The sequence below is a fragment of the Alkalihalobacterium chitinilyticum genome (genome assembly GCF_029028005.1).
GTDB lineage: Bacteria > Bacillota > Bacilli > Bacillales > Bacillaceae_F > Alkalihalobacterium > Alkalihalobacterium chitinilyticum.
In genome coordinates this window covers 1-47649 of sequence record NZ_JAOTPO010000027.1, presented here as the reverse complement: position 1 = coordinate 47649, position 47649 = coordinate 1, and the positions used below count along the sequence as shown (strand labels likewise).

Genomic DNA, 47649 nt, shown 5'->3' with positions numbered 1-47649 from the left:
ACGAACATATTGTTTCTTTACATCTTCTATTGGCCCCATTCTTCTTTTCATTTCGGCTCCTCCTTTAGTTAATTCCATTTTAATATGTAGAGGAGTAGGTGTCCAAATGAGTTAGGGGGCTAAATAGGATTGATCACCGATTTCAATTTACCATCAGGATGATATAATTTGATGGACTCTAATTTCTTGAAGTCATACGATACTTTTTCTAAGCTCTCTAAGAGTTGGTTAGATTCGTTTTCATCAAGTTTAAAAGATAGAGATTGACCCGCCATAAGTATCTCCGCTTTACAATTCTTATTAGACTCATTTTTTCTAAACATGTATTAGCCCTCCTTATGTATATATAATCATTCATTTATGTACCGGTCTACTCACCGTTCTCTTATAAAGCGTTTTTTTATAGTGCTTCAACTCTTATCTCTATTGGTAGATCATTTCGTAGATTTTCCGCATTTTAAAAAATAGATGATGATGTTGATCGCACCCATGATCGTAATGGCTAAAAATAGATAAAACGATACAGGGTCACCACCTAATCCAATCTCGTCTACAATGATGCCAGAATAATATAATAGCTGACAAGAAACGAAAATAAGGACACTCGTCAAACTAATAATAGCGAAACCATTTAACCATCGCGTGTAAAATTTTGGGATGATAATGATAAAAAATAATAGCAAAGACATCACTAAGACCGTAATATACATCGGTCGTAGCAATGTAAAAACTCCTAACGTTTCAAATGAATCGTAGGTATACACAATCTTTTCCCCCGCTCTCGACAGACCCTGCGCTTAATTATTGAAGGGTTTGTCTGTTCGTTCACCATATCTTTTACAATCAATTAAAAAGCACATAGAAGATAAGACCAGCTACTGCAACAAACCCAAAGGCACATAACAGAGCACTTTTAAACTTTTTTAAATGATATCTGCCACCTTTACCTTGATCTTCGTAAGTTGCAACCTCCATAGCGACAAAAATAATGCTTAATAAACCAATACCTATAACAATGAGCCAAATCAATATCCGCACCTCCGTAATGAATGGTTTGATCTTGTAAAATTCATTATTTTTACAGCTCTCACTTCAACAATAAAAGATATTATGACTTACGAAAAAATGCCGGAGAAGTTTCATTTTACTTCGTTATTTAATGATAGGATTTTCTCAGTAGCATCCAAATAGGACCATTTGGGATAGTAAGCTTATTACACGAATTTTTTTATGGCTGTCCTCTAAAAATAGCGGAAATTAAATACCCGAAAAACATCAGAATAAAAAAGCTGTTCGCCATCACAAGATTGCTAATCATTGCTGCCTTACTTCTGCCCAGGTATCCAAATAAAATACCAACTGGATTGATCACAAACGTCAAAAGATAGTAGCTATAAGCTTTTCCTAAAAGAAGGTTTGGCAGCCAGACGGCAACTCCAATCAAAAAGCAAATAACGGATAGGGTCATCCATAGTTTCTTTGTATTTTTACTCACTTTATTTCTCCTCTCTTACGTTATGCCACCCCACTGCAGCTCTATGGCTACATCTAAAAAAAATCTTCTTGGATGAAATGATAGACTCATTTTTTTATGATTCAAAATTCTTTTTCTCATACGTACGAATAAAATATTCAAATCGGACAGCAATCCAAATCAACACCATGGCACTAATACCATTCCAAACTCCCCCGAAAAAGAAACCAATGACCCCGCCAATAATGATGTATTGAATTAAGTGTTTAGGAAACATATTGCCCTCCCTTTCCCCAGTACCTCAAAAAAATTCAATAACTAAATAGTAACATAAATTTCCAATTTAATGAGAGGAAAACTCAACATAAAAAACTCCCCTAGAAAAAAGAAGACGATGCCCGAATAAGCACCACCTTCTTTAAATGACCAATTATTACTTTTTATCGCGAATTTCTTTCAATAGTTCTATGACTTGATTGTTTTGACTTTCAATATTCTTTAGCCTTTTTTCGATCACACTCGATGAAACGAAAAGTATGATTATAATGGCTATGCCCGTCAATAATTCCATTACGTTACTCACCCAATCTTATGTTTGTTTTAACTACTGTTAAATGCCGATTAAACAACAAATTGCCGATGCAACTGTTCCATCACTATTAAACTTTTATAGCGAATCCAATTAATCACTGCTTGTTTTGATTTTTAATTTCACCTAAGAGATTCAAGATTAAATAATTTTGTTCTATGATTTTCTCATTTTGTTTTCTTAATTTGGAAAATTCCCATCCGCAGAAAAATATAATAATAACCATACCAATAAAAAGCATGATATCCACCTCAAGTTTCTCTAAAATTCATGTTTTACGATACCATACTTTTACAATCGGTTGGTTGACTCTGCTCATTTTTTCTATTAACTTCTCTTTCGTTTCTATAACCGTTGGCCGCTTATTACATAGGAAAAGCCCTAGAAGATCTCTCTCTAAGGCCTTGTTACAATGCATTGCATGTACATTATAGTAAAATCTCAATCTCCTCTTTATACTCATTCAGAAGACCGTCAATATACTCGTTGATTTTTTCATCGAGCAGCTCTGTATCATCCACCCCATATTGGGATAGATCTAAGACTTCGTTGACTAAGTTATTTACATAGGCATTACGTTCGAGGCGTTCTTTAAAATAAACATCATAATAATCTCTGCTTGTCATATTAAGATACTCTGCTTGATTTTCAAAAAAATTTTCATTTTCAGTGTCGTCAAAGGGAAAAGCTAATTCAATGCCTTCCATTTCACCCGAAACATCAATACCCAGTTTTTTCGCTTCTAACACCATGATTTCTTCTTTTACAAAATTCTTAACCATCATCGCGATCTTTTCGTCAGGCACATTGTATAACGAACGAATATCTTTTAGCGTAACCTCTTCTCCCTTAACAATCGCAACTACATCCCCATCGTCAACCGAAACAACCGTTTCCTTTTCAGTCGTTGCGTTCGAACAAGCTACTGATACGCTCATAATTAATAGTAGAATAAAATATTTCATAGGTCCTCCGTTCCATATGTAATAACGCACTTGTTTTTAACTAACTCTAATCTTAGTTTAGTTTATTATTAAATTAATAACGAGAGGTAAGACCACTAAACCTGAAGCACTATACAGTAAAATTCTAGATAATCGATCAGCCGGCTTGTCCTGATCGGCCTCATGGATTGCCCTCTTTCTTTCTACCCAAAACAGAAAAATGGCAGTAGCTGCTATTCCTACCTTGCCGAACGTTTCCGTGTCAATCCCGAAACTAGAATACAGGTAAAGAATAGTCCCGCCTAGAAAACCTCCAATGAAAAAAAGAAAAAGAAATCGAAGCACTCCTTTCGATCCTAAAGAACCTGACAAAAAAATTCTTATAAATATAAAGTTCATTGCTATACAAAACAGAAAAACAAGTAAAGTAACAAAAATCTCCATACCTTCCCCCTTCCTAGAATTCCGTATTCGTATATCTAGTTGCCGGAACTGTATTGCTAACTAATTAGCAACGTCTATAACTAATCACGTCATCTATAATAGCTGATGGTCATGGTCTTTCTCCTTTGGACATGTTTCCAATCTCATAAAAAAGAAGCTGAAATGAAGTAAAAAAGATAATAGGTAACGCAAAGAATAGTAGGATGAGCGGCGTTCCTTCGATCACTTGGGTCTCTACCAAACTATGTGCAGTTCCTTCCAAGATGAAAGGTAACATGATAGCCAACGTTATACTTAGCGTAAGCCTTAATCCTTTTCGCTCTTTTCTCCCTTGTTTAAAACAGGCAAAACTAATTAGTAGTAAAATAAAAATTAAATATAAGAACATCTTAGTCTTTCCTCTCCTGTTTTTGCATCGCTCATTATACAATGAACGCGATGCTCTAAGTTTCCTGCCTGACCGTTGCAACATCACAACCATCACCATTAACTTCAGTTTCTACTTACCGTATCTTTCTTGCCAATCTACTAACCACATCTCGTAGTCACCGTGAATTTCTTCTGCAGTCCTCCCATCCAAAGAGTAAGGTGCTCCAACTACATCATTCTTTTTTGAGATAGGAAAAGACCACCCGCCAATGACTTCTCCATTTACTAACCAAACGGTTACAGTCGTTTTTCCCTGATTAAACTGCTGATCTAAAGGGTGATTTTTAATTGTGAAAGATACCGTATCAATCCTGTTATTTAAAAATTCATTAGGCTCAATATCCTGGACAGCCCAAACTTGTTCATTCGGGAGAGTAAGTAAGTCAGATCTTGAGAACTCCTGCCAACTGTCTCCTTTGTGTGTTATAACCTCATATCCATGATCTATTAAATAATATTTTGCGATTGTCGCATTCTCACTTCGTTGTTCGTTGCACCCTACCATGACAAACAGTATAACTAAAAATAATACGAAATACCTTCTCAAATCAATGACCCCTTTTCAAAAAGAAGCGGTTACTCCATGCAGGACTTGTGCCTTCTGCTCTACACTGCTGTTAACTTAACAATGTCATATATTCCCTATTATTTCAATAGTTTTTATTTTTAAAAAAGCTGCATTAAAGCATCTGGATGATATACGTTTCGCTTTTTTATAACAAGCTCAAACTCAATTCAAACTGTATCAACGCCATATAAATAAAAAGTAAATAAAAAACGCATCTACCAAGCGCAGATACGTGTTTGCTTAAATGAGATGGATCACAAAAAAGTGAGTGACCACTACTATTAAGAAAGATGCAAATCCAGGGTTAAGGAGCAGTTTACACCATTTAATAACATTAAATATATGCAGCCTATTAGCGGGTTCTCTTAGTTTTTTCCTCTATAGCACACGAAAACGAGCGGTTCATTGACGGTTTATCCTAATATTTTCCTCTACCGCACACAAAAAAGAGCGGTTCGTTGACAAGTTCTCCTAATATTTTCCTCTACTGTACACGAAAGCGAGCGGTTCATTGACGAGTTCTCCTAATATCTTCCTCTACCGCACACGAAAGCGAGTGTTTCGTTCACGGGTTCTCCTAATATCTTCCTCTACCGCACACGAAAGCGAGTAATTCGTTGACGTGTTCTCCTAGTATCTTCCTCCACCGCATACGAAAGCGAGTGAGTCGTTGATGGTTTCTCCTAATATCTTCCTCCACCGCACACGAAAGCGAGTGTTTCGTTCACGGTTTCTCCTAATATCTTCCTCCACCGCACACGAAAGCGAGTGACTCGTTGATGGTTTCTCCTAATATCTTCCTCCACCGCATACGAAAGCGAGTGAGTCGTTGATGGTTTCTCCTAATATCTTCCTCCACCGCACACGAAAGCGAGTGTTTCGTTGACGTGTTCTCCTAATATCTTCCTCCACCGCATACGAAAGCGAGTGGTTCATTGACGCTTCCTCCTAATATCTTCCTCCACCGCACACGAAAGCGAGTGATTCGTTGATGGTTTCTCCTAATATCTTCCTCTACCGCACACGAAAGCGAGTGATTCGTTGATAGTTTCTCCTAATATCTTCCTCCACTGCACACGAAAGCGAGTGATTCATTAACGTGTTCTCCTAATATCTTCCTCCACCGCACACGAAAGCGAGTGATTCGTTGATGGTTTCTCCTAATATCTTCCTCCACCGCACACGAAAGCGAGTGTTTCGTTCACGGTTTCTCCTAATATCTTCCTCCACCGCACACGAAAACTCAAATTTTTCGGGCGGAAAAAGATCGGTAAGCTACATTTAGACCCGCCTTCTTAAAAGCTAATATTAGCAGCAACAATTAGTCCGACTAACACCGATACACCGCCAAGAAAAAGACCTACAGCCACATTGCCATTTTCCACTTCTTTTGCCAAGTTTGTATTTCGAGTAAACACATATTCGATAACGATATGTAAAACAATTTGAACAATAATTGCAATAAAAGCCCAAATCACTAAATCAACTAAGTTGATCGCGTGCAGAACAGCAGATTGCAACACGACGACAAGCCCTGCCATTTTCCCCAAGAGCTTTAAAGCCACTGCCGAGTTCCCGCTTCGAATTTGATCACGCTCGGAATAGGGTGTGATCCATTTAAAAATATACGTTCCCATGATAAATAACACGAGTGATACGGCTAAATAAATCAGAAAGTGATCCAACGTTTGAAGATAATAACTGAAATCCATGTCGTTCTCCTTTCACCCCGTAAGGTAAGAAATAGAATAGATTCTCCGAAATATGTGGACCGAAACAGTTTTCGAATACACTGGCTATTTCAATAGTACAAATTCAAACTCAGGTTTCTGTTACATATATGAACTTAAGTAGTTTCAACGTACACGATGTTGTAAAACGTGTCCCGCTCAGCCGCCGAAGCGACCTCCTCCACCCATACCTGAACGAGGATTTGTCGCATCTGGGTTTCTTGGTTGAGTCGGTTGATTCACATTTCCATCAGTACGCGGTGGGGTTACGGCGGGCTGTCTTGTCCGTGTGCCCCCTCCAGCCGATGCTCTACCAGCTAAGAAGGCTGCCATAGTCGGGAACCACATCCCTCCATAGTAATAATGGCCATAGCGCACATTGCCCTCTTCCACACATTGGTAGCCTTCAGCTTCTTCGTCCCACGTCCACGTATCACAATCCGCCTCCTCGGGCGATGGCAAGAGGTTAGGATCCGGTTGAGCACTAGGATCAGGCTCAGCTGGTGTGGAAAACAATTCATCCGGCAGTCCAGGCGAACAAGCCGTTAATCCTACAAACGCCACACTGGAACTAAGCAATCCTTTTAAAAGCTTATCGGTTTTTGGCTTCTTCATGTTAACACCTCTTTTGAAGGTTATAAGTGTGAAAAACATTTCTTGTAAATCGTGTTCATTTTCGATCGTTATTATGGCAGCCACTGACGGAGAAATTCTATATGCGTTTCCATTTCGTACATCCTCGCTGTATTGGGCCCGCCGTTGTTCTGTGTTCACATACTTCATCTATTATTTCCTTTTTGTAAGAAATTAATTGGTTTGGCAAAGATAATTACCATCATAAGGCTAATTTGTACTTGTATTTGCAGCTGAATTTGTGGCAATTAAATATTAAAAAGCCCGGTTTACACATCTGTGAACCGAGCCATTATTATTACGTTTCTTCATTTTTCTTATATCGACTAAAGCTATCCGTTAGTGAAAATTATATATAAACACATGAAAGGGCTTTATATATTTCTGGTTGACCTTATCTTATATGGTCTTATTATAACAGTAGTCAGGGTAGTACGTCTCTGCTCGTGGGGCATAGACCCCGTCAAGTAAACAGTTCGCCCCCTACTTGTAAAGATATGATTGAGGGCTGGTTGGGACCAAGATCTCGTATAACAAGGTGTTTATGGTGACTGGTATTCGGTGGTTTCTTTGTTAACTTTATTAGAATATAGGGCGCGTTTGATTATCTGGTTTATTTCAACAACAAACCACTACTTGCTTTCACGTTCAATTTTTAATCCTCTAGTTTGTGGAGGGTTGGACTCTCTAATGTAGTCATACCATACGTTCACTTTCTGTCCTTTTGTTATGTCAGCCAACATACTTTTATCTTCGACGATAACCCTGATTGTACCATCAGAAATAACGGAATCGCTGGTTACTTTTAGAGTAATTTCTTTCCTTCTTTTTTGGATAACCTCTCCACTGAGGACTTTATCATCGGAAATACCGAGTAAGGAATTATTTGTATTTGAAATTTCTTCTTTATATTCATTATTATTAGTACTTTCAATATCTGTACCGTCACTACATCCCATCATTAACAAAGTAACTAATAACAAGAAAGATAGAATTTTCCTCAAATCAACCCCTCCTTTCTTTTCCAGACTACTTTTCTTCAATATTTCAAGTATTTTGATAACAGATTATCATGCAATTCAAGAAATAACAGGTACAAATACCGATATATCAATAAAAAACTGACTACAAATTGATGGACAATTTAATAGTCAGTTTAGTTGCATTTTCATGTTTGCGACAGGTAACGGAACCCGTTATTATGATCTGCGTTTTTTTATCCGAGATATACTGCCAATTTAATAATTTGATACTCGTAACTATATCATTTGTGATGGTATTGGTGTTTGTCTTCCCAGATACTGAGCAGTTAGGAACTTCTTTTTTTCTTTGCCAAGGAATATGTGCTATTTCCTAATATTGCTCCTCCAAGGACGGCAAGAATACTACCGATTAAAATCCAGTGTATCGACAGGTAGACACCCGTCATAAACAACACTAACCCTATAAAGAACTTTAGCATCCCCATCATAGATCCCTCTCTCAATAAAGTTATCATTTTACTAATTACTCTTTTAACAGCTCTTCATAAATTGAACAACCTTTTACCCTAATAAAAATCCTTGAATTGAAACATAAAAAGCAAACAATGCAGCAAAAATATTCAAATAACCCATAAACGAATATTTATCTTTTTTTAATTCTAGGGCTCCCGTCAGTAATACAGAAACACCTAGTAGCAGCATTAGATAAGACATAAACGCAAAGTTTTGAGTCAACAGCATAAAACCTGCTAGTACGACCACTATGATAGACAAAATTATTCTTAATACTTTTAGCATTTCTCTCCCCCTGAAACCTGTCTGGATGAAATTTTTAATCCTTCTTCCTTCTTGCAATCGTAACATATGTAATTATGTGTTGTGTAAAAATTCCCTTTTCTGGTTTATTTTGAGCTATTTATATCCGTTCTGATAAGTAAAAGAGCACCCCCTCAATATTGAAGAACTGCCCTGTCTTTTACGTTATAATACCCCGTCTACCAACTCAAACAACTCCACAACTAATACGGTCTCCTCTTTTAATTCAATTCCAATATTTTGCCAAGCTGCTTTATGTGTCTCTTGAAACGTTTCAACATTTTCGCCGTACCCTTCTCCTTGTATAAGTCTTAAATCCGGATCACCAAACGTCGTTTCAAATACCTCTCTTAATCTAACATTACATCTAGCGTGTCCGTCTTTATCACACACAGTGACCAACTTTCCAACTGGCTCGTACGTTTCGTCTAATTCTTTTTGAGAATATTCTTCTTTTGGAGCACAAGTAGCTGTTTTTTCCCCTTTTAAGATTTGTTGGATTAATGTCTCGCCAATTCCGTTGTCATTTTCCCAGCCAAAAACCATTGTATACGGTTGAATTTTCATTTCCAACATCACAAGTCTCCTCTCCTCACACTATCGCAAGCTAAATACTCAATTACTCCTCGTACTCCATATCTGGTAAAGCATGAATAAAATCTAAAAGTTCATTTACATCAGTGGTCCTTAATACTATTCCTTCATGATCCAATATAATAAAAGTTGGGAATTCCTCTACATCTAATACTTCAACATAATCTTTAAAGTGACCAGAATCAGCAAACTGATATGAAATTACACTGAGTTTTCCTACTGGAACATCAAAGGAAAAATAGAGTTCAAACTGTCTTCTAAGCTCTTCGTCGGTTTCTGTCTCTTCCCAATTTTCATCAGGAACAGCACTCCAAAACGAATAAAAATGATAGTGACCTTCTTGATCAGGCTTCATTTGACCAAGAACCCTGATTTCCTTGGCTTTCTCCAAATTGGAACAGCCTGCAAGCAAAGAAAAACAAACTAACAATACTATAAAATTTTTCAAATGAAACACTCCTGACCCAGTATTAAATACATCACTATGAATCTTACTTTAGTAACACTTTTTATTTTTTATCGAGCAAACTATGTTTGAAGTAAACTCTTCTTTATCTTAACATCACTTGCCAATGTTTGGACTATTTTTTCCAAATAATCGTACTCTATCTCTTCATTCTCAAATTCCTTTTTTTAGAAAATTTACCTTGTAATTATTTCCAACACCCGTTATTATATATCTAAATGATATATATCTTTTAGATAGGTGATGACAGTGAAAAATTATAATCATACAACATATTCAATCTTAGGTATCTTAACTACCGGCTGTAATACGGGTTACGCGATTAAACAATTAATGGATAATAGCTTAAATCATTTCTGGAAGATCAGTTATGGACAAATCTATCCAACTTTGAAACTCATTGTTCAAGAAGGATTAGCTGAAGTTCAAACGGTTTCTAATCAAGGAAAGCCAGATCGACAAGAATATTACCTCACGTCAAAAGGAATGGAGACGTTAAAAGACTGGTTAGAGCAACCGATCGAACAACTTCCTATGGAACGAAATGAAATATTGTTAAAGTTGTTTTTTGGTCAGTATCAAACGGAAGAACAATCGCGAATGTTGATCGAAAATTACAAACAAAAATTAGAAGAACGTTACGAGACATATGTAACAATCGAATATTCGATTATGAACCACCATGATAACGAAGAAGATGCAAAGTATTGGTTGATCACGTTAGATTATGGGAAACGAGTGACTGCGGCTGCATTAGAGTGGTGTAATTCGACGCTTGATAAACTTGTATCTAAGGAGGGACTGTAGTGGCTAATCCTATTTTTACTGGTCGTTATACGACTGAAAACACAGAAGATATTGTCGTTTTTATTATTGGAATGAGAATTAATAAACCATTAGCTTTGCATAAGTGGGTGCCCGTCTTTAGCGCGATGCCAGGAATGATTAAGGAGCTCTACAGCAATAAGGATACTTTAGGTTTTTTATCAATGGAAAGTTATTTCGGATTAAGGACGACTGCGATGATTCAATATTGGCGATCCGTGGAAGACTTGCTTGCCTATGCTAGAAGTGACAAGCATATGAAAGCTTGGGAGACTTTCAATAAAAAGGTTGGTAACAATGAGGCCGTTGGTATATATCATGAAACGTATCAGCTAAAAAGCGGAAAATACGAGTCGATTTATGGAAACATGCCGCAATACGGTCTAGGAAAAGCGTTAACCCATATTCCCATTACTTCTGAACAAAATTCTGCTCGTAAACGACTTGGATCGATAAAAGTAAAAAATTAAGCTTAAACACTAGCAGACTTCAAGCACGATAAAAAAGAACCTTCGATCTAAAGAAGATCAAAGGTTCAGTTTCTAATTTGAAATCTGGTCTTTAAGATGTACTCTCAATCTATGAGTACATTAATTTTATCCCTTGAGCGTAATCTTAATTTAAGATTAGCTCTTTTTCGGCTAAACCCAGAATTTCCGCCGTTGATTTATGGATTTCTTTTAGTAACTTTGGATTATTCATTAGAGAGACGCCATAAGAAGGGATCATCTCTTTGATTTTCGGCTCCCACTCGTTGATTTGCTCTGGGAAGCATTTTTGCATAACTTCAAGCATTACGTGTACAGCAGTCGACGCACCTGGTGAAGCTCCTAGTAATGCAGCAATCGATCCATCCGAAGCTGTAATAACTTCTGTTCCAAATTGAAGCGTACCCATTCCGCCTGCTTCCGTATCTTTAATGACCTGAACACGTTGCCCTGCTACGACTAATTCCCAATCCTCACTCTTTGCGTTCGGGATAAATTCACGTAACTCTTCCATACGTTGTTCTTTTGACAGCATCACTTGCTGAATTAAATACTTTGTCAATGACATTTCCTTTGCGCCTGCCGCTAACATTGTTAAGACATTATTCGGTTTTACCGACGTTACTAAATCGAACATTGAACCTGTCTTTAAGAACTTTGGTGAAAAACCAGCAAACGGCCCGAAAAGTAACGCTTTTTTATTATCAATATATCTTGTATCCAAATGCGGTACAGACATTGGTGGAGCTCCTACTTTCGCTTTACCGTATACTTTTGCATGATGCTGCTCAATAACATCCGGATTTTTACATGCCATAAAAATTCCACTTACCGGGAAACCACCAATATTTCTTCCTTCTGGTATACCCGATTTTTGCAGTAAATGAAGGCTTCCTCCGCCTCCGCCAATAAAGACGAATTTTGAAGTGTAGCGGTAAATTTCACCGACACTATGGTCATGTACTTTTACTTCCCATAAACCTTCGCTATTACGTTTAATATCCTCAACCGTGTGCTTGTAGTTGATATTCACATTTTTACTTTCTAAGTGATTAATTAACATGCGTGTTAACGCACCGAAATTAACATCCGTTCCCGAGTCAATTTTAGTTGCAGCAATAGGCTCATTCGATGTACGACCTTGCATAATCAACGGAATCCATTCCATAAGTTTTTTTGGATCTTCGGAAAATTCCATACCATCAAATAAAGGATTTTTTGAAAGCGCTTGAAAACGATTCTTTAAAAATTTTACATTATCTTCTCCTTGGACCATACTCATATGTGGCAACCCCATAATAAAGTCCTCTGGATTAGTAATCAATTTATTTTTTACAAGATAAGACCAAAATTGCATTGATACTTGAAACTGTTCGTTGATATTAATCGCTTTACTAATATCTACAGTTCCATCCGGCTTTTCAGCTGTATAATTCAGCTCGCACAGTGCCGCATGTCCCGTACCTGCGTTATTCCATTCGTTTGAGCTTTCCTCTCCAGCTTTTTCTAATTTCTCTAAAACTGTAATTTCCCATTCCGGTACCAACTCTTTTAAAAGTGTACCTAAAGTCGCACTCATAATACCGGCGCCAATTAAAATAACGTCTGTTTTGATTTCCCCATTTGTCGTCATTTTTACCAACCTTTTCCCCTAGAATTTGTAGAAAAGGTGTAAGGCTGTCACACCAGCAAAGTGCGACCTAGTCACACACCTTTTCTGTCTCGTCAAAACCATTCTCATGCTGCATACTTTTTTATTGAGTCAAATATCTACTATTATATGATAATTATAAATTTTTTACAATCTAGTTATAGTGAGAACTCTCTACACTCTCATCATAATCAATTATAAGTTCCAATATGATTTTTAGCTATATAAAATAAAAATCTAGACGCGATTTTTTTGAGAACTTTGCCTTCCTGTTATGGTCGTTACAACGTTCAGATCATGTCTGTATTTAAAGCGTTACAACAGAATTTTTAAGTCAGTCCTTCTTTTTCTCTTCGATCACCGATATGATCACAGCCTCTTTTCCGTATTCACCTCGAATGGTTTTTCTTGCGTCCACCGGGGTTCTCGCCATGACTGACTTTATTTGTGTTTCTCCCTTCAGCTCGATCTCAACAAGAAAACATTTTGCACCGCATCTCATACAGATCCCTCCCCTTTCAGGTTTGTTCGTTAAAGATACACTACTTACGATATCTTAATTTATGGAACTGAACAACATGGCTGGGTGCAATCTAGAGTGGAAATTAAGATGAATACAAAAACAATCGTACGGATTGAAGAACTCTGGAGATAAAATTAGGAGAAGCTGTTAATCATTCGCTCGCTTTCGTGTGCGATGGAGGAAATATTTAGGAGGACCTGTCAACGATTGGCTTACTTTCGTGTGCGGGAGAGGAAAATCCTAGGGAACTCGTCTACGTATCACTCGCTTTTGTGTGCACTAGAGGAAGATATTAGGAAAAAACGTCAACGCATCACTCGCTTTCATCTGCGGTAGAGGAAGATATTAGGAGAACTCGTCTACGTATCACTCGCTTTCGTATGCGGTGGAGGAAGATACTAGGAGAACGCGTCAATGAACCACTCGTTTTCGTGTGCGGTAGAGGAAATTATTAGGAGAACGCGTCAATGAACCGCTCGTTTTCGTGTGCACTAAAGGGAAATATTAGGAGAACTCGTCAACGCATCACTCGCTTTCGTGTGCGGTACAGGGAAATATTAGGATAAAACATCAACGAATTACTCTCTTACGTGTGCGGTACAGGGAAATATTAGGAGAAACCGTGAACGAATCACTCGCTTTCGTGTGTGGTAGAGGGAAAGATTAGGAGAATTCGTCAACGCATCGCTCGCTTTCGTGTGCGATAGAGGAAAAGATTAGGAGAACCTGTCAACGCATCACTCGTTTTCGTGTGCAGTAAAGGGAAATATTAGGAGAAACCGTCAACGAACCGCTCGTTTTCGTGTGCGCTAGAGGAAAAGATTAGGAGAACTCGTCAACGCATCACTCGTTTTCGTGTGCGGTAGAGGAAAAGATTAGGAGAATTCATCAATGAACCGCTCGCCTTCGTGTGCGCTAGAGGAAAAGCCGCTAACTAATCACACTCAACTGTGCTGCCAATGCTCCAAAGGGTGGACAATCCTTAGCCTGCGAGCCAGTCCAACCAGATTAATCTTGGGTCGGACTGTCTCACACAAGCTACAGCCTGCAAAGAAGCGCCTAATACAGAAAAGTAACAACCGAATAAAGGACAACGGTAATGGCCGCTGCAATCAATGCCGGCTTCAACTTATATTTGGCGTATTCAATAACGGAGAGGTTCAATATTTTAGCGATCGTATTCGTATCATCACTTAGTGGTGAGGCAAATGCCCCGAACGCACCACTTGCGAACACTGCACCTACGACTAAAGGCAGTGAAACATCTCCTACAATCGCAAGTGAAATTCCTAGAGGCATTAAAATCCCCCAGGTCCCCCAAGCCGAACCGATAAAATACGAAACGGCAGCTCCGAAAATAAAGATGAGTGGTGCAATAAACATTTGCGGGATCCAACCCGAATGAGCCGTTACAAAAGCTGAAAACCCTAAGTCATCTGTAATTGAAGACAGTCCCCAGACAACTGATAATAACAAAATAACCGACATTAATTCATTGCCGCCTTCCATAAAGCCAGCGATCAGCCGATCCAACTTAAATCGTTGCAGTAAGTAAAAGGCCATCGACACTAATACAGTAATAAGGAGCGCGATCACCATCGCATCGAGTACTTCTGCTTTAATAAAAGCTTCAAAGAAGTCATAGCCTTTTTGAGAGCCATCCCACCACGTGAGAAATAACGTCAGACTGATCACCAGTACTAACGGTAACAGTAAATTCATCGGTTTGATCGGTAACTCATTGGCTACCGCCGGGTGACAATCATGCCAGTCATCATTATTGTCATCTGCTGTTTTTTCATCAATTTGTGTTGGCGCGTCTGATTTTTTCTTTGAATGGTGAAAAAAACTCAAGTAAATCCCTAGGAGTATTGTAACAATCGAAAAGAAATTAAACGGGATACTTTGGATAAACAGAGAGTAAGGATCAACATTAACCCCTTGATTCTCAGTCGCAATCTGGATAATCGACACCATGTAACCGACAAATGCCGTAGCAACAGGAATTAAGACGATAACTGGAGTTGCCGTCGTCTCGATGACAAACCCGAGCTCTGCTGTTGTCATTTTGATTTTTTTCAGTAACGCCCTCATGATCGGCGCAATCGTGACAAAGCGAAAAGTCGGCGCTGCAAACGTACCAATCGTAGACACATACGTTAAAAGCAATGCTTGTTTCCGCGTTTGGATTCTCTCAGCAGCTTTTTCTACAAAACCTCGAATTCCACCTGTCATCTTAATCATTCCAACTAAGCCGGAGAACGCATAAAGAAACACAATAATTTTAATATTATTGGGATCAATGAGTGCTTGAACCACGTAAACGAATAATGTTTGAATACCGCCGATAATCGTAGGTTCCATTAGATAGGATCCAACTAATAAACCTAAGAATAGGGCTGGCAGTACTTGTTTGGTGTAGATTGCTACCGGAATGACGACTAAAAACGGTATAATTGAAAACCAGCTTGTATCCATCTCGATCACCTGCTTCAGTCATTATTGTATCTATGCCATAGTTATTGGTCTAACTATTGTGTGATGGAGATGGAATATTATACTTACTTATATATTTAAAAAGCCGTCACTCAATTGGAGTTAGCAAACTTCTAAAGGTTAATAAGAACTGCTGTGTACACTTTTAAAATGCTTTTATGATACCAAACCAAATACTTTTATGTACAACCCAAATACATAAATCCATTTGCAAGCGCAAATAATAAAAGCAGGAAAAAGTCCTGTATATCATTAATTCACAAGAAATGGATGGTCATATGTTTAATAAACTTGAGAAAAACATCTTAAAAACTTTAGTTGCTCTTGTTCTTGTCATTATTCCCATATCAATCATCGGTAAAGAATATCGAAAATGGTTATTATGTTTTTTTCTTAATTCCTATGCCAACACATTTGTAGCGCCAACTTTAGCTTCGAAAGGTTTTTTAAAATATCCAGTTAGGCTGTTTCCATCCATCTTTAAAAGCAGCATCATTTATGATTATTTTTTATGTTCAACGATTACGATCTGGTATTGTAGAACTACTTTAAAAGATAATTGGATAAGGGCTTTTTGGAAAGTTTGGCTCTTTGCGATGCCACAAGCCATATTAGAAGTATTTTTTGAAAGAAATACGAAACTGATTAAGTATAGTAAAGGTTGGACAGGTATTCATTCTCTAATTACAATAGCTGCCGCTAAATTTACGATTCGTACAACTGTAAAACTAATGGACATCGCAAATTCAAAAAACAAGGCATAAGGCGAGTTACACACTCGCCTCTCATATTTATGTTGTAACACCAGCATAAGTGAATTGAGATGAGACAAGTCCATTACTTAGAATCACTACTCTACCCTATGACAGTACTCATTTTACGGCCTAATAATAACCTCTACTTGCCCCGCATCTTTCCCGGTTTTAATGACAGATACGACTTGTTCTGCTACCGTTTCAACGGTTAAGCCGGATGTCTTTTTCGCAGCGGGCACCCCGCCGAAATCCGTTTGAACTAAACCGGGCGACACCGTTGTTACACGAATCCCATGTTTTTTTCCTTCTTTATTCATCGTATGAGACAACCCCAGCAGCCCCCATTTACTTGCGCAATACGCAGACGCTTTTTCGGTCGTATTGTAGGCAAGATCAGATGCAATATTAACAATCTGTCCACCTTCACCCTTCATCATCTTTTTATAAACCGCTTGGCTGCATAGAAATGCCCCTTTTAAAATCGTATCCAATTGACTATCCCAATCTTCTTCCGTCATTTCTTCAAATGGCTTCCACACGCCAACACCGGCATTATTCACTAACGTATCAATCCGGCCATACTTTTCATCAACTTTTTCAACGACTGCTGCCACTTGTTCGCTTGAAGTAATATCACATTGATAGGCCTCTAATTCCCCTAAACCATCCATTGTTTCTTTAAGGTTAGTGATTGACTCTTCGTTTTTCGCCAATACAATGGTTCTAACTCCTTCAGTTAAAAGCAGCTTCACGATGCCTGCTCCAATCCCTCTTGTTCCTCCAGTTACAATCGCTGTTTGATTTTTCAGCATATACAGCACTCCTTTAAAATTTTTAATAGTTATGTAATTTCATGAGTCCGAATTTAGGATGTAAGAATGATTTAAAGCTCATCAGCCGGAACAACCAATTCCACGTCTAACACTTCTAAAATTTCTTCAAATAACCGCCCAACATCACGATGAATATAATACGTTTCTTCCCGAGTTGGATGTACGATAAACCCCTCTTCAGATATCCAAAATCCCGTATCGACTGGACCAGATTCGGACAGGTCTTCAATAAAAATGACAGTATACTCAGGACGTTTATGTAGTAATTTTTTGACGACTTGATCTTTTGCTATGGGTTGAAACGGGACGTCACTTATGATCTTTTTAACTGCATTTATTTGTTTTGGCTCTTCAATAATTTCATCAACTGAAGCTGTTGCTCCTTCCTGAAAAGGTGACTCAACCTCGTATATTTTACTAATAAGAAGTCCTTCAAAGTCTCGATCCAAAACTTCTGTCACCGCTGTTTTTTCTTGGCCGCTACATGCTGAAATTAGGAAACTACTACAAAGTAGAAGTAACATCATAGTTTTCATTTTATATGCCCCCTATACCCCATTCATTTTAACACAAATTTCCTTTTTATTTAACTTTAAGTAATAAACGTGACTTAGTGGACACAAAGAAAAAAAGCACTCTGCCTTGAGTGCTTTTCTCCCTATTTTTTTATTGAGTTGCTCTAACCTTTAACTAATTAATAAAATCCGCCAACTCCATAGCCCATTCCTGGTCCTGCACCATATCCTACTCCTTTACCGGCTCCAGCCCAACTTGCCCCGATAATAATAATTAGGATAAATAATACGACCAATAAAGCAAAGCCACCACCATATCCAGCTACTGCACCCATCTTTAACAACTCCTTTTTTAATAACTTTCCCTCCTAGAGTATGTAAACATATGCCCGAATGTTTAGGCTTTTGTTCATGATTGGGTACAAAACATGATTTTAAAGATGAAGAATTTATGGCAATGTGGTCAGCCCATCCTACTATGATAAAAGAACAAGCTGCTTTAAGATGTGTACTACAGGGTACTCACTTTCCCTTTTTACCGTCCTATTCGACCTTTATTTTTGATCTTTATTAGGCAGATCATCCCTCACATCAATGTATACATTTCCCAGTTCGTCTATCTGTGCAAAGAAGACGTCTTCTACATTGGGTACATTATAAGTTTGTAAAACTTGGCGAACCCACGTCATATCCTTTCCTAGCAGCTTTAAACTACTGGAAAGGACTTTACCATCAATTATAAAAGCTTGTGAAACTCCACGACTAATTTGTATATTTTGGACGTCTTTTTGCATTGCATTTAAATAAGGAGGTTTAGCCAAAGCCGTAATCGTTCCATCTGTTTCTAGATAGGCCGTCTCCACTTGATCAATGTAAAAAAAGCCTTGCTTTCGCAAACCAGTTAACAGCGCGTCCACCGTAAGTCTGACCTTTTTTAGTCCCTCTTCATAAATCTCCCCATTTTTGATTAAGTACGTCGGCTCATCCTCTAATACTTTCCTGCCAAGAAAAGATTTAATAGCCCCTAAGCTGCTTAAAAATGTATAAAAGCAAAATAAAATTAAACCGACCATTCCAATTAAAATCGGAACATCTGGTATTAACATGGAGCTGGCGACAACAGAACCGATCGTAATGCCCGCGACAAAATCAAAAAAGGTCATTTGCGCAATGAGCTTTTTATTAAGAAGACGACAAAGAATATAAAGAATAATGAAACCAACTGTTGTTCGGATAACCATCTCAAGTATAGACATTTTATTACCGCCCTTTTTCGTTACTCTAACAGAAGGATAACCGAAAGGCTTTAAATTATACGCTTAAAATAACCAACGTTCCTCATACCCTAACTGTTATGGACCAAAAATATACGTTCCCCAGAAGAAGTAAAATGGTAGGAAATATAGAATGACAATAGCTAAATTACCAAAAAAACCTATTCTCCCTATCATTTTGGTCACTGATTTCAATGAATTCGACCTTAGTTGTAACCAACCTATAGAACCAATCATTAAACCGAAGACACTAATCCCATAAAAAACGATATAATTTGAGTCAAACACAGTAATGTCGAGTAAAGCACTGGATAAGGAAAAAAGTAAAAGGATAAATCCCAACCAATTACACGTCTTTACAAATATCTTTTCCATATAGTTTCTCCCTTTTTTCATCAACACCAATTATATGGTCCTTTGTTTTCTTATTTAGACTTAATAAAAACAGTAACTTCCACTCTAACAACTACTAATGCCTCGGTTACCTTAACAACCACGGTACATTCATTTGAATTTCAAACTGTAGTGTTGGCTTAGGAAACCCATCTGGAACTAACACTAAATCTTCACTGAAACCTATATCAACACTATGATATTCCACAAAACTAGGTGTCGAAACTTCACTACCTTTCTTGGTAGGTACCCATATTTTAGGTCCTTCAATTATACTGCCCACCATGTGATAGAATGCACCGTATAAATGGGTACCATCTTGATTTTCCATATACTCAGAAACCTCACCTTCTTTGCGAGGGTCGATGCCAAGTGAATGAAAAAGGTCTCCTATCTCTGAAGGAAACTGGTCACAAGCTAAAACATAATTAGCACAAAAATCACAGTCACACCCTTCGGTGATTAAATGAAGCTTATCGTAAAATTCTGTTGTTTTATCAACATCTACCTCGATCGTCCAAGGGCCTATTGCTAATTTTTTCATAATTTATCCCTCTAATCACTTTAACTCTAAAACTTAAAATCTACTACTACGTTACTTTAAAAGCACTTGCTTTATACTTTTAATGATCCCAACCTACTAAAATATGACCAGTATTCCAGTGGCTACTTTTAGTATGACAGTTAGGAATTTGGTCAGCGACTGGCTCGGGAATTGTACGATGAACTTCAACTGTCCATTTACGAATTTCATTTGTTCAAAAAGTTGAACGTCCGTCATAATGCTCATTCCCTTTACAAAGGCAGAGATTATTCAATTACTATTTCCTCGATAATGTCACCAGCAGTAGAAAACCCTGTGACCTTAGAGCCTAAAAAGTCTTCACCAGAAATTAAAAACCAAAACTTATCATTATTGTTATATTCCACGATTGTAGCTTCATATTCACTTCCATATCTCGTGATCACTCGTACTTCCGCAATGTTAGGGTCTACTATTTTTCCTCTTAGTAAATCTGTATATTCAGACAAATAATGTCGTAAACTTGTATGTCCCCCATTTAATTTCGATTCCTCTAAAAGTAGCAAGCTGCCGCCACCAACAATTTCCCAACCCCATAGTTTTTTCTTCAATATGACATTCCCAAAAGATGCTTCTTCCTCGTGCCCCCATTCATAAAATGCAATGGCATTCTTACTATCGAGTATTTCAATGTGGGCCAAAACTGTCAGTGGGTACCCTAATGAGTAAACAGCCTTTTTAATTTCTTCGTCATCGTCTTTTTTTAATGTCCCACTAATCAAAAAAATGCCAAGAATAAGTACAAACATAGCAACAACCCATATGATTTTCTTTGACATAAAATGTCTATCTCCTTAGTAAAACTTAATTGTAAGGTAGCTATTTGATATCCTCAAGTTTTCTTTAATGCTAGACGATTAGATATGCCTAACTCATTTCTTTTGTCCCTAAAACCCTCTTCATCTAAAGGGCCAAATACGTTTCCAGACTTAATTTCTACTATCCAAAAATGAACATCTTCACTATTAGGGATTTGATAACCATTATTACTATTCGGGTCTTCTTTCAAGCCCACTTGCTTTGCAAGAATATATGTATCGTCCCAAGCGAGCTCAGTAACTTTCGTTGGAATGATATTACTCCCCCAACTGGTATCACTAGTTTTTGGGGCTATCGTCACTTGGTGTGCTGATGTTCTTACAACCGAATAATTTACAGGTAGGTCTATATCATAATCTCCCAAGCCTGCACAACCTTATAATAGAACTAAAGACAAGATGACTGTTATCAAATAATGGGATGTTTGTGTTTTAGTCAATTTCTCACCTCATGGTTGTTTAATGGTGATAGTGCTCGCCATATTTTCTTTTTTCGATCCTACTTCTTACACTTTATGGAAATATCGAGCCATATTCCCTGCTTTCGATCCCACTTCTTACACTTTATGGAAATATCGAGCCATATTCCCTGCTTTCGATCCCACTTCTTACACTTTATGGAAATATCGAGCCGTATTTCCTGCTTTCGATCTCACTTCTTACATTTTATGGAAATATTGAGCCATATTTCCTGCTTTCGATCTCACTTCTTACACTTTATGGAAATATAAAGCCATATTTCCTGCTTTCGATCCCACTTCTTACACTTTATGGGAATCCCAAGCCACATTTCCTGCTTTCGATCCCACTTCTTACACTTTATGGAAATCCCAAGCCATATCCTCCCTTTTCGAACTTTATACAACACAAAAAATACATAATTTAACAGCTAATACTCTTATATTACCACGAAAAATTATTTGCTACATTATAACTCCAACATAAAAGCGTTAATTCTACTGAATTAACGCACTCCGTTCTAGAATAAGTGATTTATTTTATTTGTGTCTTCTAAGTTTTCTTCTATCAGTTCTCTTAGTTCATTTTCGGTTTGGATTTCACTTAATTCTTTACCATACCACTCTTCCAGTTGTTCTTTCGTAATTGTATATTCGTCTATATCCGAATTAAATGTGATCCAATCGACATTTTGTACTAACGTAAATAAAAAAGTAGCATTGTGTATCACAGTTTCTCGGTACTCTTGGTCTGAATCTAAGCTATCATAATTCAGAATTATTCCATACGGTTCTTCGCTAGTTTTCAGTTCAAAACCGTTTAAATACTCTGCTGCAGGTAACTGATTAGCAATGTTTCCTACTGCATTGTTATCACCGACAAACGAATTTTTATATTGAAAAATATCTTCATTCGTATCTGTAGCATTTGAATTACACCCACTTAATAAAAGCATTACCATTAGTGAAAACAACAGAAACTTAATTATTTTTCTCATATTTATCTCCCCCTTTTTATCTCGACCTTCACCTCAATTATATCGGAAGAGCTTTGAAAAGAGATTACTTTTATATCCAAATCCCTAAAATATCCACATTTATAAATGTATAATTAAAATGAAGCATGGAGACAGTTCCCCATGCTTTGTCAGGCCTCATTTAATGCATTCAAAATTAGCTTATTTAATACGTCTGGCTGTTCGTGGTGAATCCAGTGCGTCGCTTCTTGTACCATTGTCAATTTTCCGTCTTTGCACAGTTTCATGCTTTCTTTTGCAAGCATTAACAGTAAGAAATGATCTTTTCTTCCCCAGATCATTCGAACAGGTACTGTCACTGGATCATTCGATATTTGCCCCATAGTTCCCGCCCTTATTGCTCGGTACCAATTCAACATACTCGTCAAGGCATTTCGTTTGGACCACGCAGCTTCGTATTGCTGAAGATCCTCGTGTGTGAAAGCCCCGGTATTAGAGGAGATACGCATCATATTTTTCATAGCCTGATAGTGGTTAGCCGATAGAAGCTTTTCCGGAATCTTCGGTGTTTGAAAAAATAAAATGTAAGAACTCCGAAACATCTGGGTCGGGTGCTTGATCACGTTCCTCATAAAAATAGCTGGATGAGGTACATTAATTGGGATGACCTTGTCCACGTAGGTCGACCGTGTTGAGGCCAAATGCCATGCCACTAAAGCTCCCCAGTCATGGCCGATGATCGTAGCCTTTTCCCTGCCAAAAAACTCGATCAAGCCCATCACATCATCCCTTAGTTTATCGATCGTATACTCTTCCACGTCTGTTGGCTTCTCGCTCAAATTATAGCCCCGCTGATCAGGAACAATGACACGATAGCCCGCTTCTGCCAATGTACTGATTTGCTTCCTCCATCCATACCAAAACTCAGGAAATCCGTGAAGCAGGATAACGAGAGGACCTTCCTCTGGACCTGCAACAGCTATATGTAAGGAAATACCATTTGTTTTTATTAAACGAAAATCTATGTTTTTCATTATCAAGTCCCTCCTATCTATAGGATGGGCTCGGCGTTACGTTTCATACTGAATTTATGTAAAATATGATGCAATGATAAAGCTGTTATGATGACAAGGATAAGATTGCAAGTCCCTTTCCAGCCTAAACTTCCTACTACATCCGTAAGCTCTGCTGCTGTTGCAGAAACGCCTCCATAGCTCAATTATCATCTTTAAAAACTTTATCTATTTTTTCCCGGTCATAATCTAAGATCCAATCATTAAATTGCTCATAATAGGGCTGAATGGTCTCCGACTTGGCGGAAACCAAATCACTTCCTCTAGAATCATAAATATAGTAAATCAATTCTTTGTTGATATTAATAAGGAATAATTCTGCCACTTCGCTGTCTAAATATTTCCTTATCAGATTTTTATTCAAATCTTTTTTACGACATTTTAAAATCATACGATTCGCTTTTTTTTCCTCTACAGGTTCGTCATCATCTAGATATGGGTTAATAATAGGATAAGAAGTAATAGACCATAATACCTTTTTATTTTTTACAATTGACGGAAAGAAACCTTTTTTCTTTAATCGTTGATCATAAACATTAGAAACTACATACATTTCATCACTAGAGTCAAATAAAGCATCATAGAGGCTGTTGGCACGAGCCAAAACATGTTCTATATACTCCTTTTCACTTTGCAAGTCATTATTTTCTAATTCAAATCGGATACCAATAGGCCAATTATAAAATAAAGGTGAACACAGTTCTAAATTCGGAAATTTCTCTTTCATATACCTGTCTAATTGCATGTTCAAACCTCAATCCCCTTAGTATAATTAATTCCTTAGCGTATGCTGCTAATCATTTATCTACTGTTTTAAATCCACAACAAGGACAAGTATATTTCATATATGTTCTTCACAGTCGTTAAGGCATAAGTCTTGGTGACAAATCACCTGCGTTACCTTAAATTACTAATCTGCAAAACTCCTTAAAGAAATCAGAACGCCTTCGTGATGAAGCTTCCTATAATTAAATGGGATATTACTCACTTTTTTGTATTTTTCATTCCAGATCAGTTGTATGAAATGGGAACTATTTTGTAGAACATCGTTAGGTAACATATTCTCAAACTGGTAACACTCGTTCGGATATGTTTCAGTGGAATTAAATAAATCAAGGACATTTACCTCAAACCCAATCCCGCCAACTTTAAAACGATAAACCGAAAATAAATGGATAAGCAGGTTTGTAAAATCTACATATTCCTCTTCGTTAATACCAATTTGTCCCCATTCCTTAGCATCAGAGGTTGAGCCATAGAACCAAAAATTGACCAATAGATCATTGGAAGAAAACGTTTCTATTTGCAAGGTCGCTTTTCGTCTTCTAGTTAGCTGAACGTACAAATGTAATTTTAATAAGTGCATCATTGGGGTTGTAGAGTCAGTCTCATCAAACGGTTCCCCTTTAAGAAAACAATCTATCTTTTCATCGATATTCTCATCAACTAATTCTATCTTTTCTGGTAGAAGCGATAGATTATTTAATATTAAATTAACGAGTTTCTTTTGATCTTCTCTTATCTCCATTAAAAAACTTACTTCAAGAAAAGGTCCACCTTGCAGCCATTCTGACATAGACATAATCACCAACTTTAGTATTTATCCTCTTGCTACAACAATAGGAACTACCATTTGCAACAAATCCTCAACTAATGCTGCCCGTTACTTGAATTTCATAGTTTTATCTGTTATCTAAATAGCCTATACATTTCTTTTCACTGTGATTGGTTTTTTCTGTCTTCATTTCTCCATATGTATTACTCGTAATTAATGTTTCTTTTTCACAAAATTGCACAACATTTTTCCCTCTCTTTGTCACCCCATACAGGTATTCCAATTGAGGTTCATCTTTGAAAATCACTTTGTAATGACCATGATACACACTATTATTAATCGTATGTTTTGTTTCCATATACGATTGTTTCAATATATCCTCGTCACTATAACCCATTTCTTCTAAATGTGAAGGAATATATTTGTTTACAAGATACTTGTGATAAGGATTCCCATTATTAAGGACATAAATAAAGGCAAAAGGAATCGAGACCATTCCCAAGAAGACAATGGTTAAAATAATGATTACAACATTTTTTTTAGTAAACAAGCCAATCCCCCCTTCTTTTTTCGTCTTGTACCATTAAAGCTGTTAAAATACCAGCTTTGCTAGCTGAACAGCGATAGCCTTTTATTAAGCTATTGCACTTTGTTGAATAAAAGAGTTACGATTAATCCTCTTGGACATCAACTATATTATAAAACTTATCAACAATCGGGTGAATATCAGGTACTGTATAATAGTAGTTATCATTTACTTGCGTTAGCCCAAACTGAAATGTATATTCGTCATCTTGGGATAGAGTAATGGAGTAACGCCAGCCAACTCCGACTTCTTGATTATCTTCTGGTATAAACTTGATATCCTTTATTTCATCGATAAAACTCTCAATAACAGCGTGGTCATCAATTATTTTCATATATCCAGTACTTCCATCTACAATTATTATCCTAGACACATCTATATCTTATCTAAGCTTCTCACATTAGCATAACCATTAATGCCTAGAAGTCCTTCTTTTAGAATGGTGTGATCACACTTTTTACATTTTATCAATTCTGTCATACGCCTCCACTCCTATACGTGTTTTATTCGTTCGTTTACCCATTACTGGAACATGTTCATCTATTCTCCTCCCTTCAAGTAGAATTAAAATTTATCTTTGATAAAAATACTATTTTATTAATCTGCTTCATTAGCACAAAATAGTTGATTAAATCTATTGAAAAAAACGGTCCCTTTAATTTAATACGTGTAAAGGATACTTGACTTTTATTCCAAGTAAATGTAAAGTGTACTTAACGTAAAGTTAACTTAACAATTAAAGGTGATATTATGAAGAATAATATAAAGCACTTGCGTTCAAAGTATAGCTTGACTCAAGATGAACTAGCTGAAAAATTGAATGTATCAAGGCAAACCATCATTTCTCTTGAAAAAGGACGCTATAATCCATCAATTACATTAGCATTTAAATTGTCTCATGTATTTAATTGTCAAATAGAAGATATTTTTATTTATGAAGGGGAATAGGATATGACCATAACTAATAATGTGAAAAAAAATCAAATCACCTATTATTTTCTAGGTATACTCCTAACAGGATTAGGTATTTACTTAAATTTCAACTATATTATCAACGGTGTGTTTCCAGTTTCAATCATTATATTTGCTATAGGGATAGCTCAACTTATGTATGCTTACCTATTTCCACATCTATTTCCAAAGGATGAACGAGCTAAGTCTATTATTGGAAAAGCAATGACAGTTAATTACTTTATACTATTTGGAGCAATTTTAATTCTTTATTTACTAACCAGCTCATTCGGGCCTTTAACGCTTAATGCAAGTCAAGTGCTTGAATTACTTTTTTCCATAATGATTATCGCTATCCCAGGTACGATGGTTATCTATTCTAAAATTACCTAGCTCATCATTTAAGACAAAAGAAGTTACTTCAAATAGTAACTTCTTTTCCATATGCTCATCGTTTCTATAAAAAATAGGAGCATTTATTCAACTCCAGCCATATGAAGAGGTTTTACGTACTAGTTCCACTAACGCATCCAATATTCAAAACTTATTTCATCGAAGATTTCCTCTTATAATCTATGATGAGCCATAAAATTAATAACAAAATTAGTATTATCATAGATAATGGAATTAACCACAAATCTTCCCCTTTTAAATATAAACCCAAAAAGAATATTACAAGTGAAATAATTGGAGCCATTACATAAAAAGGTTTGGCATTATAAAACCAACCATAAGGAAAAAAATGTGCCCCTGTTATTATTGCAAAGAATAGGATAGCATCACTTGGACTAGTTATTATCCCCCAAAAAAGGATTGGAAAATAGATAACTTGAGCCAGATTTAAATATAAACCTAAATCACCTAATGGATTATTTTTAAGTCTCCAATCAGCGTGAATTAATGAAGAAATTCCAACAGATAATGGGAACATTAAACCTGTTGAAAATAACATATAAATGTTTTTTTGGTGTGTTTCTATTGGTTGTAAAAATATAATTGTAATCATTGACCAAATGACAACAGCAGACAATAAAAAGCCAACCCCATTTTTACCTTTTACAGATAGTTCATTTCTAACTCTTGTTATTTCCAATTGTTATCCCTACTTTCTAATAGGCGTCAAATTTGATGAGTGATTCCCACGACAACTTACTATGCTAGGTTAATGATTTTTCTTAGTAAAAAATAGGAGATACTCCCCATTATCATTCCACCACCAACACCAAGGAAGCTTCCGATCACAATCCAACGACTGGATTATATACCTACCATTAGCATTACTAATCCTAAAAAGAACTAAAAAAAAGAGGCTGCTTTTAACCAACTAAATTCTTTAATATCTTCTTGATAACTAGCAATATATGCAAAAATAATAAAGAGGCTATTATACCAAGTAACAACATACTAAGAGTTTCACCTACAAACCCTTCATTATAGAGCCCGATATAAAAGAAAAAATTAACTATAACCCCACCAATTCCATAGATTACAAGGGAAAGTAGATACTTGTTTGCTTTAACCTTTTCTAGGATAACATCGGCAAGTAATGAAAAAAGAATGCCACCAGTTAAAAAAATAGTTCCAGAAAACATCAAGTAAACTATAAAATACTCCATGGAACCGTTCAAGAATGCTAAACCTAATGAAAATACGATTCCAGAAAGTATTGCTGTTATAACCTTTTCAAGGATTTTCATTCAAACACCTCCTATAGAACAACTATAACCTTAATAACAAACGGTACTCGAAAAATAACGCACCTAACCCCTAGTGCATACAAGAAAAGGAGGAACTGTTTTGACAGTTCCTTTTCCTCATCGCTTTAAAGCCATGATTTAACGCTATACACGCAGCCATTTAATAATTTCGCCTGGCGTTGCGTTTTTCCCGTACAATAAAATACCGACCTTGAAGATTTTTCCTGCTAGTTTCATAAAGAACCAAACACTCAAAATTAAAATTACAATGGCGATGATGACTTCCATCCATGGCCACTCTTCTAACAAAGTCAGGCGTAGAATGAGCACCCCAGGGCTAGTAAAAGGGATGTAGCTACCAATTTGAGCAAATAAGCCACTCGGGTCGCTTAAAATCGGACCAATAAAGATCGCCGGTGAAAACGGCAACATCATAACCATCCCTTGGAAATTGCCTGCTGTCCCAATGTCTTCCATCGTCGCGCCAATTCCTACAAAAATGGCAGCAAACAACAAGAAGCCAAGGACCGCAATCGTAAGTAACACCACTAATTCCGGTACGAATAAATATTCTAGTATTGGTAAATCAAATCTTCCAATTAAGAATGGTAGGATAACAATAATTGAAACGATGGACTGAATCACACCTAAGACAAAATAGCCGACAATTTTTCCTTGCATTAATTCAGATGGTGTTAAAGAAGACAAAATAATTTCTGCCAATTTATCCTTCTTCTCCTGAGAGGCACTTTGGAAAATCGCCATACCCGTAAAAACAATGGAAATCATGATAAATCCAGCAAATGCTCCGGGCACAAGCCGTTCCATGAAACTCCCACTATCTGAGGCTACTAGTTCTTCGCCTTCCGTTGCTCCGAATTCTTCTTCAGCCATCGTTTCATCCATAAATGTGACACCACGTAAAAAAGGGGCTAACTCTTCTACAGACAAATCAAGCGTTTCCAATTGTTTAGCTTGAATTGGCGCGGCTAAAACTTGAAGCTGATTATGAAAGAATACATCGATTTCTTCACTCGTATAAACAGAAACCACACCTTCATTGATTCCTCGCTCATCAATAAAAATAAAGGCGGTGTCTTCTCTAGTGGTTAATTCCTCTAACACCTCTGCTTCTGTCACGTCCGTTTGAGCCATGTTCCAATTTAATTCACTTTCACTTGCTACTGCTTCTAGTTCATTGAAGATTCCCACTTGATCATTGACCAAAACGTGAGTCATTCTTTCATCATTTGAACTACCAAACAAGCTACCTAAAAACATAAAGGCAATAAAAATAATCGGAGTGGATAATAACCCGATTAAATAGGTTTTATTTTTCATGTTTCTTTTAATCTCCCATCTAGCAACCTTCCACGTGTTATGCATCCATCTCACCTGCCTCCATCATTAAATTTTTTCCATTGGCCACATCAATAAATATTTCATGAAGTGTAATTCGATCAAAGACTAATTCTTGAATAGACACGTCATCGGGTAAGTTTTTTAGCCATGTTGCTGGATGAACATGTTTGGATAAATAAAGAATTGACGTATTATCACTTTGCTTCATCCGTTCCACATCTGGTAGCCCTTCTAACATCGAACGCTCATTATGACCTCTAATCGTACATTTGAAGTTGGCATACTCCATTTTCACCTCATCCATCGTGCCATAGATGACTTTTTGCCCTTTAGAAATCATAAACAAACGATCGGCCATTTCTTCTACTAAATTCATCTGATGGGATGATAATAAAATTGCCGTTCCTTGTTTGGCTAATTGACGAATTTCGTCTTTAAATAACTCCTGACTTACCGGGTCCAATCCTGAAAATGGCTCATCTAAAATTAAGAGTTCAGGCTCATGAAGGATCGAAGCGATAAATTGTACCTTTTGCCCCATCCCTTTTGATAGCTCTTCTACTAACACATTCTCTTTTCCTTCAAGATCAAATTTTTTCAAGTATTCTAATGCGCGCTGCTTGGCTTTTTTTAGCGGGTAATCTTTCAGGTCGGCCAAATATAAAAGGATATCCATGACCTTTACATTTTTATATAATCCACGTTCTTCAGGTAAATAACCAATTTTATTCCGTGGAACACCCTGATGCTGGCGAAATGAAATATCTCCCTCATCCGGATACATAATCCCCATAATATTTCGAATCGTCGTTGATTTCCCTGCACCATTTGGCCCAAGGATCGCCATAATTTCTCCCTTATGTACGTCAAACGAAATTTCATGAAGAACTTTCTTGTCCTTAAAATATTTTCCGATCTTGTTCACTGAAATCATCGCTTCCACTTTCCCGACCCCTTTCTATTTTTATAGCTTCATATACAACTACGTAATAAATGGGCAAAAGGTTTCAAATGAAACAAGGAATGCGCTTTGCTTTCCTTCTATTCTATATCTTCTCTCGCGGGTTCTATTTAAAAATACTTCAATAACTAATGCCATGAATCCAAAAGGCGGATAAATGTTGAGTTCTATTTATTATAACGATATGAAAAAACAATCCATCCCATTAACAGAAATGGTTCGTCTTCAACGTTTACTTCACTAGAGTTTAGACTTAATGAACGTACCCCTGTAAGATCCCTTTCGACCTCTCCTATGAGTTCACCGTCTTTTAGAACTTCTATCCGCGATCGAACCGTTCTGGCACGGAATTCATAAACATGTTCACCGATTTCTAGGACCGTATGCTCCAGCAACTTTTTAACGTGTTCTGATTTAAGGTCACTTCTGATTGTTGCTACCTCTGTATTACCTTCCCAAATTGTGTAACGGGCATTTCCTTTCCAGTTCTCTTCACTGGTAACGGTAAACGTGCGACCGTCTTTAAATTGAAATGCCAATTGTAAAAACCATAGTCCAGGTGTACGCATTAAATCAGCTATAATTTTATGAAAGCTCTTGTTGTAAACTCGGTTGTATGTAGCTACTAATTCCTCTCCTTGAAAGATCTTCTTTTCTCCAGTGAGCCATTTGTCTTTCAATGACGTTGTCCATTGTCTACTTGACGGGAGTGGAGAATAATCAGCATCTTTATGCTTTTGCCTAATACTAATCCAAAGAAATAGTGGAGCAGCGCCCAAGAAAATAAATGTCAGTTGAAGCTGTGAGGAATCATATTCTCCTAGGATTGCCCACCTAAGACCAATCCCTGTTAATGCTACAAAAAATAAAGAAATTAATTTTGTCATACTATTTCCCTCCTTTTGGTTTAACATTATTGAAAGGTTTTGTTCTTTAGGTAATGGCATTTAAGGGAAAATTCGTCTTCAATTATTTAATTCAGCATTCCTATCTCATGTTCATCTGTTGTAATAGCACCATGAATAATATTGCCGATACCTTCAAAATGGTTAGCTGTAACTAAAAAAGGCAGGCCGGATTCTGTTGAAAATGTCATTCCAACACTTTGGTTATTGTTATATTTGTATTTTCCATTTTCATATTGATAGACACCTAAAATGTGCTGTGTTTGGTCTAAATAATAAACTAATTGATTTTCTTCATCTTGGTTAATGACCTGAATAGGTGTTTTCCACTTACTTTGAACAGCTTCTTGAAGACTTGAGTACCCCGCGTTACAACCCGATAAAAATAATAAAAAGGTGACAAATAGTAAAAAAATTATCCTCATAAGTTTCACTCCTCTTATTTAAACTAACAATTAGTCAGGTATATATTATTAATCTTTCATTTTCGGGAAAAGTAGTATCTTGCGTTAATAAAAAAGATCGTACCAAAGAAAAACAGAACGATGACCAGCCAACTTGCAATACCTGAGTATTCGCCATTCAATGTATATTCACTGATTAAATTAACAAAAACGATTAATGTCATCACAACATACATACTTAGTAAAAATTTCAATTCATTACCTCCTCGTATATTTTTTATCTAGATTTTATATTACGAAAGTGTCTGTTAGAAAGTTTCAGCTACAACAGAGTTCATTATTTGGCAGGTGTTCCTTGGTGAAATATCATTTGCCATTTTCCCTGCGTATTTTTCCAAATCGAACTTCGTAATACCAATTTATTGTCATTATGTCTTAATGAGCGATACGTTGCTAATACAACATCTGAAGCTAATAATTTTATACTAAAATCGGCTACTGTATATGTTATAGAATTTGTTACAGTTGGATCTTCCCTAGCTACATCAAGCTGTGCATTTTTATCAAAAATGTTTCCTGAACTTCCGTATTCAAAAAAGTCGTCTGCTAGATGTTCAAATAGTTCGTTATAATCATAAGTCATTAATTGTTTTTCCAGATCCAGAATTTGTTGTTTAAGTGATAGATGTTCCACTAAACTCCCCCTAATAATAGTTTCTTTTATTCCTTATTCTACAAGATCTAATTTCAGCGTGATGTAATCTCTATGTAAACTTCAACAACGGTGTCTATCTATCTTGTTTTTTTCAAGCTTTTCCTTTAAATATTCTTGAGATTTCCCTTTTGTAATACTCAGACTTTCCCATTTTGTATCCTTCAATTGTTTACCGATATAAACCATTTGACCGACATGATAAGCGTAATGTGCCATCTGTCGCTCAATTGCCTCTATAACTAAATGACTTTCTCCACGAATATCTATTTTTTTAAATAAATCAAGTTCATTTAAACTAGTAAGTGTCTCCATTAAGACTTTCCAACCTTGTTCCCAAACCTCATTTAATTCTGAAATGGAGTGTATACTATCTATGAATTCTTCATCTCGGTTTCTAAATTCCTTTTCTCCATCTGAATGTAAAAAGTCTGTCCATCTTGAAATCATATTGCCGCTCATGTGTTTTACGATGATTGCAATGCTATTTGACTCAGAATTATAACTCCAATGTATTTCCTCTTCAGACAATTGATTTATTGTTTTATCTCCAAGACCTTTTACACTACTAAACCTTTCAATGACAACCTTTAAATATTCTTTTCCAATTTCCATCTATATTCCCCCTATAATAACCGAAATCACTTGCCACTTTACTATTAAAATTCAAACCTAGTTCTTCAAATTTTCATTCCACTCCTCAGCTAACATACCGTAAACAATATGATCTACATAATGGTCATATAACCATTCGGATTGTCTGATGCAGCCTTCGTTTTTAAAGCCTATCCTCTCTGGAACGGCCCTGCTCTTCTTATTTTCAACGGCAACTCTAATTTCAACTTTATTTAATCCTAATTGATTAAAAGCATAATCAGTCAACATCTTTGATACTTTAGTAATAATTCCGTTACCTTGGTATTCTTGACCAATCCAATAGCCCATTTGAGCCGTTTTATTGGACTGATTTATCGTATTAAAACCTGCTATACCTACAATTTCTTCGTTAAATAAAATAGCTGTATTCATGCTATTCCCTTCAGCAAACCCCTTCAAAGACATTCGAATAAATCCTTCTGTGTCCTGGACGGTTTTTGTCATATCCAACCAAGGAAGCCACTCTCGTAAATAGTCTCTGGACCTATCTGTTAATTCAAAAATTCTCTCGGCATCCTTCATTTCTAATATTTTTAAAGAAATGAGGTCATCAACTCTATGTAAAAACATATTCTTCCTCCGAAATGGTATTTTTTGTATCTTACCATAGTCTACAAAAAAATAGTTACCTATTATATTAAAATTACTGCTCTAATTTAAAACAAAAGCTTTTCTGCTTCCGTTGCAGAAAAGCTACCAGTTTAATTTGATTTATAATGCGTGAGGCATTCTGCATTTACTATTTCTAGAAGTGACATCGGGGCTGCTCCACGCCTCGCCCCCTTATCATTCCAGTATCACTAATGCTAAGCGGACTGAGAGGACGCTATTTGTAAAAAATCCACTCATTTCACGGTCGGAACGGACTGAGAGGCCCTTATCTAGCAAAATAGTGATGATTTTCACTAATTTTATAGAAAATAAGATCCTCTCAGTCCGCAAACACCTCTATAATGGCCGTTTTTACCGAAATAAGGGCCTGTCAGTCCGCCAAACTCCCACCCCTCATACCAGCGCGTTCCAAACGACAGCTTCTTTTCTATTGCTCCTTTCTTTCTTGTTCAGCTCATAAAAAAAGAGAGGAACTGCCAAAGTAACAGTTCCTCTCTTAATGAAATGCCTTTCTCTTATTAATAATCGTTTTACTTAAAGTCATCAATGATGATGGTGGTGCTCAGCTGCCATGGCTATTTCTTTCGTCTCATGAACGGTGCCAAATGGATGCTCGGGCGGGGCATAGATGGAGTACACTTTTAGTGGTGTATTCCCCGTGTTTGTGAGATTGTGCCATTTTCCAGCAGGGACCATGATTGCAAAGTCTGCGAACGCTTCTTTTTGAAAGTCTAAATGGTCTCTGCTGTCACCCATTTGTACAAGTCCTTGCCCTTCTTCAATGCGGATGAATTGGTCAAGATCCGGATGCACCTCTAAACCGATGTCCTCTCCCACTTCGATACTCATTAACGTGACTTGCAAGTGTTTTCCTGTCCATAACGCTGTACGGAACGTTTCGTTTTCCTTCGTCACTTCTTCAATATCAACGACATATGGTTGTGAGCCATAATCTTTTAATTGATTTAAAACAACTAGTCGCGATGCATTTTCTTGTTCACTAGTCAGCACTTGCATAAAGGCATTTCGAATGTGGGGGTAAGGTGTAGCTGAACCACTTCTACTATAGTGTTCATACCCTTGAACTTCAGCTTGATAAGCTTTTTGTAACCCTTCACGGTAACTTTGGAAAGGAACGGTTTCAACTTGGTACACAGGCTCTCTTCCTGTAAAAGAATAATAGAGATGAGTTAATTGATTCAACTGTCCTTTTTTGCTTTCTAATGAATGTAAAAGGTCTGTTCTATGTTTTTGATTAGGCGCCGCTTCAGCAAGTCGCATATAAAGATCAATAGCTGCAGCTTCTCTTTTAATTCCAGCAAGTACGTCCTCTGCCGCTTGATAATCAGGTCCTTGGCTCCCTCTTTGCATGCCGTTAGACGATTGATACATGTGACCATTCGGATAATACGGGTATGAATAGGTTTGAGGCATATAATACACGTATGTTCATTCCTTTCAAAATTGATCCAATTCTCAAGTTATCATATGCCTATATTCAAAAAAGGTACTTCGGATCACTCATTTATTTTTCAATTAAAAATAAGAGGTTCATCCACATCTGCTAAATAATTCACACATCGTGACCCATTCAAATATTCCACATATAGTTTTGGACAGTTTATTACTTCAACCTCATTTCATGCCATTGAGAAACCGATTTACTATCCCTAACAACTCTTGTTTTCGGACCGGTTTGGGTACGTGTTCATCGCAGCCGCTTTCGAGCGTTTTCCGGCGGTCTTCTTCTAACGCATAAGCCGTCAGCGCAATAATCGGAACGGGTGTGAGCTGATTTTCTTTTTCGTACTGCCTTATGGTCCTTGTCGCTTCATAGCCGTCCATAATCGGCATTTGAATATCCATTAGCACGAGCGAATAATATGGTATTTTTTGTTCCGTACGTTCACATGCATTCTTATACCTTTCTACCGCTTCCTTTCCGTTGTTTGCTATATCTATTTGCACATTCGAATGTTTAAAATACGCCTGTATTAATAACTGATTTTCCTCGGTATCTTCAACTAACAAAATATGTTTTTTCGGTGCGTTTTTCCGTTGATTTCGATCATCTATAGTCATCGTTTCCGTTTTTTGACCTGCGGAAAAATTCAATGGTATTTCTTTTTGACTGTCTAGCGTTTTTTCAAAAGGTATGTAAGGAATTTCAAAGCCAAACGTACTGCCAACCCCTAACTTACTTGTTACAAAAATAGTTCCGTCCATTAACTCGATTATTTTTTTCGAGATTGTCAGCCCAAGACCTGTTCCACCAAACTTTTTCGTCGGTTTAAGTGAAGCTTGCATAAAGGCGTTGAAAATGTTTTCTAAATCCTCTTCAGCAATACCAACTCCCGTATCCATTATGGTAAAGCGGATCTTAGCGTTCTCTGTGATTTCGTATTGAAGTCGAATATATCCTTCACTCGTGAACTTAATCGCATTTCCTATGAGATTGACGAGCACTTGTTTTAACCGGTGAGGATCCACTAGAACGACATGATTTTGTCTCGGGTTTGTTTTCAATTCTATGAAAAAGTTCAACCCTTTTTTCTCAGCTAAAACTTGATACGTTTCTCCAACTTCTTGTACTACCTTTTGTAAATCAGTTGCTTGACGATCTAGCTCAATCGTATTAGATTCGATCTTCGATAAGTCTAAGATATCATTAATAATATTTAAGAGAGAATGACTGCTGTTTTGAATGATGTCTAAGTATTTCTTTTGCTCTTCTGTTGCCATCTCTTGGACAAGTTCCGTCATTCCGATCACGGCGTTCATAGGCGTTCGGATTTCGTGACTCATATTAGCCAGGAATTGACTTTTGGCCTGGCTAGCTGTTTCAGCCTTTTCTTTTGCACAAATTAATTCTTGTTCCATTTGTTTTCGTTGCGTAATATCACGATACGTTCCCGAGATTAGAAGTGGTGAGCCATCTTCCCCCCATGCGGATACACGTCCATGATCTGCTACCCATATCCAGTGACCGTCTTTATGTTTCATTCGTACTTCTAATTCATAAAAATCGATCGCTTTCGAAAAATGTTGAGCTAAGAGCTCTTCACTCTTTTTCAAATCTTCTGGATGAACAAAACGTTGCCAGGTCTCTAATGTCGTTGGGGAAAGCTCTTCCAGCGTGTACCCGATAATCTCGGCCCAGCGTTCATTGTAAAATGTTTCACCTGTTTTAATATTCCATTCCCAAGTACCCGCATTCGTTCCAACAATAATATCATTAAGACGACGCCTTTCTTGGTCCAAAGCATCCTCTACTGTTTTAAGATGGGTCTGGTCAAACATATACCCTCGAATCGTTTCAACTTGTCCATTCTTATTGCGAATAAGCTTTGTAAAATCATAGATCCAAAGATAATGTCCCTCTTTTGTCCGGATACGATAGGACTGCTCGTACTGATCAATTTTATTATTGATGTTAAAAGTTACTTCAACCGCTATCCGTTCTCGATCATCAGGATGAATTAATGCCGCATACGTGAAGTTTTGTTCCATCATCTCTTCTGGAGAATAGCCTAATAATGCTGAAACATTTGGTGACACATATTCAACCGGCCAGCTGTCAGCCATCTTCCAAACAAAGGTTACAACGGGCCCTTCCGTGAAAAGGTTCCGCTCCTCTACCAGTTTTAAACGATTTTGTGTAAAGTAAAAAATAAGAAATATAATCACTTGAGTTGCTGCGAAATTAATGACATTCCCTACAACATCTTCTTTAATGTAAGAATAATAAGACCCTTGGTCCACTATCAAAATATAACCAAAGATGACGCCAATCAATAACGTATTTAATAGTAAAGAAAAATAAAAGAGCTTTGTATCAAAAAATAGTATAGAAATAACAGGTAAAAAACAAATTAAAATTAAGATCGACGACGTATCTGGATATAAAAAGAAAATAGTGTAGAAATAAACAAACGCCGTTATAATCATTACGATGCGAAACGCATGTGTCTCAAACTTCGGATAAAGCAATAAACAAATAGCTATTATCATAACCAGGGCGATATGTAATAAGTATCCGAAATCCCATTCCCCATACCGTGGATTAGCCGTGAACAATCCAATATTCATGAGAACGATCATAATAAAAATCGAAATATAATACCGTTTTTTAATGACTTGATTATATAATTCCTTCATATGTACTCCTATCAATACGAATCAACTAAACTCGTATACTTACCAAATTATCCTAGTATAAAAGTAACATTTTCCAGAATAAAAAATAATCAGCAGATTCCCTGATATTTCTCAGTATCAATTTGAAGTAAAAAATCTAATTTCCTTAAATAAGATTCTTTCTTAATGGGGGATCTGTTCTTTTTACATTTTCTATTTCATATGGTTAATGTTGATAAGATGTAAGGGGGATTAATGATGAGGCAGCACGTTCAAGAGACAACTTCCCACCTGATTGAAAAGCTTCGCGGGATGCAATCTAACGATGGGTCTTGGCGCTTTTGCTTTGAAGGCGGCCCATTAACAGATGCGTATATGATTATTTTGTTAAGAACGCTAGAGCAAGATGACGAGTGGCTCATTCAACAGCTTGTCGCGCGGATTTTATCAATACAGCAACCGAACGGTTCTTGGAAACTGTTTCACGATGAAAAGGAAGGCAATCTTTCTGCAACGGTAGAAGCTTATTACGGCTTGTTGTTCTCTCATTATATGGACCCCGACTCTGCTAAAATGCAGCAAGCGAAACAATTTATTATCGAACATGGCGGGCTCACAAAAACGAATAGTTTAACGAAAGCGTTACTCGCTGTAACTGGGCACATTCCTTGGCCCAAGCACTTACAACTTCCGATTGAAGGAATTCTGCTTCCACGCACTTCTCCTATACACTTTTATCAATTTGTCGGCTATACGAGAGTTCATCTAACGCCTGTTCTCATTTCTTCAAACCTTAATTTTTCCTATAAAACGAGCCATACCCCTGATTTATCCGAGTTAATTAATACACGTTCACCGATTGATCTCAAGTTTCATACAGGCGACGAAAAGATGATATTAAATACTCTTTTTGAACAAATAGGACCTCTTTTAATGAAGCCAAAGGAAAGTCGACAGTTAGCTTTGAAGAAAGCAGAACGGTTTATGCTCGAGCGGATTGAACCCGACGGATTACAGTATAATTACTTTGGGGCTACCTTTTTTATGATCTTTGCTTTGCTTAGCCTCGGCTACAAGAAAAATCACCCCATCATTCAAAACGCACTGCATGGACTCCGTAACCAACTTTGTCTGACGAATGAATTTTACCACATCGAATATTGTCCATCGACCGTATGGGATACGGCATTACTTAGCCATGGTTTACAACAGGCCGGTGTACCTGAAACAGACCCCATGATACAGAATGCGATGACCTACCTTTTCTCGCGGCAACATCTGGAATTTGCGGATTGGGCATTAAACAATCCTGATACACTTCCAGGAGGCTGGGGGTTTTCTGACTTTAATACACTGGAGCCTGATGTCGATGATACGACCGCTTCACTCCGGGCGGTCAGAGCGACTGTTAGTCACCATCCTGCACTTCGAAATAGCTGGGACCGCGGGCTAAACTGGGTGTTATCGATGCAAAACAATGACGGGGGCTGGTCGGCTTTTGAAAAAAATTTAGATCATCCACTGATTGCGCAATTACCGTTTAAAGATGCCTATCGAGTTCTGCTAGACCCTTCTACAGCAGATTTAACGGGAAGAACACTTGAATTTCTAGGGAATGATGCCAATTTACGATTGCCTCATCCAGCGATTGAAAAAGCAACGCAATGGTTAGTGAACAACCAAGAAGAAAACGGCTCGTGGTATGGACGTTGGGGAATTTGCTACATTTACGGAACGTGGGCAGCCATCACGGGTCTTCTCGCGAGTGGAACGGAACCGTCTTCTGCTCCGATTCAAAAGGGCGTCAACTGGTTACTTTCCGTACAAAACGCAGATGGCGGCTGGGGAGAATCGTGCTATAGCGACATTCAAAAACGATATGTCCCCCTTGGAGCCAGCACCCCTTCTCAAACCGCTTGGGCATTAGATGCGTTAATCACAGCGCACGATCAGCCGACGAATGAAATCGATAAAGGCATGACTTACTTAATAAAATCGTATACTCAAACGGATTGGACCACTAAATATCCGACAGGAGGTGGAATTCCAGAAGTCTTTTACATTCACTATCATAGTTATAAATATATATGGCCCCTTCAAACAATGAGTCATTATTTAAGGAAATACTAAGGAATATAAAGTTTTTGAAAAGATGTGCCTACACGAACGAGGTATTATTGAAACAAGAACTGTCCAAGGTAGAGCTGATGAAGGACTTTACTTGATCTAACTGCCACGCTGGTGTCCTTCATTAAGGTGATGAAGGACATTTCATCCTACTACTGCAACGATTGTGTCCTTCATTAAGAACTACTTATTATAATCGGTGAACTTTAAGAATGTTGCATTTCGAAAAAAAGATTTAATTACAAACCTTTTAACGAACGAATGAAGAGGTTTACAGTGATATAGTTCCATTCTTTTTCCGGTTACTTCATTATAACTAAAAAGCAAACTCTTTAAGAATAGTTCGTTTGTGCCGTATTGTTTGTTCCGGTCGGGTTCTTTATTTTCTCATACAAATATTGAACCGCATAAATTAAATACGCTTTATAGTGAATGTAGATAAAAAACTGAAAAGGATTTAACCGGTGAAGACGCACGATTTTCATCTTTTTCAGAAAATCCATAACTATAAAAGCAAAAATTCCATCTGCTAATACATTAAGTAAGATAAACTTTTTAAAGTTTCCGTACGAATATTTGAGTATCCACATCGTAAGCGGCATATACGGACCCACATTAAACGGAAGTTCATCCCTCATAAACCATTTGGGCTTATCATAGAACTTCCACCAATTCCGCTTTCTCCCGTACAAGTGATTTAGAATTTCAAAAACGATAACAAACATACCTGCTAATGAATACCGCTTTACGTTACGCTTTCCTATAAAAAGTAACGATAACCACGGGATCAAGATGATTAACACATTAAATAAGAAATGTTTCCTTGATACCATCATTGAACTCACCTCTTTTTGTTTATCTTTCATTAATAAAATACCCAACTTTATAAAAAAACTGTAATTTAATTTTATAAATGGCCACTATGGACCATCTCTTTTGTAAAATTTAATTTTTTCAACAGAGCACTTTTATAGAAAAAAAGACACTTATGCTCTAAGTGTCTTTTAATACATACTTGCTAGTTACGCAAAAATCCTCAACTGTCTTAAGAACTCACTTCATGAATTAGTCCAATTACAAATAAACATTTAACCTAGGGGATTAAGTAATCATCAATGGCAGTTCTCTTTGTCGCTACGATTCAAGTGTTACTTTAAAGGCCCCAAAAACAAGGTACTCTCTAATTTTTTGATTTCTACGAATTCCCCTTTTTAACAGGACTTAGCGTTATCCCTTCTGCAATCAGTGTTTCCTGTAGTTTCTGAGCAAACGCAAGTGCATTTGCTCCATCTCCATGCACACAAATGGTATCCGCTTGAATCGGTACAATCGATCCATTAACCGCTCGTACTGTCCCTTCTTTCACCATCGTTAACACTTGTTCAATCGCTCGATCTGTGTCATGAATTAATGCATTTTCTTGGGTACGCGGAGTTAATGTCCCATCAGGCTGATACGTTCTGTCTGCAAACACTTCATTTGCTACCGTTAACCCAACCTTCATTCCCGCTTTTGTTAATTCCCCTCCCGACAATCCAAACAATACAAGGGATGGATCCGTGTCATAAACGGCTTGAGCGATCGCTTCAGCCATTACACCATCCCGAGACGCCATATTAAACAATGCGCCATGAGGCTTTACATGATGTAACGGAACATCATGAAGCTGACAAAACCCTTGCAGCGCACTAATTTGATAAATCACAAAGTTGTAAATATCCTCTCGATCGGTTTGAATGTTCCGTCTTCCAAACCCGAGTAAATCAGGGAACCCAGGATGAGCTCCAATGCTTACCCCATTTTCTTTTGCTAATTTAACTGTTTTGGACATCACATTATGATCACCGGCATGATAACCACACGCAATATTGGCTGATGTAATATGCTTTAAGATCAGCTCGTCCTGTCCTACAACAAACGAGCCAAAGCTTTCTCCTAAGTCACAATTCAGATCCACTGTTTTCATTTCGATCACCTACATCTTTTTTTCATTAAAGTTTAAAGGTTACTGCCGCTCGCAACCCGCTTAATTCATGTTCTCGCTTCAGATAAAGCTGTTCTGCTTCCTGTACGGTTACTTCTTTAAAACGGACCTTGTCCCCTGGCTTTAGTTGAGCCATAAGTGAAATATCGACGGACACCACTTGAGCCATTCGTGGATAGCCACCTGTCGTTTGCCGATCTGCTAATAAAACAATTGGATTTCCGTCAGACGGTACTTGGATCGTTCCTAAAGCAACCGCTTCTGAAATCACCTCAAACGCTTCAGAGAGTTCCAGCGACGGCCCGGAAAGACGATAGCCCATTCGGTCCGATTGCGGCGTCACGCTGAACGTTTGGTCAAAAAAGGCTTGTCTACTCTCAGGGGTAAACCGTTCATAATGGGTGCCAGGAATTACACGAATCGTATTTTCCTTTGTCACTGGCTGAAGAAATGTTGTCGCCACACTCCAGGAAGTCGTCGTAAATGGCCTATCACTTGATGTGGACAACTCCTCAATCAACCGTGTCGATTGCGGCCTGCCCGTGTTAATGGTCAGCTGATCACCAGCCTTTAATGCTCGCCCTTTGTGCCCCCCTATCCCTGCACGAAGGTAAGTGCTCCGACTTCCCATGACTTCTTCAATATCGAAACCACCTCCAAAGGCCATATACGCCCTGCACCCGGATACACATGGCCCAAATTGAAGTACACTTCCTTTTCTCACATATACCGGCTTATATAAAGGAACAGGCACCTTTTCAATCGTCGGTGACAAGTCTGCGCCAGTAATTGCAATCAGTATGTCTTGTTCAAATTCGATCGTCGGCCCGGTTAACGTAATTTCAAATGCCGCTTCTCCTTCGTCATTGCCAACGAGTAAATTACCTATCCGCAATGCATAGGAGTCCATCGCACCACTTACAATCACACCATATTTTTGAAATCCGACTCTCCCCAAATCCTGTATCGTCGTTAATAAGCCTGGCCGAAGAATGTTTATACTCATGCTAGCCCCTCCTTATACTCCTTGTACTCTTCTAGAGAAATCGGTTTAAAACGAATGACATCTCCTGCCTGCAGAAGAGAAGGGATTGGATCATTTGGGCAAAACAATTCAACTGGAGTACGTCCAATTAATTGCCATCCGCCTGGGGTCGAGATCGGGTACACACCCGTTTGACTTCCGGCTATTCCTACCGATCCTTTTACGATGGTCGCCCTTGGAGTTGAGCGTCGCGGGGCTGCAATCTTTTCCGACATTCCGCCTAAATACGGGAAACCAGGAGCAAACCCGATCATGTATACAAGATATTCTCCGCTCGAATGAATTTGGATCACTTCATCCGTTGTCAGATTGTTATGCTTAGCCACAAAGTCTAAGTCAGGACCTAAATCTCCGCCATAACAAACTGGTATCTCGATTTGTCTAGGAGAATCCTCCTTTATATGCGTCAGCTTTTCCAACAGCTTTTTTAAATAAGAAGATACGATGTCATAAGCTGACCTAGTGTTTACTGACGAATAGCCACCGGTCTGTTCAGACTGAAGGACGCGAAGCGCATCATAATAGACGGTTACACTTGAAAATGCTGGCACACATTCAAGGAACCCAGCAAATGGGCGTTCTTCTAAATGATGCGTGATCGTTCTCACTCTTCTATGTAGATCGATATCGATAAATGTTCCAAACTGAATTGTAATCGCCGTCTCACTTAATGGATAGATGTCAAATGATGCACCTGTTTCCTTCCTAGTCATTTTCTTCACCTCCTCGATATCCGTTCTGAATTTCAGAACATCCTGACTTAATCCTGTACCTTATCTTCCATCTCATCTATCAATTTACTAATATGATTTACATCATAATCAACGATTTTATTATGTAATTTTGAAGGAAACATCGTTTTAATATCATCGATGTAATTACTGCCATCGCCCGGTAAAGTATGTTTTAAAATTTTGAATGACTGTGTATTTTTTTCTGCATGTAAAACCATAGGCACTGACATCCCTGTTCCTTGCTCAAGGTTTCCACCCTCTTGATAATATTCTTCAATTAAAGCCCATAAGTAGACTTCAGATGCATTTAAATCTGTCCCCAAAATTTCATAGGTTGTAAACATCTCCCCGCCAAAATTCGGTTGAAGTACTTCTTTCGTCAAATATTGTTCAATGACCATTTCTTCATTTTCCGATAGCTTCCATTGGCCAGTTGCTTCTGAATGCTGACATCCAACCGCTATTAAAATGACGAAGATTAAACTTATCCATACTATTAGTTTTGGCTTCACAATTATTCGTCCCCTTCAAAGTAGTATCACAAGTAAAACTTTACCACAAAAAATAAAACAAGAGACTATTTTTCCCTTTCAAGAAGATCAATAATAAATTTCTTCATTTTTTTCAAACCAAAAGCAAGTCAGCTTCGTCTAAAATGTAGGAAGAGGTGATACCTAGATGAACGAACTAGAACAATTGGCGGTGACAGATGAAAGAATGGATGAAAGAGAGCAAATAATCGATCAATTAATGCATGAATATAGCGACGGGATCCTGCATCTTGTCTATACATATGTAAAAAATCGTACAACTGCGGAGGATTTAACGCAGGAGATCTTTATCAAGTGTTATGAAAAGTTAGACCAGTTCAATCAACAAGCATCGATCAAAACTTGGATCTATCGAATTGCCAGCAATCATTGTAAAGACTACCTGAGAAGCTGGCATTATCGCAAAATAACCTTGAACGAGAAAATCATCAACTATCTCCCTTCTCAATCCAAACACGTTGAAGACGAGATCATTACGAAAAATGAAGAAAATAACTTGGCCAGTGCTGTCATGGCTCTCCCGATAAAGTACCGAGAAGTCGTTTTTCTTCATTATTATGAAGAACTATCAGTAACAGAAATAAGCAAGGTGACGACTGTAAATGTAAATACCATCAAAACGAGATTAAAACGTGCAAAAGAATTATTGAAAGACCAAATGACTAGGAGGTTTAACGATGAGTGATCCATTTCATAACTTGAAACATTCAATGAAAAAAACGGTTTTTAAGGATTTTACCTTTTCCGATGAGCGAAAAGAGGCTGTAAAGGAAACGATCCGAGAAAAACAATCTCAACCACATCTTCAAGCTTGGAAAGAGGAAACAATACTGGCTGTATTCGAATCCATCCAACATGAAGCCAAACACGGCTACGACATTTCTACTCAACTTTTTAAGAAAGGGGAACTTCGTTTTGAACATAACGAAGGACAGCTTTATACTCTCTTACATCTACTCGAAAACAAAGGAATTTTAAGTTCAAAGTGGATCGCTGAAAAGAAACATTACTCTTTAACGAAAAAAGGGAAAAAGTACTTAGTTGCTTCCAAACAAGAACATTCTAAGCAACGTTTCTTCCTGAAACACTTACTTGAGGAGGCATCTTTATGAGCTCTTCTAAATTCGAGGAATTTTTAACGAAAGTAACATCTAGAGTAAAATCCAAAGAAGCACACGGCATGATCAAAAAAGAACTCACCCATCACCTCGAGGAGCTCAGCCAATCCTACCAAAAAAGCAAAGCTTCTAAAGAAGAGGCAGATGAAAAAGCCGTTCAATCAATGGGGAACCCTTTTACAATTGGAGAAAACTTAAATCACCTTCATCGTCCGAGAATGGATTGGGTCCTCATTTCTTTATTTGTAATTATAGCAGCAATTAGTTTTCTTCCGCTGATTGGCGGAGTTTCTGAATTGGTAGTACCGATCACCTATTTTATACAACGTCAACTGCTCTGGTTCTTTCTTGCTGTTCTCGTTATCATTGGTTTTCTTTTCTTTGATTACAGAAAATTAACGAACTGGTGGACCTTCTTTTACAGTAGTGGTTTGTTTCTACTTGTGTATACCCTTCTATTTGGTTATATGCGTAATGGAAGTCAAAGATGGATTTCATTCGGCAGCATTATCATTGATCTGACGCCAATCATTTTACTTTTATTGTTCCTTGCGTGGGCTGGAATCTTTAACAAGATTAACGAGTTTACCAGTTGGCCTAAACAAGGATTACTATTCATATTATTTTGGACGCCCATCTTTTTCTTTATGATGCTGCCACACGTTGTGTTTTGTATCATTTACTTTTTCTGTATAATAACGATGTTTGCTTTTTCACAGGTCCATAAAAGGTTAGCCCTGAAGTTAGCTGTAGTCAACGTGGCGACAGGAGTTATTTTAATCACTACTGTGATTCTTACCTCTCGCGGGGGTTATCTGTATAATAGACTATTTGCTTTTATTAACCCTGAAGCCGACCCATCTGGAGCAGGATACATTTATATTGTTGTTAGAGATTTCCTTTCACAAGCAGGATGGTTCGGTAACGGGTTTAATGATCCGAAGGTAGGTTTACTTCCTGCTGTCCATACAGATTTTGCTTTTCCTTATCTCGTTTATTCTCTTGGCTGGGCATTCGGAATTATGCTTTGTATCATCCTGTTGACATTCATTTTGCGAATGGCAAAAAATGCGTTTAAAACAAAAGATCGGTACGGAAGAATACTAGTTATGGGTGGTGCCGCCTTATTTGCAGTTCCTGCCTGCTGGAACATCCTCATGGGCTTTGGAATCCTGCCGATCATGGGAATCTCGCTGCCATTTATCAGTTACGGGGGAAACATGCTGCTATTTTACTCCGCCATTCTAGGGCTCATTTTGAATGTGTATCGTCGAAAAGATATCGTAGAACCAACGATCGTCCATTTACATTCAAATCGTTCGTAATTTATATGAAAAAGTAGCTATTATAGATAGCCTGTTCTGTTAAAACAAATAGTTTAATTGGTTCTATACCGCTCATTATCATATGTATGGATTTTTCTTATTAATATAAATTGCAACTATATCTCCTTAAAAACAAAAAAGAGCGTACCCCTTCAGGATAAATGCGCTCTTAAGATACTATTTCCTAAGTGGTAACAAAAGATGTTGAGTGGTTTTCGTATATTCGCTAGGTCCCTCTTGAGTGGCGCCTAGTTTTTTTATGTACTTTATATAATTACTTCTTCACACACCGAATAGCTTGATATACCATCATTTTCTTCTGCACTAGTCTGCTTCGTGAACAAAATAAGCGATTGCTCAATATGTATCTCTTTTAAACTCCAATATTATGAACTATATGCGAGTACATTCCACCAAGCATATAACCAATAAAATATGCCCCAAAAGCTATTAGTAACACGAAATAAATTAAGAATTCATTATAACCAATCTTAAAACGGTTATCTATATCTAAATTCTCATATAACTTGTAAAACACCACACTTACCTCCCAATTTAACGAAAATAATTACCTTACAAAAACATAGTAAATTCCTGTAACAGCTATTCCAGCAAATAAAGAACAAACATATAGATTTATAGCCATTTTTTTGTTGAAAGTCGTCTTTTTAACCATCTTCTATCCCCTCTTTCTTTCTAAACAATGCTCGTTACTTGAATAAGTAAATTTTAACATTTTTTTCTAAAAGAGGGTAGAATATTTGACCATCGAGTAGGAGGAGGTGATTAACCTCCGACCTCTCACACCACCGTACGTACGGTTCCGTATACGGCGGTTCAATTTTATACTAAGCATGTACTTTGTTGTAATGATGGACACAAGAGATTAGCCCG

61 protein-coding genes are annotated in these 47649 nt (G+C 37.4%); 9 read left to right on the top strand and 52 right to left on the bottom strand.

The genetic code is table 11. The features are described from left to right. Positions 1 to 119 precede the first annotated feature (119 nt). The 16 genes from N7Z68_RS22985 to N7Z68_RS22910 form a co-directional block, all read right to left on the bottom strand. On the bottom strand, positions 120 to 323 hold the full coding sequence (locus N7Z68_RS22985; RefSeq protein WP_275120765.1) for a hypothetical protein: 204 nt from the start codon (positions 321 to 323) through the stop codon (positions 120 to 122). A 111-nt stretch (positions 324 to 434) separates the two neighbouring features. Beyond that, positions 435 to 764, bottom strand: coding sequence for a hypothetical protein (locus N7Z68_RS22980; protein WP_275120764.1), 330 nt, complete (start codon positions 762 to 764; stop codon positions 435 to 437). Between the two features lie 79 nt (positions 765 to 843). After that, on the bottom strand, positions 844 to 1029 hold the full coding sequence (locus N7Z68_RS22975) for a hypothetical protein (protein ID WP_275120763.1): 186 nt from the start codon (positions 1027 to 1029) through the stop codon (positions 844 to 846). A 199-nt stretch (positions 1030 to 1228) separates the two neighbouring features. Then, positions 1229 to 1495, bottom strand: a complete 267-nt coding sequence (locus N7Z68_RS22970) for a hypothetical protein (RefSeq protein WP_275120762.1) — start codon at positions 1493 to 1495, stop codon at positions 1229 to 1231. A 94-nt stretch (positions 1496 to 1589) separates the two neighbouring features. Then, on the bottom strand, positions 1590 to 1751 hold the full coding sequence (locus N7Z68_RS22965) for a hypothetical protein (protein ID WP_275120761.1): 162 nt from the start codon (positions 1749 to 1751) through the stop codon (positions 1590 to 1592). A 156-nt stretch (positions 1752 to 1907) separates the two neighbouring features. After that, positions 1908 to 2045 carry a hypothetical protein gene (locus tag N7Z68_RS22960; RefSeq protein WP_275120760.1) on the bottom strand — a complete coding sequence of 46 codons (138 nt, stop codon included), beginning with the start codon at positions 2043 to 2045 and terminating at the stop codon, positions 1908 to 1910. Positions 2046 to 2491: 446 nt separating this feature from the next. Beyond that, the gene (locus tag N7Z68_RS22955; RefSeq protein ID WP_275120759.1) at positions 2492 to 3028 is read right to left on the bottom strand and encodes a hypothetical protein; all 537 of its coding nucleotides are present in this window, start codon (positions 3026 to 3028) and stop codon (positions 2492 to 2494) included. A gap of 57 nt (positions 3029 to 3085) precedes the next feature. Further along, positions 3086 to 3451, bottom strand: a complete 366-nt coding sequence (locus tag N7Z68_RS22950; RefSeq protein ID WP_275120758.1) for a hypothetical protein — start codon at positions 3449 to 3451, stop codon at positions 3086 to 3088. A gap of 109 nt (positions 3452 to 3560) precedes the next feature. Continuing rightward, positions 3561 to 3839 carry a hypothetical protein gene (locus N7Z68_RS22945; protein ID WP_275120757.1) on the bottom strand — a complete coding sequence of 93 codons (279 nt, stop codon included), beginning with the start codon at positions 3837 to 3839 and terminating at the stop codon, positions 3561 to 3563. A gap of 111 nt (positions 3840 to 3950) precedes the next feature. Next, on the bottom strand, positions 3951 to 4427 hold the full coding sequence (locus tag N7Z68_RS22940) for a hypothetical protein (protein WP_275120756.1): 477 nt from the start codon (positions 4425 to 4427) through the stop codon (positions 3951 to 3953). Positions 4428 to 5743: 1316 nt separating this feature from the next. Further along, positions 5744 to 6160, bottom strand: coding sequence for a DUF350 domain-containing protein (locus tag N7Z68_RS22935; protein ID WP_275120755.1), 417 nt, complete (start codon positions 6158 to 6160; stop codon positions 5744 to 5746). 177 nt (positions 6161 to 6337) lie between these two features. Continuing rightward, positions 6338 to 6793, bottom strand: a complete 456-nt coding sequence (locus tag N7Z68_RS22930; RefSeq protein WP_275120754.1) for a hypothetical protein — start codon at positions 6791 to 6793, stop codon at positions 6338 to 6340. Between the two features lie 650 nt (positions 6794 to 7443). Continuing rightward, on the bottom strand, positions 7444 to 7815 hold the full coding sequence (locus tag N7Z68_RS22925) for a DUF3221 domain-containing protein (protein ID WP_275120753.1): 372 nt from the start codon (positions 7813 to 7815) through the stop codon (positions 7444 to 7446). 540 nt (positions 7816 to 8355) lie between these two features. Beyond that, positions 8356 to 8592: a DUF3953 domain-containing protein gene (locus N7Z68_RS22920; RefSeq protein ID WP_275120752.1), complete on the bottom strand. Its 237-nt coding sequence runs from the start codon at positions 8590 to 8592 to the stop codon at positions 8356 to 8358. 183 nt (positions 8593 to 8775) lie between these two features. Continuing rightward, positions 8776 to 9177 carry an ASCH domain-containing protein gene (locus N7Z68_RS22915; protein WP_373323219.1) on the bottom strand — a complete coding sequence of 134 codons (402 nt, stop codon included), beginning with the start codon at positions 9175 to 9177 and terminating at the stop codon, positions 8776 to 8778. Positions 9178 to 9229: 52 nt separating this feature from the next. Continuing rightward, positions 9230 to 9652 (bottom strand): hypothetical protein, encoded by a 423-nt coding sequence (locus N7Z68_RS22910; RefSeq protein WP_275120750.1) that lies wholly within the window; start codon positions 9650 to 9652, stop codon positions 9230 to 9232. Between the two features lie 267 nt (positions 9653 to 9919). Here N7Z68_RS22910 and N7Z68_RS22905 point away from each other — a divergent pair, with 267 nt between their 5' ends. Further along, positions 9920 to 10477, top strand: a complete 558-nt coding sequence (locus N7Z68_RS22905; RefSeq protein ID WP_275120749.1) for a PadR family transcriptional regulator — start codon at positions 9920 to 9922, stop codon at positions 10475 to 10477. Then, positions 10477 to 10965: a DUF4188 domain-containing protein gene (locus N7Z68_RS22900; RefSeq protein WP_275120748.1), complete on the top strand. Its 489-nt coding sequence runs from the start codon at positions 10477 to 10479 to the stop codon at positions 10963 to 10965. Before N7Z68_RS22905 ends, N7Z68_RS22900 begins: the two co-directional genes overlap by 1 nt. Positions 10966 to 11110: 145 nt before the next feature. Here the strand turns inward: N7Z68_RS22900 and N7Z68_RS22895 are convergent, their stop codons facing one another. The 3 genes from N7Z68_RS22895 to N7Z68_RS22885 form a co-directional block, all read right to left on the bottom strand. Then, complete coding sequence (locus tag N7Z68_RS22895) at positions 11111 to 12616, bottom strand: malate:quinone oxidoreductase (RefSeq protein ID WP_275120769.1); 1506 nt, start codon at positions 12614 to 12616, stop codon at positions 11111 to 11113. A gap of 352 nt (positions 12617 to 12968) precedes the next feature. Then, positions 12969 to 13136: a hypothetical protein gene (locus N7Z68_RS22890; protein WP_275120747.1), complete on the bottom strand. Its 168-nt coding sequence runs from the start codon at positions 13134 to 13136 to the stop codon at positions 12969 to 12971. Between the two features lie 1080 nt (positions 13137 to 14216). Then, a complete protein-coding gene (locus N7Z68_RS22885; RefSeq protein ID WP_275120746.1) occupies positions 14217 to 15635 on the bottom strand; it encodes a Na+/H+ antiporter NhaC family protein in 1419 nt (472 codons plus the stop codon). Between the two features lie 296 nt (positions 15636 to 15931). Between N7Z68_RS22885 and N7Z68_RS22880 the strand changes: the two genes are divergently transcribed. Further along, the gene (locus N7Z68_RS22880; RefSeq protein ID WP_275120745.1) at positions 15932 to 16417 is read left to right on the top strand and encodes a CBO0543 family protein; all 486 of its coding nucleotides are present in this window, start codon (positions 15932 to 15934) and stop codon (positions 16415 to 16417) included. Between the two features lie 113 nt (positions 16418 to 16530). Here the strand turns inward: N7Z68_RS22880 and N7Z68_RS22875 are convergent, their stop codons facing one another. The 15 genes from N7Z68_RS22875 to N7Z68_RS22810 form a co-directional block, all read right to left on the bottom strand. Beyond that, positions 16531 to 17220 (bottom strand): SDR family oxidoreductase, encoded by a 690-nt coding sequence (locus tag N7Z68_RS22875; protein WP_275120744.1) that lies wholly within the window; start codon positions 17218 to 17220, stop codon positions 16531 to 16533. Between the two features lie 71 nt (positions 17221 to 17291). Beyond that, a complete protein-coding gene (locus N7Z68_RS22870; RefSeq protein ID WP_275120743.1) occupies positions 17292 to 17777 on the bottom strand; it encodes a hypothetical protein in 486 nt (161 codons plus the stop codon). A 158-nt stretch (positions 17778 to 17935) separates the two neighbouring features. Next, entirely contained in the window at positions 17936 to 18091 is a 156-nt protein-coding gene (locus tag N7Z68_RS22865) for a YjcZ family sporulation protein (protein ID WP_275120742.1), read from the bottom strand. 219 nt (positions 18092 to 18310) lie between these two features. Then, on the bottom strand, positions 18311 to 19012 hold the full coding sequence (locus tag N7Z68_RS22860; RefSeq protein WP_275120741.1) for a DUF421 domain-containing protein: 702 nt from the start codon (positions 19010 to 19012) through the stop codon (positions 18311 to 18313). 96 nt (positions 19013 to 19108) lie between these two features. After that, a complete protein-coding gene (locus tag N7Z68_RS22855; protein ID WP_275120740.1) occupies positions 19109 to 19405 on the bottom strand; it encodes a hypothetical protein in 297 nt (98 codons plus the stop codon). 106 nt (positions 19406 to 19511) lie between these two features. Next, positions 19512 to 19967, bottom strand: a complete 456-nt coding sequence (locus tag N7Z68_RS22850) for a hypothetical protein (RefSeq protein ID WP_275120739.1) — start codon at positions 19965 to 19967, stop codon at positions 19512 to 19514. Positions 19968 to 20233: 266 nt separating this feature from the next. Then, entirely contained in the window at positions 20234 to 20785 is a 552-nt protein-coding gene (locus N7Z68_RS22845) for a hypothetical protein (protein WP_275120738.1), read from the bottom strand. Between the two features lie 53 nt (positions 20786 to 20838). Continuing rightward, the gene (locus N7Z68_RS22840) at positions 20839 to 21189 is read right to left on the bottom strand and encodes a DUF3997 domain-containing protein (RefSeq protein WP_275120737.1); all 351 of its coding nucleotides are present in this window, start codon (positions 21187 to 21189) and stop codon (positions 20839 to 20841) included. 614 nt (positions 21190 to 21803) lie between these two features. After that, positions 21804 to 22280, bottom strand: coding sequence for a DUF4825 domain-containing protein (locus N7Z68_RS22835; RefSeq protein WP_275120736.1), 477 nt, complete (start codon positions 22278 to 22280; stop codon positions 21804 to 21806). Positions 22281 to 22429: 149 nt separating this feature from the next. Beyond that, positions 22430 to 23293: an alpha/beta fold hydrolase gene (locus N7Z68_RS22830; protein ID WP_275120735.1), complete on the bottom strand. Its 864-nt coding sequence runs from the start codon at positions 23291 to 23293 to the stop codon at positions 22430 to 22432. Positions 23294 to 23310: 17 nt separating this feature from the next. Beyond that, positions 23311 to 23478, bottom strand: a complete 168-nt coding sequence (locus N7Z68_RS24420; protein WP_373323217.1) for a DUF6366 family protein — start codon at positions 23476 to 23478, stop codon at positions 23311 to 23313. Continuing rightward, the gene (locus N7Z68_RS22825) at positions 23475 to 24077 is read right to left on the bottom strand and encodes a DUF3885 domain-containing protein (RefSeq protein WP_275120768.1); all 603 of its coding nucleotides are present in this window, start codon (positions 24075 to 24077) and stop codon (positions 23475 to 23477) included. The genes N7Z68_RS24420 and N7Z68_RS22825 overlap by 4 nt, the downstream gene beginning before the upstream one ends. Before the next feature lie 165 nt (positions 24078 to 24242). Further along, positions 24243 to 24908 carry a hypothetical protein gene (locus N7Z68_RS22820; protein WP_275120734.1) on the bottom strand — a complete coding sequence of 222 codons (666 nt, stop codon included), beginning with the start codon at positions 24906 to 24908 and terminating at the stop codon, positions 24243 to 24245. Between the two features lie 106 nt (positions 24909 to 25014). Further along, a complete protein-coding gene (locus N7Z68_RS22815) occupies positions 25015 to 25437 on the bottom strand; it encodes a DUF3139 domain-containing protein (RefSeq protein ID WP_275120733.1) in 423 nt (140 codons plus the stop codon). A gap of 121 nt (positions 25438 to 25558) precedes the next feature. After that, positions 25559 to 25846 carry a hypothetical protein gene (locus N7Z68_RS22810; protein WP_275120732.1) on the bottom strand — a complete coding sequence of 96 codons (288 nt, stop codon included), beginning with the start codon at positions 25844 to 25846 and terminating at the stop codon, positions 25559 to 25561. Between the two features lie 377 nt (positions 25847 to 26223). Between N7Z68_RS22810 and N7Z68_RS22805 the strand changes: the two genes are divergently transcribed. Then, on the top strand, positions 26224 to 26421 hold the full coding sequence (locus tag N7Z68_RS22805) for a helix-turn-helix transcriptional regulator (RefSeq protein ID WP_275120731.1): 198 nt from the start codon (positions 26224 to 26226) through the stop codon (positions 26419 to 26421). A 3-nt stretch (positions 26422 to 26424) separates the two neighbouring features. Continuing rightward, the gene (locus tag N7Z68_RS22800) at positions 26425 to 26817 is read left to right on the top strand and encodes a hypothetical protein (RefSeq protein ID WP_275120730.1); all 393 of its coding nucleotides are present in this window, start codon (positions 26425 to 26427) and stop codon (positions 26815 to 26817) included. A gap of 151 nt (positions 26818 to 26968) precedes the next feature. Here the strand turns inward: N7Z68_RS22800 and N7Z68_RS22795 are convergent, their stop codons facing one another. The 12 genes from N7Z68_RS22795 to N7Z68_RS22740 form a co-directional block, all read right to left on the bottom strand. Next, the gene (locus N7Z68_RS22795; protein WP_275120729.1) at positions 26969 to 27517 is read right to left on the bottom strand and encodes a DUF7010 family protein; all 549 of its coding nucleotides are present in this window, start codon (positions 27515 to 27517) and stop codon (positions 26969 to 26971) included. Between the two features lie 223 nt (positions 27518 to 27740). Further along, entirely contained in the window at positions 27741 to 28121 is a 381-nt protein-coding gene (locus N7Z68_RS22790; RefSeq protein ID WP_275120728.1) for a hypothetical protein, read from the bottom strand. Between the two features lie 144 nt (positions 28122 to 28265). Beyond that, the gene (locus tag N7Z68_RS22785; protein WP_308447243.1) at positions 28266 to 29462 is read right to left on the bottom strand and encodes an ABC transporter permease; all 1197 of its coding nucleotides are present in this window, start codon (positions 29460 to 29462) and stop codon (positions 28266 to 28268) included. A gap of 37 nt (positions 29463 to 29499) precedes the next feature. Then, positions 29500 to 30426, bottom strand: coding sequence for an ABC transporter ATP-binding protein (locus tag N7Z68_RS22780; RefSeq protein ID WP_275120726.1), 927 nt, complete (start codon positions 30424 to 30426; stop codon positions 29500 to 29502). 185 nt (positions 30427 to 30611) lie between these two features. Beyond that, on the bottom strand, positions 30612 to 31331 hold the full coding sequence (locus tag N7Z68_RS22775) for a tubby C-terminal domain-like protein (RefSeq protein ID WP_275120725.1): 720 nt from the start codon (positions 31329 to 31331) through the stop codon (positions 30612 to 30614). An 86-nt stretch (positions 31332 to 31417) separates the two neighbouring features. Further along, positions 31418 to 31774: a hypothetical protein gene (locus N7Z68_RS22770; RefSeq protein ID WP_275120724.1), complete on the bottom strand. Its 357-nt coding sequence runs from the start codon at positions 31772 to 31774 to the stop codon at positions 31418 to 31420. Positions 31775 to 31830: 56 nt separating this feature from the next. Further along, a complete protein-coding gene (locus N7Z68_RS22765) occupies positions 31831 to 32007 on the bottom strand; it encodes a hypothetical protein (RefSeq protein ID WP_275120723.1) in 177 nt (58 codons plus the stop codon). 83 nt (positions 32008 to 32090) lie between these two features. Further along, on the bottom strand, positions 32091 to 32447 hold the full coding sequence (locus tag N7Z68_RS22760) for a nuclear transport factor 2 family protein (protein ID WP_275120722.1): 357 nt from the start codon (positions 32445 to 32447) through the stop codon (positions 32091 to 32093). Positions 32448 to 32528: 81 nt separating this feature from the next. After that, a complete protein-coding gene (locus N7Z68_RS22755; RefSeq protein WP_275120721.1) occupies positions 32529 to 33080 on the bottom strand; it encodes a DUF1572 family protein in 552 nt (183 codons plus the stop codon). A 57-nt stretch (positions 33081 to 33137) separates the two neighbouring features. Further along, positions 33138 to 33692, bottom strand: coding sequence for a GNAT family N-acetyltransferase (locus tag N7Z68_RS22750; RefSeq protein WP_275120720.1), 555 nt, complete (start codon positions 33690 to 33692; stop codon positions 33138 to 33140). A gap of 585 nt (positions 33693 to 34277) precedes the next feature. Then, positions 34278 to 35168: a cupin domain-containing protein gene (locus N7Z68_RS22745; protein WP_308447244.1), complete on the bottom strand. Its 891-nt coding sequence runs from the start codon at positions 35166 to 35168 to the stop codon at positions 34278 to 34280. A 201-nt stretch (positions 35169 to 35369) separates the two neighbouring features. Continuing rightward, complete coding sequence (locus tag N7Z68_RS22740) at positions 35370 to 37892, bottom strand: PAS domain-containing protein (RefSeq protein WP_275120718.1); 2523 nt, start codon at positions 37890 to 37892, stop codon at positions 35370 to 35372. Between the two features lie 234 nt (positions 37893 to 38126). On the opposite strand from N7Z68_RS22740, the gene N7Z68_RS22735 reads away from it, so the two are divergent. Continuing rightward, the gene (locus N7Z68_RS22735) at positions 38127 to 40001 is read left to right on the top strand and encodes a terpene cyclase/mutase family protein (protein ID WP_308447242.1); all 1875 of its coding nucleotides are present in this window, start codon (positions 38127 to 38129) and stop codon (positions 39999 to 40001) included. Positions 40002 to 40330: 329 nt separating this feature from the next. Here N7Z68_RS22735 and N7Z68_RS22730 read toward each other — a convergent pair whose 3' ends face one another. The 5 genes from N7Z68_RS22730 to N7Z68_RS22710 all read right to left on the bottom strand — a co-directional run bounded on the left by N7Z68_RS22730 (position 40331) and on the right by N7Z68_RS22710 (position 44273). After that, positions 40331 to 40831, bottom strand: coding sequence for a hypothetical protein (locus N7Z68_RS22730; RefSeq protein ID WP_275120766.1), 501 nt, complete (start codon positions 40829 to 40831; stop codon positions 40331 to 40333). Between the two features lie 362 nt (positions 40832 to 41193). Next, positions 41194 to 41964 (bottom strand): LamB/YcsF family protein, encoded by a 771-nt coding sequence (locus tag N7Z68_RS22725; RefSeq protein ID WP_275120717.1) that lies wholly within the window; start codon positions 41962 to 41964, stop codon positions 41194 to 41196. Positions 41965 to 41989: 25 nt separating this feature from the next. Next, a complete protein-coding gene (locus N7Z68_RS22720; protein WP_275120716.1) occupies positions 41990 to 42988 on the bottom strand; it encodes a 5-oxoprolinase subunit C family protein in 999 nt (332 codons plus the stop codon). Then, on the bottom strand, positions 42985 to 43740 hold the full coding sequence (pxpB, locus tag N7Z68_RS22715) for a 5-oxoprolinase subunit PxpB (RefSeq protein ID WP_275120715.1): 756 nt from the start codon (positions 43738 to 43740) through the stop codon (positions 42985 to 42987). Before pxpB ends, N7Z68_RS22720 begins: the two co-directional genes overlap by 4 nt. 47 nt (positions 43741 to 43787) lie before the next feature. Beyond that, complete coding sequence (locus N7Z68_RS22710; RefSeq protein WP_275120714.1) at positions 43788 to 44273, bottom strand: hypothetical protein; 486 nt, start codon at positions 44271 to 44273, stop codon at positions 43788 to 43790. A 166-nt stretch (positions 44274 to 44439) separates the two neighbouring features. On the opposite strand from N7Z68_RS22710, the gene N7Z68_RS22705 reads away from it, so the two are divergent. Genes N7Z68_RS22705 through N7Z68_RS22695 form a run of 3 tightly spaced genes read left to right on the top strand, consistent with a single transcriptional unit; the run spans position 44440 to position 46755 of the window. After that, positions 44440 to 44997 carry a sigma-70 family RNA polymerase sigma factor gene (locus tag N7Z68_RS22705; RefSeq protein ID WP_275120713.1) on the top strand — a complete coding sequence of 186 codons (558 nt, stop codon included), beginning with the start codon at positions 44440 to 44442 and terminating at the stop codon, positions 44995 to 44997. Next, positions 44990 to 45424 carry a PadR family transcriptional regulator gene (locus N7Z68_RS22700; RefSeq protein ID WP_275120712.1) on the top strand — a complete coding sequence of 145 codons (435 nt, stop codon included), beginning with the start codon at positions 44990 to 44992 and terminating at the stop codon, positions 45422 to 45424. Before N7Z68_RS22705 ends, N7Z68_RS22700 begins: the two co-directional genes overlap by 8 nt. Then, positions 45421 to 46755, top strand: coding sequence for an FtsW/RodA/SpoVE family cell cycle protein (locus N7Z68_RS22695; RefSeq protein ID WP_275120711.1), 1335 nt, complete (start codon positions 45421 to 45423; stop codon positions 46753 to 46755). Before N7Z68_RS22700 ends, N7Z68_RS22695 begins: the two co-directional genes overlap by 4 nt. Before the next feature lie 373 nt (positions 46756 to 47128). Here N7Z68_RS22695 and N7Z68_RS22690 read toward each other — a convergent pair whose 3' ends face one another. Continuing rightward, positions 47129 to 47293, bottom strand: a complete 165-nt coding sequence (locus N7Z68_RS22690; protein WP_275120710.1) for a hypothetical protein — start codon at positions 47291 to 47293, stop codon at positions 47129 to 47131. Positions 47294 to 47649 lie beyond the last annotated feature (356 nt).

Coding starts and splice junctions, on each gene's coding strand:
- N7Z68_RS22775 (WP_275120725.1), bottom strand. CDS start 31,331: ATGACAAAATTAATTTCTTTATTTTTTGTAGCATTAACAGGGATTGGT.
- N7Z68_RS22700 (WP_275120712.1), top strand. CDS start 44,990: ATGAGTGATCCATTTCATAACTTGAAACATTCAATGAAAAAAACGGTT.
- N7Z68_RS22725 (WP_275120717.1), bottom strand. CDS start 41,964: ATGAAAACAGTGGATCTGAATTGTGACTTAGGAGAAAGCTTTGGCTCG.
- N7Z68_RS22835 (WP_275120736.1), bottom strand. CDS start 22,280: ATGAGAAAAATAATTAAGTTTCTGTTGTTTTCACTAATGGTAATGCTT.
- N7Z68_RS22860 (WP_275120741.1), bottom strand. CDS start 19,012: ATGTCTATACTTGAGATGGTTATCCGAACAACAGTTGGTTTCATTATT.
- N7Z68_RS22915 (WP_373323219.1), bottom strand. CDS start 9,177: ATGAAAATTCAACCGTATACAATGGTTTTTGGCTGGGAAAATGACAAC.
- N7Z68_RS22920 (WP_275120752.1), bottom strand. CDS start 8,592: ATGCTAAAAGTATTAAGAATAATTTTGTCTATCATAGTGGTCGTACTA.
- N7Z68_RS22935 (WP_275120755.1), bottom strand. CDS start 6,160: ATGGATTTCAGTTATTATCTTCAAACGTTGGATCACTTTCTGATTTAT.
- N7Z68_RS22865 (WP_275120742.1), bottom strand. CDS start 18,091: ATGGGTGCAGTAGCTGGATATGGTGGTGGCTTTGCTTTATTGGTCGTA.
- N7Z68_RS22735 (WP_308447242.1), top strand. CDS start 38,127: ATGATGAGGCAGCACGTTCAAGAGACAACTTCCCACCTGATTGAAAAG.
- N7Z68_RS22875 (WP_275120744.1), bottom strand. CDS start 17,220: ATGCTGAAAAATCAAACAGCGATTGTAACTGGAGGAACAAGAGGGATT.
- N7Z68_RS22985 (WP_275120765.1), bottom strand. CDS start 323: ATGTTTAGAAAAAATGAGTCTAATAAGAATTGTAAAGCGGAGATACTT.
- N7Z68_RS22730 (WP_275120766.1), bottom strand. CDS start 40,831: ATGGTATCAAGGAAACATTTCTTATTTAATGTGTTAATCATCTTGATC.
- N7Z68_RS22965 (WP_275120761.1), bottom strand. CDS start 1,751: ATGTTTCCTAAACACTTAATTCAATACATCATTATTGGCGGGGTCATT.
- N7Z68_RS22955 (WP_275120759.1), bottom strand. CDS start 3,028: ATGAAATATTTTATTCTACTATTAATTATGAGCGTATCAGTAGCTTGT.
- N7Z68_RS22805 (WP_275120731.1), top strand. CDS start 26,224: ATGAAGAATAATATAAAGCACTTGCGTTCAAAGTATAGCTTGACTCAA.
- N7Z68_RS22755 (WP_275120721.1), bottom strand. CDS start 33,080: ATGGAAATTGGAAAAGAATATTTAAAGGTTGTCATTGAAAGGTTTAGT.
- N7Z68_RS22745 (WP_308447244.1), bottom strand. CDS start 35,168: ATGCCTCAAACCTATTCATACCCGTATTATCCGAATGGTCACATGTAT.
- N7Z68_RS22870 (WP_275120743.1), bottom strand. CDS start 17,777: ATGAAAACTATGATGTTACTTCTACTTTGTAGTAGTTTCCTAATTTCA.
- N7Z68_RS22930 (WP_275120754.1), bottom strand. CDS start 6,793: ATGAAGAAGCCAAAAACCGATAAGCTTTTAAAAGGATTGCTTAGTTCC.
- N7Z68_RS22695 (WP_275120711.1), top strand. CDS start 45,421: ATGAGCTCTTCTAAATTCGAGGAATTTTTAACGAAAGTAACATCTAGA.
- pxpB (WP_275120715.1), bottom strand. CDS start 43,740: ATGACTAGGAAGGAAACAGGTGCATCATTTGACATCTATCCATTAAGT.
- N7Z68_RS22750 (WP_275120720.1), bottom strand. CDS start 33,692: ATGTTTTTACATAGAGTTGATGACCTCATTTCTTTAAAAATATTAGAA.
- N7Z68_RS22705 (WP_275120713.1), top strand. CDS start 44,440: ATGAACGAACTAGAACAATTGGCGGTGACAGATGAAAGAATGGATGAA.
- N7Z68_RS22785 (WP_308447243.1), bottom strand. CDS start 29,462: ATGAAAAATAAAACCTATTTAATCGGGTTATTATCCACTCCGATTATT.
- N7Z68_RS22850 (WP_275120739.1), bottom strand. CDS start 19,967: ATGAAAAAATTAGCAATAGGCCCTTGGACGATCGAGGTAGATGTTGAT.
- N7Z68_RS22880 (WP_275120745.1), top strand. CDS start 15,932: ATGTTTAATAAACTTGAGAAAAACATCTTAAAAACTTTAGTTGCTCTT.
- N7Z68_RS22820 (WP_275120734.1), bottom strand. CDS start 24,908: ATGTCAGAATGGCTGCAAGGTGGACCTTTTCTTGAAGTAAGTTTTTTA.
- N7Z68_RS22825 (WP_275120768.1), bottom strand. CDS start 24,077: ATGCAATTAGACAGGTATATGAAAGAGAAATTTCCGAATTTAGAACTG.
- N7Z68_RS22790 (WP_275120728.1), bottom strand. CDS start 28,121: ATGAAAATCCTTGAAAAGGTTATAACAGCAATACTTTCTGGAATCGTA.
- N7Z68_RS22800 (WP_275120730.1), top strand. CDS start 26,425: ATGACCATAACTAATAATGTGAAAAAAAATCAAATCACCTATTATTTT.
- N7Z68_RS22950 (WP_275120758.1), bottom strand. CDS start 3,451: ATGGAGATTTTTGTTACTTTACTTGTTTTTCTGTTTTGTATAGCAATG.
- N7Z68_RS22945 (WP_275120757.1), bottom strand. CDS start 3,839: ATGTTCTTATATTTAATTTTTATTTTACTACTAATTAGTTTTGCCTGT.
- N7Z68_RS22895 (WP_275120769.1), bottom strand. CDS start 12,616: ATGACGACAAATGGGGAAATCAAAACAGACGTTATTTTAATTGGCGCC.
- N7Z68_RS22960 (WP_275120760.1), bottom strand. CDS start 2,045: ATGGAATTATTGACGGGCATAGCCATTATAATCATACTTTTCGTTTCA.
- N7Z68_RS22890 (WP_275120747.1), bottom strand. CDS start 13,136: ATGAGATGCGGTGCAAAATGTTTTCTTGTTGAGATCGAGCTGAAGGGA.
- N7Z68_RS22770 (WP_275120724.1), bottom strand. CDS start 31,774: ATGAGGATAATTTTTTTACTATTTGTCACCTTTTTATTATTTTTATCG.
- N7Z68_RS22885 (WP_275120746.1), bottom strand. CDS start 15,635: ATGGATACAAGCTGGTTTTCAATTATACCGTTTTTAGTCGTCATTCCG.
- N7Z68_RS22855 (WP_275120740.1), bottom strand. CDS start 19,405: ATGGAAAAGATATTTGTAAAGACGTGTAATTGGTTGGGATTTATCCTT.
- N7Z68_RS22830 (WP_275120735.1), bottom strand. CDS start 23,293: ATGAAAAACATAGATTTTCGTTTAATAAAAACAAATGGTATTTCCTTA.
- N7Z68_RS22845 (WP_275120738.1), bottom strand. CDS start 20,785: ATGTCAAAGAAAATCATATGGGTTGTTGCTATGTTTGTACTTATTCTT.
- N7Z68_RS22720 (WP_275120716.1), bottom strand. CDS start 42,988: ATGAGTATAAACATTCTTCGGCCAGGCTTATTAACGACGATACAGGAT.
- N7Z68_RS22740 (WP_275120718.1), bottom strand. CDS start 37,892: ATGAAGGAATTATATAATCAAGTCATTAAAAAACGGTATTATATTTCG.